Source organism: Kitasatospora sp. MAP5-34, assembly GCF_029894335.1.
Lineage (GTDB): Bacteria > Actinomycetota > Actinomycetes > Streptomycetales > Streptomycetaceae > Kitasatospora.
Genome location: NZ_JARXZC010000027.1, coordinates 1 through 57671, shown reverse-complemented (window position 1 = coordinate 57671; position 57671 = coordinate 1). Strand labels below are relative to the sequence as shown.

Annotated in this window: 45 protein-coding genes and 2 rRNA genes; 22 read left to right on the top strand and 25 right to left on the bottom strand. The window is 71.1% G+C overall.

Annotated features, from left to right (window positions below; translation table 11 throughout):
• Positions 1–35 precede the first annotated feature (35 nt).
• Positions 36–2597: an aminopeptidase N gene (gene pepN / locus P3T29_RS21605; protein WP_280718204.1), complete on the top strand. Its 2562-nt coding sequence runs from the start codon at positions 36–38 to the stop codon at positions 2595–2597.
• Between the two features lie 74 nt (positions 2598–2671).
• Here the strand turns inward: pepN and P3T29_RS21600 are convergent, their stop codons facing one another.
• The 5 genes from P3T29_RS21600 to P3T29_RS21580 all read right to left on the bottom strand — a co-directional run bounded on the left by P3T29_RS21600 (position 2672) and on the right by P3T29_RS21580 (position 11961).
• Positions 2672–3298, bottom strand: coding sequence for a maleylpyruvate isomerase family mycothiol-dependent enzyme (locus tag P3T29_RS21600; RefSeq protein WP_280718203.1), 627 nt, complete (start codon positions 3296–3298; stop codon positions 2672–2674).
• Positions 3299–3388: 90 nt separating this feature from the next.
• Positions 3389–6034 (bottom strand): aconitate hydratase AcnA, encoded by a 2646-nt coding sequence (gene acnA / locus P3T29_RS21595; protein WP_280718202.1) that lies wholly within the window; start codon positions 6032–6034, stop codon positions 3389–3391.
• A gap of 562 nt (positions 6035–6596) precedes the next feature.
• The gene (gene argF, locus P3T29_RS21590; protein WP_280718201.1) at positions 6597–7598 is read right to left on the bottom strand and encodes an ornithine carbamoyltransferase; all 1002 of its coding nucleotides are present in this window, start codon (positions 7596–7598) and stop codon (positions 6597–6599) included.
• Between the two features lie 110 nt (positions 7599–7708).
• Entirely contained in the window at positions 7709–10396 is a 2688-nt protein-coding gene (locus P3T29_RS21585; protein ID WP_280718200.1) for a polynucleotide kinase-phosphatase, read from the bottom strand.
• Complete coding sequence (locus P3T29_RS21580; protein WP_280718199.1) at positions 10393–11961, bottom strand: 3' terminal RNA ribose 2'-O-methyltransferase Hen1; 1569 nt, start codon at positions 11959–11961, stop codon at positions 10393–10395. The genes P3T29_RS21585 and P3T29_RS21580 overlap by 4 nt, the downstream gene beginning before the upstream one ends.
• A gap of 107 nt (positions 11962–12068) precedes the next feature.
• On the opposite strand from P3T29_RS21580, the gene dapD reads away from it, so the two are divergent.
• Complete coding sequence (dapD, locus tag P3T29_RS21575; protein WP_280718198.1) at positions 12069–13067, top strand: 2,3,4,5-tetrahydropyridine-2,6-dicarboxylate N-succinyltransferase; 999 nt, start codon at positions 12069–12071, stop codon at positions 13065–13067.
• Positions 13068–13379: 312 nt separating this feature from the next.
• Here dapD and P3T29_RS32725 read toward each other — a convergent pair whose 3' ends face one another.
• The 7 genes from P3T29_RS32725 to P3T29_RS21540 all read right to left on the bottom strand — a co-directional run bounded on the left by P3T29_RS32725 (position 13380) and on the right by P3T29_RS21540 (position 19028).
• Entirely contained in the window at positions 13380–14393 is a 1014-nt protein-coding gene (locus P3T29_RS32725) for a DUF6099 family protein (protein ID WP_348532851.1), read from the bottom strand.
• Positions 14394–14548: 155 nt separating this feature from the next.
• Complete coding sequence (locus tag P3T29_RS21565; protein ID WP_280718246.1) at positions 14549–14908, bottom strand: nucleotide pyrophosphohydrolase; 360 nt, start codon at positions 14906–14908, stop codon at positions 14549–14551.
• Between the two features lie 145 nt (positions 14909–15053).
• Positions 15054–16313 carry an ATP-binding protein gene (locus P3T29_RS21560; RefSeq protein WP_280718197.1) on the bottom strand — a complete coding sequence of 420 codons (1260 nt, stop codon included), beginning with the start codon at positions 16311–16313 and terminating at the stop codon, positions 15054–15056.
• A gap of 151 nt (positions 16314–16464) precedes the next feature.
• Complete coding sequence (locus tag P3T29_RS21555; protein ID WP_280718196.1) at positions 16465–17283, bottom strand: putative RNA methyltransferase; 819 nt, start codon at positions 17281–17283, stop codon at positions 16465–16467.
• A 131-nt stretch (positions 17284–17414) separates the two neighbouring features.
• Complete coding sequence (locus P3T29_RS21550) at positions 17415–17846, bottom strand: fic family toxin-antitoxin system, toxin component (RefSeq protein WP_280718195.1); 432 nt, start codon at positions 17844–17846, stop codon at positions 17415–17417.
• Entirely contained in the window at positions 17843–18085 is a 243-nt protein-coding gene (locus P3T29_RS21545) for a toxin-antitoxin system HicB family antitoxin (RefSeq protein WP_280718194.1), read from the bottom strand. Before P3T29_RS21545 ends, P3T29_RS21550 begins: the two co-directional genes overlap by 4 nt.
• A 283-nt stretch (positions 18086–18368) precedes the next feature.
• The gene (locus P3T29_RS21540; protein WP_280718193.1) at positions 18369–19028 is read right to left on the bottom strand and encodes a response regulator transcription factor; all 660 of its coding nucleotides are present in this window, start codon (positions 19026–19028) and stop codon (positions 18369–18371) included.
• 342 nt (positions 19029–19370) lie between these two features.
• On the opposite strand from P3T29_RS21540, the gene P3T29_RS21535 reads away from it, so the two are divergent.
• The 4 genes from P3T29_RS21535 to P3T29_RS21520 all read left to right on the top strand — a co-directional run bounded on the left by P3T29_RS21535 (position 19371) and on the right by P3T29_RS21520 (position 25226).
• The gene (locus P3T29_RS21535; RefSeq protein WP_280718192.1) at positions 19371–22223 is read left to right on the top strand and encodes a LuxR family transcriptional regulator; all 2853 of its coding nucleotides are present in this window, start codon (positions 19371–19373) and stop codon (positions 22221–22223) included.
• Between the two features lie 438 nt (positions 22224–22661).
• Positions 22662–22895 (top strand): hypothetical protein, encoded by a 234-nt coding sequence (locus tag P3T29_RS21530; protein WP_280718191.1) that lies wholly within the window; start codon positions 22662–22664, stop codon positions 22893–22895.
• On the top strand, positions 22888–24159 hold the full coding sequence (locus P3T29_RS21525; RefSeq protein WP_280718190.1) for a nucleotide sugar dehydrogenase: 1272 nt from the start codon (positions 22888–22890) through the stop codon (positions 24157–24159). Before P3T29_RS21530 ends, P3T29_RS21525 begins: the two co-directional genes overlap by 8 nt.
• A 23-nt stretch (positions 24160–24182) precedes the next feature.
• Positions 24183–25226, top strand: coding sequence for an NAD-dependent epimerase/dehydratase family protein (locus tag P3T29_RS21520; RefSeq protein ID WP_280718189.1), 1044 nt, complete (start codon positions 24183–24185; stop codon positions 25224–25226).
• Between the two features lie 152 nt (positions 25227–25378).
• Here P3T29_RS21520 and P3T29_RS21515 read toward each other — a convergent pair whose 3' ends face one another.
• From P3T29_RS21515 to P3T29_RS21495, 5 genes are all read right to left on the bottom strand, one after another.
• Positions 25379–26449 carry a phosphotransferase gene (locus P3T29_RS21515; RefSeq protein ID WP_280718188.1) on the bottom strand — a complete coding sequence of 357 codons (1071 nt, stop codon included), beginning with the start codon at positions 26447–26449 and terminating at the stop codon, positions 25379–25381.
• Between the two features lie 121 nt (positions 26450–26570).
• Positions 26571–27695, bottom strand: coding sequence for a glycosyltransferase (locus tag P3T29_RS21510; protein WP_280718187.1), 1125 nt, complete (start codon positions 27693–27695; stop codon positions 26571–26573).
• A gap of 64 nt (positions 27696–27759) precedes the next feature.
• Positions 27760–28527, bottom strand: a complete 768-nt coding sequence (locus P3T29_RS21505) for an SDR family NAD(P)-dependent oxidoreductase (protein ID WP_280718186.1) — start codon at positions 28525–28527, stop codon at positions 27760–27762.
• 123 nt (positions 28528–28650) lie between these two features.
• Entirely contained in the window at positions 28651–30147 is a 1497-nt protein-coding gene (locus tag P3T29_RS21500) for an amino acid adenylation domain-containing protein (RefSeq protein WP_280718185.1), read from the bottom strand.
• A gap of 56 nt (positions 30148–30203) precedes the next feature.
• Complete coding sequence (locus tag P3T29_RS21495) at positions 30204–30914, bottom strand: hypothetical protein (protein WP_280718184.1); 711 nt, start codon at positions 30912–30914, stop codon at positions 30204–30206.
• A 471-nt stretch (positions 30915–31385) separates the two neighbouring features.
• On the opposite strand from P3T29_RS21495, the gene P3T29_RS21490 reads away from it, so the two are divergent.
• The 12 genes from P3T29_RS21490 to P3T29_RS21435 all read left to right on the top strand — a co-directional run bounded on the left by P3T29_RS21490 (position 31386) and on the right by P3T29_RS21435 (position 44551).
• Positions 31386–32384 (top strand): zinc-binding dehydrogenase, encoded by a 999-nt coding sequence (locus tag P3T29_RS21490; protein WP_280718183.1) that lies wholly within the window; start codon positions 31386–31388, stop codon positions 32382–32384.
• A gap of 99 nt (positions 32385–32483) precedes the next feature.
• Entirely contained in the window at positions 32484–33527 is a 1044-nt protein-coding gene (locus tag P3T29_RS21485) for a Gfo/Idh/MocA family oxidoreductase (RefSeq protein WP_280718182.1), read from the top strand.
• A complete protein-coding gene (locus P3T29_RS21480) occupies positions 33524–34282 on the top strand; it encodes a TIM barrel protein (protein ID WP_280718181.1) in 759 nt (252 codons plus the stop codon). Before P3T29_RS21485 ends, P3T29_RS21480 begins: the two co-directional genes overlap by 4 nt.
• Positions 34279–35688, top strand: a complete 1410-nt coding sequence (locus P3T29_RS21475) for a polysaccharide deacetylase family protein (RefSeq protein WP_280718180.1) — start codon at positions 34279–34281, stop codon at positions 35686–35688. Before P3T29_RS21480 ends, P3T29_RS21475 begins: the two co-directional genes overlap by 4 nt.
• Positions 35685–36710 carry an alpha/beta fold hydrolase gene (locus P3T29_RS21470; protein ID WP_280718179.1) on the top strand — a complete coding sequence of 342 codons (1026 nt, stop codon included), beginning with the start codon at positions 35685–35687 and terminating at the stop codon, positions 36708–36710. Before P3T29_RS21475 ends, P3T29_RS21470 begins: the two co-directional genes overlap by 4 nt.
• 53 nt (positions 36711–36763) lie before the next feature.
• On the top strand, positions 36764–37984 hold the full coding sequence (locus P3T29_RS21465; RefSeq protein ID WP_280718178.1) for a glycosyltransferase: 1221 nt from the start codon (positions 36764–36766) through the stop codon (positions 37982–37984).
• The gene (locus P3T29_RS21460) at positions 37981–39168 is read left to right on the top strand and encodes an amidohydrolase family protein (protein ID WP_280718177.1); all 1188 of its coding nucleotides are present in this window, start codon (positions 37981–37983) and stop codon (positions 39166–39168) included. The genes P3T29_RS21465 and P3T29_RS21460 overlap by 4 nt, the downstream gene beginning before the upstream one ends.
• Positions 39165–40265: a Gfo/Idh/MocA family oxidoreductase gene (locus tag P3T29_RS21455; RefSeq protein ID WP_280718176.1), complete on the top strand. Its 1101-nt coding sequence runs from the start codon at positions 39165–39167 to the stop codon at positions 40263–40265. The genes P3T29_RS21460 and P3T29_RS21455 overlap by 4 nt, the downstream gene beginning before the upstream one ends.
• A complete protein-coding gene (locus P3T29_RS21450; RefSeq protein ID WP_280718175.1) occupies positions 40262–41011 on the top strand; it encodes a 5-deoxy-glucuronate isomerase in 750 nt (249 codons plus the stop codon). Before P3T29_RS21455 ends, P3T29_RS21450 begins: the two co-directional genes overlap by 4 nt.
• Positions 41012–41049: 38 nt before the next feature.
• Positions 41050–41418 (top strand): phosphotransferase, encoded by a 369-nt coding sequence (locus P3T29_RS21445; RefSeq protein WP_280718174.1) that lies wholly within the window; start codon positions 41050–41052, stop codon positions 41416–41418.
• Positions 41419–41420: 2 nt separating this feature from the next.
• Positions 41421–42710: a condensation domain-containing protein gene (locus tag P3T29_RS21440; protein ID WP_280718245.1), complete on the top strand. Its 1290-nt coding sequence runs from the start codon at positions 41421–41423 to the stop codon at positions 42708–42710.
• Positions 42707–44551: a BTAD domain-containing putative transcriptional regulator gene (locus P3T29_RS21435; RefSeq protein ID WP_280718173.1), complete on the top strand. Its 1845-nt coding sequence runs from the start codon at positions 42707–42709 to the stop codon at positions 44549–44551. The genes P3T29_RS21440 and P3T29_RS21435 overlap by 4 nt, the downstream gene beginning before the upstream one ends.
• On the opposite strand, the gene P3T29_RS21430 is transcribed toward P3T29_RS21435, so the two are convergent.
• Positions 44506–46704 (bottom strand): lantibiotic dehydratase, encoded by a 2199-nt coding sequence (locus P3T29_RS21430; RefSeq protein WP_280718172.1) that lies wholly within the window; start codon positions 46702–46704, stop codon positions 44506–44508. The two genes, P3T29_RS21435 and P3T29_RS21430, sit on opposite strands and share 46 nt — an antisense overlap.
• A 368-nt stretch (positions 46705–47072) precedes the next feature.
• Here P3T29_RS21430 and P3T29_RS21425 point away from each other — a divergent pair, with 368 nt between their 5' ends.
• On the top strand, positions 47073–47330 hold the full coding sequence (locus tag P3T29_RS21425) for an acyl carrier protein (RefSeq protein WP_280718171.1): 258 nt from the start codon (positions 47073–47075) through the stop codon (positions 47328–47330).
• The gene (locus P3T29_RS21420) at positions 47311–48618 is read left to right on the top strand and encodes an MFS transporter (protein ID WP_280718170.1); all 1308 of its coding nucleotides are present in this window, start codon (positions 47311–47313) and stop codon (positions 48616–48618) included. Before P3T29_RS21425 ends, P3T29_RS21420 begins: the two co-directional genes overlap by 20 nt.
• Positions 48619–48831: 213 nt before the next feature.
• Here P3T29_RS21420 and P3T29_RS21415 read toward each other — a convergent pair whose 3' ends face one another.
• Complete coding sequence (locus P3T29_RS21415) at positions 48832–50160, bottom strand: class I SAM-dependent RNA methyltransferase (RefSeq protein WP_280718244.1); 1329 nt, start codon at positions 50158–50160, stop codon at positions 48832–48834.
• A 904-nt stretch (positions 50161–51064) separates the two neighbouring features.
• Here P3T29_RS21415 and P3T29_RS21410 point away from each other — a divergent pair.
• Both P3T29_RS21410 and P3T29_RS21405 read left to right on the top strand, forming a co-directional pair.
• On the top strand, positions 51065–51733 hold the full coding sequence (locus tag P3T29_RS21410) for a TrkA family potassium uptake protein (RefSeq protein ID WP_280718169.1): 669 nt from the start codon (positions 51065–51067) through the stop codon (positions 51731–51733).
• The gene (locus tag P3T29_RS21405; RefSeq protein ID WP_280718168.1) at positions 51733–52404 is read left to right on the top strand and encodes a TrkA family potassium uptake protein; all 672 of its coding nucleotides are present in this window, start codon (positions 51733–51735) and stop codon (positions 52402–52404) included. Before P3T29_RS21410 ends, P3T29_RS21405 begins: the two co-directional genes overlap by 1 nt.
• 62 nt (positions 52405–52466) lie before the next feature.
• Here the strand turns inward: P3T29_RS21405 and P3T29_RS21400 are convergent, their stop codons facing one another.
• The 6 genes from P3T29_RS21400 to P3T29_RS21375 form a co-directional block, all read right to left on the bottom strand.
• Entirely contained in the window at positions 52467–53252 is a 786-nt protein-coding gene (locus P3T29_RS21400) for a DUF3159 domain-containing protein (RefSeq protein WP_280718167.1), read from the bottom strand.
• Positions 53253–53254: 2 nt separating this feature from the next.
• Positions 53255–53659 (bottom strand): OB-fold nucleic acid binding domain-containing protein, encoded by a 405-nt coding sequence (locus P3T29_RS21395; protein ID WP_280718166.1) that lies wholly within the window; start codon positions 53657–53659, stop codon positions 53255–53257.
• 75 nt (positions 53660–53734) lie between these two features.
• Entirely contained in the window at positions 53735–54415 is a 681-nt protein-coding gene (locus tag P3T29_RS21390) for a response regulator (RefSeq protein WP_280718165.1), read from the bottom strand.
• On the bottom strand, positions 54412–56985 hold the full coding sequence (locus P3T29_RS21385; protein ID WP_280718164.1) for a sensor histidine kinase KdpD: 2574 nt from the start codon (positions 56983–56985) through the stop codon (positions 54412–54414). The genes P3T29_RS21390 and P3T29_RS21385 overlap by 4 nt, the downstream gene beginning before the upstream one ends.
• A gap of 381 nt (positions 56986–57366) precedes the next feature.
• Positions 57367–57483, bottom strand: a 5S ribosomal RNA gene (gene rrf, locus P3T29_RS21380).
• Positions 57484–57567: 84 nt separating this feature from the next.
• Positions 57568–57671 (bottom strand): 23S ribosomal RNA (locus P3T29_RS21375); the annotation flags it as partial.

Here is a 57671-nt window from a genome sequence, read left to right as displayed (position 1 = left end):
TCACAGCGTGCGCGCCGGACAAAGGAGTACCGCCCGTGCCGGGTAAGAACCTGAGCCGCGACGAAGCCCAGCAGCGGGCCGACATCCTCGCCGTGGACGGCTACCGCGTCCAGCTCGACGTGGCCTCCGCCGAGGATCCGGCAGCGGCCACCTTCAGGTCCACCACCACCATCGAGTTCCGCAGCTCCGCTTCGGGCTCGGCCACCTTCGTCGACCTGCTCGCGCCCACCGTGCGCGCGGTCAGCCTGAACGGGCGCGACCTCGACCCGGCACTGGTCTTCGACGGCTCCCGGGTGACCGTCGAAGGGCTCGCCGAGCGGAACGTCCTGGTGATCGAGGCGGACTGCGCGTACAGCCGGACGGGCCAGGGGCTGCACCGCTTCGTCGACCCGACCGACGGCGAGACCTACCTCTACACCCACCTCGAACCGGCCGACGCCCGGCGGGTGTTCGCCGCCTTCGAGCAGCCGGACCTGAAGGCGCCCTTCACCTTCACGGTGACCGCGCCGGCCGCCTGGGACGTTTACGCCAACTCCGTGCACGAGTCCGTGGACGCCGAAGGCGACGTCCGGGTCTGGCAGTTCGCGCCGACCCAGCCGATCTCCAGCTACCTCACCGCCGTGGTGGCCGGCCCGTACCACGTGGTGCGTGACCACTACAGCCGCAAGCTCGCCGACGGCAGCACGCTGGAGATCCCGCTCGCCGCGACCTGCCGCAGGTCGCTGGCGCCGCACTTCGACGCGGACGAGATCCTCACCGTCACCAAGCAGGGGCTGGACTACTTCCACGAGGAGTTCGACTACCCCTACCCCTTCGGCAAGTACGACCAGTGCTTCGTGCCCGAGTACAACATCGGCGCGATGGAGAACCCCGGCTGCGTGACCTTCCGCGAGGAGTTCGTCTTCCGCTCCAAGGTCACCGAGGCGGCGTACGAGGGCCGGGCCAACGTCATCCTGCACGAGATGGCGCACATGTGGTTCGGCGACCTGGTCACCATGAAGTGGTGGGACGACCTGTGGCTGAAGGAGTCCTTCGCCGACTTCATGGGCTCGTACTCGCAGGTCGCGGCCACCAAGTACCAGTCGGCCTGGATCACCTTCGCCAACCGGCGGAAGGCGTGGGCCTACCGGCAGGACCAGTTCCCCACCACCCACCCGATCACGGCCGACATCCGTGACCTGGAGGACGCCAAGCTCAACTTCGACGGCATCACCTACGCCAAGGGCGCCTCGGTGCTCAAGCAACTGGTGGCGTACGTCGGGCGGGACGCGTTCTTCGACGGTGTCCGGCAGTACTTCAAGCGGCACGCGTTCGGGAACACTGTGCTCGGCGATCTGCTCGGCGCGCTGGAGGAGACCAGCGGGCGCGACCTCACCGCCTGGTCCGCCGCCTGGCTGCAGACCTCCGGGGTCAACCTGCTCACCCCGCAGGTCACCGTGGACTCCGAGGACCGGATCACCGAGTTCGCCGTGGGCCAGGACGGCGGCACGCCGCGTCCGCACCGCCTGGCGATCGGCTTCTACGACCGGGACGCCGACGGTTCGCTGGTCCGCACCCACCGGGTCGAGCTGGACGTGACCGGCCCCCGTACGGTCGTCACCGAGCTCGCCGGGCTGCCCCGGCCCGCGCTGGTGCTGCTCAACGACGACGACCTGACGTACTGCAAGATCCGCTTCGACGACCACTCGCTGGAGACCCTGCGGTCCTCCCTCGGCAGCATCACCGACCCGCTGGCCCGCGCCCTCACCTGGTCCGCCGTCTGGAACCTGACCCGGGACGGCGTGATGCCGGCCCGCGACTACCTCGCCCTGGTGGAGAGCTTCGCCGGGTCGGAGTCGCAGATCGGCGTCCTGCAGTCGCTGCACCAGCAGGCCAAGGGCGCGCTGGACCTCTACGCCGACCCCGACCGGCGGGCCGAGGGCGGCCGGTTGCTCGCCGAGGGCGCGCTGCGCGAGCTGCGCGCCGCCGAGCCGGGCAGTGACCACCAGCTGGCCTGGGCCCGGTTCCTGGCTCACACCGCCTCCGGCGCCGAGCACCTGCAGCTGGTCAAGGGCCTGCTGGCGGGCACCGCCAGGATCGACGGCCTGAAGATCGACCAGGAGCTGCGCTGGGAGCTCTGGCTGACCCTGGCCTGCTCCGGCGAGGCGAACCCGGCGGAGCTGCGGGCCGAGCTGGACCGCGACAACACCGCCAGCGGCAAGCAGCACCTGACGCACTGCCTCGCCGCAGTGCCGACCGCCGAGGCCAAGGCCGCCGCCTGGTCGGCGGTGATCGACTCGGACGAGCTGCCCAACGCGCTGGTGGAGGCAGAGATCGCGGGCTTCGCGCAGCCGAACCAGCGTGAGCTGACGGCCGGTTACACGGCCGGGTACTTCGAGCTGCTGGAGACCGTCTGGGCGCAGCGCAGCATCGAGATCGCCATGAAGATCGTCGGCGGCTTCTTCCCGCGCCTGCAGACGAACGAGCAGACGCTGGCCGCCGCCGACGGCTGGCTGGCGGACCACCAGCAGGCGGCCCCCGCCCTGCGCCGCCTGGTCCTGGAAGGCCGGGACGACCTCGCCCGCGCCCTGCGCGCACAGGCCTGCGACCGGGCCTGACGGCTGGTCAGCCCAAAGGGGGGCGTGGGGCTCTGCCCCGCGCCCCCAGCCCCCTACCGGCGGACGCTCTTAGGTCACCCCATCCGGGAGGCGAGCGTGGGCAGGCCCTCCCCCGTGAGCTCGGTGAGCCCTGCCCCCCGGCCGGTGATCGCGAGCAGCAACGGGAGCATCGGCCCCGCGACCTCGGGCCCGCTCCCCGCCGACCAGCCGGTGTCGGTCGCCCGCAGGGTCAGCCCGGCGACCCGGCGCTTGCCGCCCATCAGCAGGTTGGAACGCCGGTAGAAGTCGGCGCAGCGCGTCAGTGCCTCGGCGGGGTAGCTGTGCGCGATCCCCAGCGGGCGGCGGATGTCCTCGGCGTGGACGACGGTCTCGCCCAGCCAGCTCTCGTCCGGGCCCGGCGGGTGGCCGGTCGAGGTCAGCTGTTCGGCGAAGCGGTCCAGCGTGTCCTGGGACGTCCCGGCCGTCAGCTCGGCGATCTCCCGGGCGGTCATCACCTCGAACCGGAAACCCGCCCGAGCCATCTTCAGGAAGAAACCTGGAGGGGTCATCCGCGCGGTGGCCGTCAGGTGCGCGAGCGTGTCACGGACCGTCCGCCCCGCGCAGAGCGAGGGGGTCGCCCACTGCTGGGGCGTCAACGGTTCCACGTCCACGAGCAGGGCCCGGCGCTCGGCGTGGATCAGCGCCCACGGATCAGTCCTCATACCTCCGTGGTAGCACGAAGACGGCCGGGCCGCCCCTCCCCCCTGCGGGGGTGGGACGGCCCGGCCGCCGTGGCTACGAGGCTACGAGGCTCAGCCGATGAGCGAGCGCAGCACGTACTGCAGGATGCCACCGTTGCGGTAGTAGTCCGCCTCACCGGGGGTGTCGATGCGCACCTTGGCGTCGAACTCGACGCTGCCCGCGACGACCTTGACGGTCTGCGGGATGCCACCGTCGTTGAGCGCGACGACGCCGGAGATCGAGAAGGTCTCCTCGCCGGTCAGACCCAGCGAGTCGGCCGTCTGGCCCTCGGGGAACTGCAGCGGCAGGACGCCCATGCCGATCAGGTTGGAGCGGTGGATGCGCTCGTAGGATTCGGCGATGACGGCCTTGACGCCCAGCAGCGCGGTGCCCTTGGCGGCCCAGTCACGGGACGAGCCCGAGCCGTACTCCTTGCCCGCCAGGACGACCAGCGGGATGCCGGCTGCCTGGTAGTTCTGCGAGGCGTCGTAGATGAACGACACCGGGCCGTCGGCCTGGGTGAAGTCGCGGGTGTAGCCGCCCTCGGTGCCCGGCGCGATCTGGTTGCGCAGGCGGATGTTGGCGAAGGTGCCGCGGATCATCACCTCGTGGTTGCCACGACGCGAGCCGAACGAGTTGAAGTCGCGCTTCTCCACACCGTGCTCGGTGAGGTACTGCGCGGCCGGGGTGCCCGGCTTGATCGAGCTGGCCGGGGAGATGTGGTCGGTGGTGACCGAGTCGCCCAGCTTGGCGAGGACGCGGGCGCCGGCGATGTCGGTCACCGGGCTCGGGGTCTTCGCCATGCCCTCGAAGTACGGGGGCTTGCGGACGTAGGTGGACTCGGCGTCCCACTCGAAGGTGTTGCCGGTCGGGATCGACAGCGACTGCCAGCGGTGGTCACCGGCGAAGACGTCCGCGTAGTCCTTGGCGAACATCGCCTGGTCGATGGAGGCCGCGACGGTCTCCTCGATCTCCAGCTCGGACGGCCAGATGTCGGCGAGGAAGACGTCGTTGCCGTCCTGGTCCTTGCCGAGCGAGTCGCGGGTGATGTCCACGTTCATCGAACCGGCGATGGCGTAGGCGACCACCAGCGGCGGCGAGGCCAGGTAGTTCATCTTGACGTCGGGGTTGATCCGGCCCTCGAAGTTGCGGTTGCCGGAGAGCACCGAGACGACGGCGAGGTCGGCCTCGTTGACGGCCTTCGAGACCTCCTCGGGCAGCGGGCCCGAGTTGCCGATGCAGGTGACGCAGCCGTAGCCGACCAGGTTGAAGCCCAGCTTCTCCATGTAGGGGAGCAGGCCGGCCTTCTCGTAGTAGTCCATGACGACCTTGGACCCGGGGGCCAGGGTGGTCTTGACCCAGGGCTTGACGTGCAGGCCCTTCTCCACGGCCTTCTTCGCCAGCAGGGCGGCGCCCAGCATGACGGAGGGGTTGGAGGTGTTGGTGCAGGAGGTGATCGAGGCGATCACGACCGCGCCGTTGTCGATCTCGTACGTCGCACCCTCGGGGGTGGTGACGGCGGTCGGCTTGCTGGCCTCGGCGGAGTACGTCGGCAGCGCCTCGGCGAACTTGGTCGCGGCCTCGGCCAGGATCACGCGGTCCTGCGGACGCTTCGGGCCGGCGATCGACGGGACGACGGTGGAGACGTCCAGCTCGAGGTACTCGGAGTAGACCGGCTCGACCGACGGGTCGTGCCAGAGGCCCTGCTCCTTGGCGTACGCCTCGACCAGCGCGAGCTGCTGCTCGCTGCGACCGGTGAGCCGCAGATAGTGGATCGTCTCGACGTCGATCGGGAAGATCGCGCAGGTCGAGCCGAACTCCGGCGACATGTTGCCGATGGTGGCGCGGTTCGCGAGCGGGATGGCGGAGACGCCGGCGCCGTAGAACTCGACGAACTTGCCGACCACACCGTGCTTGCGCAGCATCTCGGTGATGGTGAGCACGAGGTCGGTGGCGGTGGCACCGGCCGGGAGCTCGCCGTTCAGCTTGAAGCCGACCACGCGCGGGATGAGCATCGAGACCGGCTGACCGAGCATCGCGGCCTCGGCCTCGATGCCGCCAACGCCCCAGCCCAGCACGCCCAGGCCGTTGACCATGGTGGTGTGCGAGTCGGTGCCGACGCAGGTGTCGGGGTACGCCTGGCCGTTACGGACCATGACGGTGCGGGCCAGGTGCTCGATGTTGACCTGGTGGACGATGCCGGTGCCCGGGGGGACGACCTTGAACTCGTCGAACGCGGTCTGACCCCAGCGCAGGAACTGGTAGCGCTCCTTGTTGCGGCCGTACTCGATCTCGACGTTCTGGGTGAACGAGTCCTTGGTGCCGAACTTGTCGGCGATGACGGAGTGGTCGATGACCAGCTCGGCCGGGGCCAGCGGGTTGATCTTCGCCGGGTCGCCACCGAGGTCCTTGACGGCCTCACGCATGGTGGCGAGGTCGACGACACACGGCACGCCGGTGAAGTCCTGCATGATCACGCGGGCCGGCGTGAACTGGATCTCGTGGCTCGGCTCGGCGGCCGCGTCCCAGTTGCCCAGGGTGCGGATGTGGTCGGCGGTGATGTTCGCGCCGTCCTCCGTGCGGAGCAGGTTCTCCAGCAGCACCTTGAGGCTGTACGGCAGCCGCTCGGAACCCTCGACGGCGGAGAGCTTGAAGATCTCGTACGACTCGTCGCCCACCTGCAGCGAGCTGCGGGCGTCGAAGCTGTTCGCGGACACGACTGACTCCTTCTTGGGTGCTTCGTGCTTGAGGTGCTTCGCGAGGCCGATGGTAAGGTAAGCCTTAGTTAGGCTCAGTGCCTTGACCGTGCGCGTGTGCCTCTCGGTAAGTATCTTGATGTCAAGATAAACCATAGCGCGGAGTTATCTCGATGTCGAGATAAACCATAGTGCATGCCTACGCGCGCGTGGCGTCAGGCATGCCCTTCCGACCGTCCGTTTCGATTCGTCGATCCGCGCCTCTTGAGAGTGACCTCCTGGCACGGCCTCGCATCGCGTGAGCGGCCGGACAGTAACGGTGGGCGGTGTCACCAGCCGCCCTCCGAGAGGTCCGATCCGATGCCCTTCCCGCTCCCCGGCCTATGCGAACGAGCACAACGGGCTACGACTGACACTCCGTACGGACGACCAGGGCACCGGCTCGGCGCACACGGCCGCGGCCTGGGCCTTCCGGCCCGGCGAGGCCCACTCGATCGTCCTGCACGCCGGCCCACCGGCGGGCGCGCACGGCGCGGCCGACCGGGTGGCCTGCGTGGACGTCAGCTTCCGAGCACACAGGCCGTTATGAGCCCAGGGTGGCGACCAGCACGGCCTTGATGGTGTGCAGCCGGTTCTCCGCCTGGTCGAAGACCACCGAGTGCGCGGACTCGAACACCTCGTCGGTGACCTCCAGCTCCGACATCCCGGTGACCTCGTGCATCTGGCGGCCGATCTCGGTACCGAGGTCGTGGAAGGCCGGCAGGCAGTGCAGGAACTTCACGGCCGGGTTGCCCGTCGCCCGGACGGTCTCCATCGAGACCTGGTACGGCTTCAGCAGCGAGATCCGCTCGGCCCAGACGTCCTTGGGCTCGCCCATCGAGACCCAGACGTCGGTGTAGAGGAAGTCGGCACCGGCCACCCCGGCGGCGACGTCCTCGGTGAGGGTGATCCGGGCCCCGGTGGTCTCGGCCAGCACCTCGGCCGCCTTCCGCACCTCGGCGGCGGGCCAGAGCTGCTCGGGCGCGACGATCCGGATGTCCAGCCCGAGCAGGGCGCCGGTGACGAGCAGCGAGTTGCCGGTGTTGCAACGGGCGTCGCCGAGGTAGGCGAGCGTGACCTGCTCCAGCGGCTTGGCGCTGTGCTCCTGGATGGTCAGGATGTCCGCCAGCATCTGGGTCGGGTGCCACTCGTCGGTGAGACCGTTCCAGACCGGGACGCCCGCGTGGGCGGCCAGCTCCTCCACGACCTGCTGGCCGTGCCCCCGGTACTCGATGCCGTCGAACATCCGGCCGAGGACGCGGGCGGTGTCCTTGGCCGACTCCTTGTGACCCATCTGCGAGCCGGACGGGTCGAGGTACGTGGTGTTCGCGCCCTGGTCGTGGGCGGCCACCTCGAACGCGCAGCGGGTGCGGGTGGAGGTCTTCTCGAAGATCAACGCGATGTTCTTGCCGCGCAGCCGCTGCTGCTCGGTCCCGGCGTACTTGGCTGCCTTGAGCTGCGCGGAGAGATCCAGCAGGAAGCGGAACTCCTGCGGAGTGAAGTCGAGCTCCTTGAGGAAGTGCCTGTTCCGGAGGTTGAAAGCCATGCCGGGCTCCTGGGGTGGCGGGGACACTGACGGGGGACACTGAGACGGGAATTATATACGACACTCCGAATTTATATGCACCCCCAATTCCAGCCCCCGCCAGTGCCGCCTCAGAGCCGTGGGTCCACCGGCTCCGACTCCAGCGCCAGCACCGCGAACACCGCCTCGTGCACCCGCCAGAGCGGCTCCCCACCCGCCAGCCGGTCCAGGGCCTCCAGGCCGAGCGCGTACTCGCGCAGGGCGAGAGACCGCTTGTGGCCCAGGAAGCGCTGCCGGAGCTGGTCAAGGTGCTGGGTGTAGTCCGGGCCGTAGATGATCCGGAGGTACTCCCGGCCACGGACCTTGATGCCGGGCTGGAGCAACCGGCCCTGCCCGCCGTTCCCCCGGGCCAGCGAGCTGAGCGGCTTGACCACCATGCCCTCGCCACCGACTCCCGTCAGCTCCTCCCACCAGGCGATGCCGGCCGCGACCGACTCCTGGTCGGAGGTGTCGACCACCAGACGGCCCGTAGCCTGCAGGATCGGCGCCTGCTCGTCGTCCGCCGCGACCAGCCGGTCGATCCAGGCCAGGTGCTCGTCATGCGGACGGACGGCGAGGTTGACCCCCTCCGCCGCCAGCACCTGGAACGGCGCGAGCCGGATACCCGACAGGCCCTCGGTCGGCCAGCAGTACCGCCGGTACGCGGCGGTGAACGCCTCGGCGTCCGCCGCACGCTGCCGCTGACTGGACGTCAGTTCGCCGAGGTCCAGACCCCGGCCGGACGCCTGCTCCAGTGCGGACAGCACCGACGGCAGCGCCGCACCCGCCGCCGCGCCGACCGCCGCGTACTGACGGCGCAGCAGCTCGACGGCCTTGAGCGACCACGGCATCAGCTCGGCGTCGAGCAGCAGCCAACCGCCCGCGCCGGAGGCGCTGGAGGTCGCAGCCAGCTCCTCGAACAGCCCGGACCGCTCGGCGGCTGCGCGGACCCGCTCCAGCACCGCGCCGGTGAGTTCGTCGTCACTGAGGAAGGCACGGCCGGTCCTGGTCCAGATCGCGCCCGGACCCTCGACGCCGAACCGCTTCTCCAGCGCGGCGCCGTCCCGGGCGACCAGCACGACCGCGCGGGAGCCCATGTGCTTCTCCTCGCAGACGACGTGCCGCACGCCCTCGTCCCGGTAGACGGAGAACGCCTCCTCCGGGTGTTCGAGGTAGCCCTCGCGGCGGGAGGTCGGGCTCGGCGCCATGGTAGGCGGCAGGTAGGCGAGCAGTCGCGGGTCGAGCGCGAAGCGGCTCATCACCTCCAGCGCGGCCGCCGCGTTCTCCTCCCGTACCGAGACCGCGCCGTGCAGCCTGGTCTCGACGATCCGCCGGCCCGAGACGTCCGCCAGGTCCAGCGGACGGCCCTCACGGGCACCGGGGGCGTCCGCGTTCCTCGGGCGTACGGGGGCGTACCACTCCCGCTCCGCCTCGACGACGACCAGCTCGCGCTCGGGGTAGCGCAGCGCGGTGAGGCTGCCGCCGAAGACACAGCCGGTGTCCAGGCAGATGGTGTTGTTGACGAAGCTCGCGGTCGGGACCGGTGTGTGGCCGTACACCACCAGGGCTCGGCCCCGGTACTCCTCGGCCCACGGGTAACGGACCGGCAGACCGTACTCGTCGGTCTCGCCGGTGGTGTCGCCGTAGAGCGCGTGCGAGCGGACCCGGCCGGAGTTGCGGCCGTGGTACTTCTCGGGCAGGCCGGCGTGGCAGACCACCAGGTTGCCGCCGTCGAGCAGGTAGTGACTGACCAGGCCGCGCATGAACTCGCGGACCTGGAGCCGGAACTCCTCGCTCTCCGCCGCCAGCTGGTCCAGCGACTCCTGGAGACCGTGCGAGACGGTGACCTTTCGGCCGTCCAGCTGACGGCCGAGCTTGTTCTCGTGGTTGCCGGGGACACAGACGGCGTGCCCGGCCGCGACCATCCCCATCACCAGACGCAGCACGCCGGGCGTGTCCGGGCCCCGGTCGACCAGGTCGCCGACGAAGACGGCGGTGCGGCCGGCGGGGTGCACGGCGTCGACCGGGCGGCCCTGGTCGTCGCGAGTGAGGGTGTAGCCGAGCCGGACCAGCAGGGTCTCCAGCTCGGAGCGGCAGCCGTGGATGTCACCGACGATGTCGAACGGGCCGGTGAGGTGGCGCAGGTCGTTGTAGCGCTTCTCGATGACGATCTCGGCACCGGCCACCTCGGCCTCGCCACGCAGGACGTGCACCTTGCGGAAGCCCTCGCGCTCCAGGCCCCTGAGCGAACGGCGCAGCTCGCGCTGCTGGCGGGGAATCACGTGCGGCGGCAGCTGACGGTCCGGCCGGGCGCGGTTGCGCTCGGCGCAGACGGCCGGGGGGACGTCGAGCACGATGGCGATCGGGAGCACGTCGTGGTCCCGGGCGATCTTGATCAACTGCTTGCGGGCCTCGGGCAGGACGTTCGTGGCGTCCACCACGGTGAGGCGGCCGGCCGCGAGGCGCTTGCCGACGATGTAGTGCAGCACCTCGAAGGCCTCGGCGGAGGCCGACTGGTCGTTCTCGTCGTCGGCGACCAGCCCCCGGCAGAAGTCGGACGAGACCACCTGGGTCGGCCGGAAGTGCCTGCGGGCGAAGCTGGACTTGCCCGCGCCGGTGGTACCGATCAGGACGACGAGCGAGACGTCGGTGACGGGGAGGCCGCGGGTGGGCAGCGCTCCTGCGGTGGCTGTGGCGGGGCCGGTGGGCTCATCGGCCTCGGTGGGCTCAGTGGGATCGGTGGGCTTGGTGGGCTCGGTGGGCTTGGTGGGCTCGGTCATCGGGTCACGCTCCCTTCGGTGGTTTCGGAGGTGTCGGTGGTGGTGTTGCCACCGGTACGGAACAGGGCGAGCTGGGTGGGCGAGCCGACCTCGTCGTCGTACGGGCCGACCGGGCGGACGGTGACGGTGTACCCGTAGGTGCGGCCGACCCGCTCGGCCCAGGCCAGGAACTGCGCCCGGTCCCACTCGAACCGGTGATCGGCGTGCCGGACCTGACCCGCCGGGAGGGTCTCCCAGCGGACGTTGTACTCGACGTTCGGGGTGGTCACGACCACGGCTCCGGGCCGGGCCGCGCCGAACACCGCGTATTCGAGGGCGGGCAGGCGGGGTAGGTCGAGGTGCTCGATGACCTCGGAGAGCACGGCCGCGTCATAGCCCTTGAGCCGGGCGTCGGTGTAGGTGAGCGCACCCTGGACGAGCTCGACCCGAGCCGCCTGACGCTCGGTCATCCGGTCCAGACGCAGCTTTCGCGCGGCGGCCGCGAGGGCCCTGGCGGACACGTCCACCCCGAGCACCTCGGTCACCCGGGAGTCCTTGAGCAGCGCTCCGACCAGTTCGCCCTGACCACAGCCGAGGTCCAGCACCCGGGCCGCGCCGACCTCGCCGAGCGCGGCGAGGATCGCCTGTCGACGCTGGACGGCGAGGGAGAGGGGCTTCTCCTTCGCCTGCTGTCCGGTCTCCGCCACCGCTTCCTCCACTACGCCCTCGGCCGAGTCCTCCTCCGAGTCGTCGACCGCGTTGTCGATCTCCTCGGGCTCGCGGTCGTCAGCCTCCGCCAGCCGGGCCAGTTCGAGGCGCTCCATCGCGGTGCGGGTCAGCGACCAGCGGCGCGCCAGGTACCGACGGGTGATCAGGGCCAGCTCGGGGTGACCGCCCAACCAGCCCTCCCCCGCATCCAACAGCTTGTCCACCTCGTCCGGGGCGACCCAGTAGTGCTTGGAACCGTCCAGCACCGGCAGCAGCACGTAGAGCTGCTGCAGCGCGTCGGCCAGCCGCACGGTCGCGGCCAGCTCCAACCGGACGTACCGGGACTCGCCCCACTCCGGGAAGGACGCGTCCAGCGCGATCGTCTCGGCCTCGACCTGCCAGCCGAGCGGTTCGAAGAGCTGCCGTACCATCGCGGCGGGCCCGCCCTCCCCCGCAGCGTTCGCGGGCACGGCGGGCAGCACGATCCGCAACGGCAGCGGTTGCTCCGCTAGGCCGGGCCGGGTCTCGCAGACACCCTTCATTGCCGTACGGAACACCGTCCGAAGCGCCACCGCGAGCAGCGAGGACGCGGCGTAGGGACGGTCGTTGACGTACTGCGCCAATGCGCTGGCTACATTTCCCGTGGCAGCTGAGCCGCCCCGACCCTTGCCCCGACCCCGGCGTACCAGGGCGATCGGGTCGATGTCCAGCAGCAGGGCCGCCGTGCATGCCGCCTCGGTCGCCTCGGGGTAGAAGACGTGGGCCTCGCCGTGGGAGGTGGAGAAGCGCTGCACCTTGTCCGGGTGCTTGTGCAGCAGAAAGCCCAGGTCAGTGGCTGGGCGGTCGGCCGTTCCTGTGGTGGAGATCGAGATGAACACCTGTCCGAGTATCGCGGAGCAAGACCGGGAAGGGCATTGGGTTTTGTCCGGGGCGGGCGTGTCCGCACGGTGAGCGCGTTCGGCAGCGGTCGCCGGAATTCGTTAACGTGCACGATGTGACTGCTGAAACCTCCTCCCTCGCAAGCGGCGCTGTCGCCACCGGTCTGGCGACCATCGCTGCCGACGGCACCGTCCTCGACACCTGGTACCCCGCACCCGAGCTCGTCGCGGAGCCCGGCCCGGCCGGCACCGTACGGCTCAGCACCGAGGAGGCCGAGGCCGCGCTCGGCCAAGGCGCCTCCGCAGCCCTGCGCAGCGACGCCCGCCGGGGCGTCGACGTGGTCGCGGTGCGCACCACCATCTCCTCGCTGGACGAGAAGCCGCTCGATGCACACGACGCGTACCTGCGGCTGCACCTGCTGAGCCACCGTCTGGTCAAGCCGCACGGCCAGAACCTGGACGGCCTCTTCGGTCTGCTCGCCAACGTCGCCTGGACCAGCATCGGCCCGGTACAGGTGGACAAGGTCGAGCCGGCCCGGCTCGCCGTCCGCGCCCAGGGCGGCCAGCTGGCCGTGTACGGGATCGACAAGTTCCCGCGCATGACGGACTACGTCGCCCCGAGCGGCGTCCGGATCGCGCACGCGGACCGTGTCCGCCTCGGTGCCCACCTGGCCGTCGGCACCACCGTGATGCACGAGGGCTTCGTCAACTTCAACGCCGGCACGCTGGGCACCTCGATGGTCGAGGGCCGGATCAGCGCGGGCGTCGTGGTCGGCGACCACAGCGACATCGGCGGCGGCTCCTCGATCATGGGCACCCTGTCCGGTGGCGGCAAGCAGGTCGTCGCGGTCGGCGAGCGCTGCCTGCTCGGCGCCAACGCGGGCATCGGTATCTCGCTGGGCAACGACTGCGTGGTCGAGGCCGGCCTCTACGTCACCGCCGGCACCCGGGTGACCACCCCGGACGGGAAGATCGCCAAGGCGGTCGAGCTGTCCGGCCAGGACAACCTGCTGTTCCGCCGCAACTCGCAGAGCGGTGCGGTCGAGGTGATCGCCCGGTCCGGCTCGTGGGGCGGTCTCAACACCGAGTTGCACGCACACAACTGACCTCCTGCACTCTCTTCCAGGCCCCGGCCCCCGGCCCGTCCTACGTGACGGCCGGGGGCTGTCAGTTTTCTCGGGCCTGCCTCGGACCTGCCGTTTCTCAGGCTCGCTCGGGGCCCGCCGATGATCGGCTCCCGAGCAACCGGGGCCCTAACCGACCGAGCGGGTGTGCCGCAAGCCGCGCTCACTCCTGAGGCTTACCGAGTCGATCTGTTGGACCGCTACGAGTGGTCTGCGGTGACCGGGCACGGAGCGGGTTCGTTGGACCGACGGGCTGTCGGCCCGGGCATCCGCTCCGGCCGCCGTCCCGACGACTCAGACCGCACTACCGAGCTGGAGGGGCCCCCTCATGTCCGAGCCCTCGTCCGAGACACCCGCGACGCCCGCGATGCCCGTGACGCCCGAGGAACCTGCGACGCCTGCGACACCCGCCACGCCCATGACCCTGCTCGAGCAGATGCAGGAACTGCTCGCCTCCCTCAACGCGGACCTGGCCGGGCTCGACGCCGAACTGCAGTCCTCCGGCACCCGTGCTGCCGACGGGCGAGGCGCTGCCGGCAGCTCAGCGGGTTGCTCAGCCGCCCCGGGCTGGTAGCCGCGCCCCGCGACCGGCGGTGAGAGCGGGACCAGCAGTATCGGTACGCCCAGCTCGGCGCACTGATCCGTGACCGGCCCGGGCCCCACCCGGCCCGGGCCCCGGCAACCCGCCGCACGGTCGGAGTACTCGGGAAACTCCGGGAAATCGGCGAAATCGGCGCACTCGGTGAGATCGGTCAGTTCGGTGGGTTCGGTGAGTTCGGTGAGTTCGGGGCACTCGGGAGTGTCCGCATCCTTCCGGACCGTGCGGAGCAGTTCAGCAACGAGGTCCTTGCACTCCGCACCGGCGTCCACCCCGTCGATGCACCGCCAGTACAAGCTCTCCGCAGCTGCGCCGCAGGCCAGCACCACCAGCGTCTCGGCGGCTTCGTGGAGCAGTCGGCCGAGTTCCTCCAGGGCGGGTTCGAGGTCGCCGACCTCGCCGAGCCGGGCCGCCCGGCCGGTACCGCTCCAGTCGGCCCGGTTCCAGTCCTCCCGGTTCCAGTCGAGGCACGCGGCGTCGTCCGGCACCGGCCCGGTCGGAGGCTGGTCGAGGCAGCTCACGGCGTGCGCTCCCGCGTCGCAGAGCAACTGCCCGAGCACGCCGACCTCCCCGTTCTCCCGCTCGGCGATCCTGGCCCCGATCGCCTCGGTGAGCAGCCCGGCCTGCCAAGCCTCCGTCAGCGCGTCCGACGCCGTCCTGGCCTCCGCCAGCGCATGCCGGGCCGTCTTGATCAGTCGCAGCGCGTCCATGGGTCGCCGCTCCCCTCGCTCGCGTCGGGCCGTCGTTTCCGACGGTGGGTCACGGCGCAAGCGTGCTGCGCGGATCAACTCCGCGCAGCAACCGCTGAAAAGCTGTGGACAACCCCGCCCTGTGGATAACCAAGGTCACCCACACGAGCGACCCGCTACCCCTCCGCGCCCTCGTCCGAACCCCCAGCAGCCCCGCCCGCGCCCCCACCCGGCACCGGGAACCGCAGCTCGTTCCGCTCGATCTTCGCGGCCAACGCGGCCACCGGGTCCACCCCGACCGCCGTGCAGAACTGGAGCAGGTACGCCAGCACGTCGGCGACCTCGTCCCGCACCCGGTTCGCGCTGCCCGGGTCGTCCATCACCGCCGCCGCCTGCTCCGGCGTCAGCCACTGGAAGATCTCCAGTAGCTCCCCGGCCTCCACACTGAGCGCGGCGGCCAGGTTCTTCGGGACATGGAAGGGCTGCCAGTCACGGGCCGCCGCGAAATCCGTCAGCCGCCGCTGGAGCTCACCCAACGAAGTGTCCCGGGCGAAGCCGAGCGGGGTGGGCGGCGGGCTGTCCAGCGGGGCGTGCGGCGGGGCGTGCGGCGGGGTGTCCAGCTGAGTATGCGGCGGAGCTCCTGCCGAGCCGTGCTTCTCCTGATCAGTCACGCAGCCAGGTCTACCCCATGGCCCCCACCGCCTGCGGTGGCACCCGGGGTGACTCGGGCCGGAGCACGCTGTGCCCGGTGGCCGGATCCCGTCGGCACTCGATCAGCTCCGCCCCGCCCGCCTCGCGCGCGGCCGCCGGATCCTGCAGCGCGCCGAGCAGCCGGACGTCCTCCCGCTCGCACACCTCCCGGGCCACCCGCAGCAGCGAGGCGGTCTGCTCCGCGCCGAGCCCCGCGCCCAGGTCCTCGGCGAGCACCGTGAGCTGACGGTGGGCCGAGGGCACCTCGTCGGCCGGGTCGACGTCCAGCACCCCGGCCCCCGTGAGCAGCACGGCGGCGAAGGCGAGCAACCGCAGCATCCCGTCCGAGGCCTGGTCCGCGCCGGTCCGGCCGAGCACGCCCTCGTCGAAGACGGCGAGCAGCCGCTCCTGCGCCTCGGGGCCGCGCCGGGCCACGTCCAGTCCGAGCAGCGGGTGCGGCGCCGCCGCCTGGACGGCCTTGAGCAGCCTGCCGTACCGGCGGCTGCAGTCGCTCTTCAGCCGGGCCAGTACGGCGGAGATGTTGGCGGCGGAGCCGAGCAGGCGGGCGTCCGGGTCGGGCTTCGCCCAGTCACGCATCAGCGCGGGGACCGGGTGGAGCGGGAAGACCTCGCGCAGCGCGGTGAGCAGGTGCTCGCTCGCGGCCAGTACCATCCGCTCGCCGGGCGAGGACCCGGCCACCCGGAGCGGGATCTGAGTGGTGATCAGGGTGTTGCTGGGGAAAGGCGCCCGGATGTCACCCTGCCGGGTGTCGTTGTGCCAGGTGACGTTCACCTTGCCGTTTGCCACGTCCTGCTCGCCGGTCTCGACCAGGGTCCGGCCGTCGCAGGTCAGCCACTCGCGGGCGACGCGCACCGGGCCGTCCGTACGGACCACCAGTTCGAGCCGGATCGGCCCCGCGCCGGACCGCACCGTGCAGCCCAGGATGATCGCGTTCCGGCCGTGCGGCACGCAGCCGGCCAGCCCACCCCGGACCGGTGCGGCGAGCGGCCCGGCGGTACCGCCGATTCCGTCCAGGGACGGGCCGATCTGCTCGCCGAGCGCGAGCCGGGAGAGCACGGCCAGCGAGTCCAGCGCGTTCGACTTGCCGACGCCCGACGGCCCGTGCAGGACGGTCAGCGGCGAGAGCGGGAGAGTCGTCCGACGGTATGACTTGAAGGAGGTGAGCCGGAGCTCCTCGACGGTGGGGCGAAGGACAGGGCGGACGGCGGATTTGAGAGCTTCGCTGGTCACTCGGGGGACCTTAGCCCGCGTAAGGAGAGCAGAAACGTGCCTCCTCACGAGATTCATCCCAACGAGTTGGCAGCTCCGTGACCTCCGTGGCTCCTGTCGGGAGCGAAGGTCAGTGGCACAAGGTCAGTGGTGCAGGGTCAGCGGTGCAGGGTCAGTGGTACGTCGTGACCTGGACCGACCCGGTCACCTCGACGGGTTCGGGCAACACGGCCAGAGCGGCGGCGAGCTTGCCGGAGTCCGTGTGCCAGGCGTTCGGGCCCATGGCGACGACGGCCGCCGCGTCGGCCCGCGACAGACTCAGCCGGAACTCGACCTCGACCCGGTCGGTCCTGGTCAGCCAGGGGCTGAGTTTCTCGTCGATCCGGCGCTCCTTGTCCTCGTCCACCGAGAGCAGGCCCAGCGCCCCCACCAGTTCCCTCAGGTGACGCGAGGTCGGCGAGACGAGCAGCAGCCGGCCGCCTGGCCGCAGCACCCGTCGGATCTCGGGCCCGTTGCGCGGTGCGAAGACGTTCAGCACCAGATCCGCACTGCCGTCGCGCAGCGGGAGCGGGCGCCACGCGTCACAGACGACGGCCCCGATGCTCGGGTGCGCCTTGGCAGCGCGGCGCAGCGCGTACTTGGAGATGTCGAGCGCGGCACCGACGCCTCCCGTCCGACGCAGCACGTGGGCGAGGTAGTAGCCGGTACCGGCTCCGAGGTCCGCCACCAGGCCCTCGGACTGCCCGGCGGCCGCAGCCAGCGCGTCGACGATCGGGAGGTAGTGTCCGGCGGCGAGGAAGTCGCTGCGGGCCGCGACCATGTCGGCGGTGTCGCCGGTGCCGGTGTGCGCGTCACCGGCGAGCAGGCTCACGTACCCCTGCTTGGCCTGGTCGAAGCTGTGACCTGCGGCGCAGCGCAGCGTCCGCCCGTCGAGGGCGAGCTGCTGTGCGCAGTGCGGGCAGGCCAGGTAGCGCTCGATGTCCTGCAGCAACGTCCGTGAGTCCTCGGCCTGGGGAGCATGTGGGGTGACCCCCAATCGTACTCAGTCGGCATCGTGCTGATGGCGGCGTCGGGCTCGGGTGGCATCGGGTTCGGTGGCATCGTGCTCGGGTGGCATCGTGCTCAGTCGGCTTCGCCCTCCTCCCCGTCGTCCTCGCCGCTGACGCCCTCCTCCTCCGGCTCGGTCACCACCCAGGCGGCCAGCCGCTCGGCCACACCGCCGACGCCGAGTTTGCCCTCGCGGATCGCACGGGCGAGGCTGCGCACCTCACGGGCGGTGGTGGCGACGTTGCAGCCGCTGGCGACCAGGTAGGCGTAGGCGACTGCGGTGGCGAACAACTCGTTGGTCCGCTCGAGCGCGGGGACGCGGATCAGCTGGTGCATCAGCGCGGCGGCGCGGTCCTGCGGCTCGGGGTAGACGGCGATGTCGAAGATGTCGGCCTGGTGGCGGGCGACCGCCGCGAGCAGCGATCCGTAGTCGGTGACCTGCGGATCGCCCGGGGTGTACTGCTCGGCTGTCATGAGCAGCCAGGAGAGGTCGACCTCAAGGTTCAACGACGCACGTCCTGCAGGTCGGCCTGACCGCGCTCGCCGAACTCGGAGAGGAACGCAGTCTCGTACTCCTTCATGAACTGCGCGGCCTTCTCCACGAACAGCCGCCCGGCCTCGCCCATGTCCTGCTGGACGAGCCGTTCGATGTACTGGTTCATGCTGATCCCCTGCTGCTCCGCCCGCTCACGGGCCATCTCGGCGGTGGTGGCGTCCACCCGGACATTCAGCTGCTTCTTGGCCATACCTCAAGCTAGCGCTGGACCGCTAGCACAACAAGGGCGCATTCAGGCCGCTCCACTCCCCCGTGTCGGGCGGCGCAGAAAATTTCACCAGGTCGAGATTGGCTACGGCCAGTAGCTTTGCCCGGCGGTGGGCGCACTGGAATGGTCATACCCATGGCCGACGAAGATCAGCCGTCCGCACAGGACGGCGCGACACCCACGCTCCGGCAGGCCACCTGCAGGCCGGTGAGGTCCAGTGCGCCGCCCGCGTACACCAACAGCCTTGCCCCATGAAAGCCCGAGGCTAGATGCAGCCCTCACGCATCGCGTACGCCACCGCGTGGGCCCGGTTGCGCAGCTGCAGACGCGTCGTCAGCCCGTGCAGCACGTTCTTCACCGTCCGCTCCGAGTACGACAGCTTCGCCGCGATCTCCGCCGTGTCCCACCCCTCGGCGATCAGGCGGAGCACATCGCACTCCCGCTCCGACACCCCCGGCGGCGAGAACCCCGGCAACCCCTGGACGCTCCGCTGCAACCGCCCCATCTGCGTGATCAGACGGCCCAGCAGATCCGCCGGGAGGTCACCCTCCCCACGCGAGGCCGCCAGCACCGCCCGCCCCAGCCGCTCCGCCGTCGCCTCCCGCCGCCACAGAATCGTCCCGACCCCGCACTCGACCGCGTCCAGCAGCTCGCCCTCACGGATCTGATCGACCACCAGCACGACCCGGGTCTCACCCCCGCGCACCAGCCGCCGCAGCGCCCCCGTCACGGTGGCGTCCACGGCGTCGGCCAGCAGCAGCGCGATCACCCCCGGGCGCGCCTCCCGCTCGGGCAGCACCTCGACCCCGGGGCATTGCTTGAGCTGGCTCTCTGCCCCGGCCCGCGAGATCGGGTCCGGCGCGTGCACCACGACGGCCACCCGGGACCCCGGCCGTGGGATGGTCTGGGAGTTCGGTACGGTCACGGGTTTCCTCCTCCGGGTGTCGTGCGTGGGTCGGCCCACCGCAGGACGTTTTCGTATGCGACGCGGCCGCTCGGGCAGCCGCCCACGGCCGCTCGGGCAGCCGCTCACGGCCGTTCGGGCCGGGGCCGTCATACTCTCCGTAGGCCAAGCACCACGGCTATCGTGGGCAGACCACGAGTTCGGTGACCCCGACCACCCGCCGGCGTGACCAAGATCACGGCCTTGGCCGTCCGCCCTGGGCATCCGGGGACCCCGTCACATACGTGTGTCAGGTGGAACAGCGCAGACGCGCCACCGGGGTGCCCAGCCCCGGCCTCGGCCCGTTGCGGAGGGGGAAGCGCCATGACCACCACCACCGACCCGGCCGTACTCGCCGCCGTGGCCCCGGCGGAGCAGCCGTCAAACCTGCCCGAACGCACCTGGCCCCTTGCCCTCGCGACCGGCCTGGCCGAACGCGCCCGCCATGGCAATGGCAGCGTCCTTCTCCTCACCGGCCCCGCCGGCGTCGGCCGCAGCGCCCTCCTCGCTGCCGTCGTCCGCCACCAGGAGACCCACGGCATGCACGCGCTCTGGGCCCGCTGCTCCGCCGACGAAGCCGAGGACGAGTACGCCGCCGCCCGCCAGCTCTTCAGCATCGGCGCCGGGTACCCCTACCCCGCACAACCAGGACCGCCGTCCGCCGGGCCCTCCGCAGACGCCGAAGCCGGGTTGTGGGAACCGCTGCACCTGCACGCCACCCACCACCCGCTGCTGATCGCCGTCGACGACATCCACCTCGCCGACACCCCCTCCCGCCGCTGGCTGCTCCAACTCGCCCGCCGCATCGACCGCCTCCCGATCCTGCTCATCACCACCGAACGCCGCCAACGCGAACTCCGCACCCAGGCCCCCCGCTTTGGCCGCACCCTGCCCGCCTCGCTCGCCCGGCACTGCCGGATCGGCCCGCTCGGCCCGCCCGCCGTCGGCGAGGTCGTCCGCCGACACCTGGGCACCGCCGCGCCGCAGGCCCTCGCCGACGACTGCGCCCGCGCCACCGGCGGCAACCCGATGCTGCTCGACGCCCTGCTCACCGACCTGCGCGAAACCACCCGCACAGTCGGCTGCCTCACCCTTCCCGCCGACTGCGCCGGACTCCCCGCCGGCGCCTACCTCGACGCCGTCGACCTCTGGCTGCACAGTGCCGGCGACGGCCACGCCACCGCCGTCCGCACCCTCGCCACCCTCCAGGGCCACCAGCTCGGCCACCACCTCGGCCACCCCGACCGCACACCTCCGACCGCCACCGCCCTCGCCGAACTCACCGACGAGGACCCGGCCCGCCTCGCCGACCTGACAGCCGAACTCCACCGCCAGGGCCTGCTGCTGCCGGGCCGGACCGGCGACTGGCCCCGCTTCGCCCACCCGCTGCTACGCGAGGCAGTCCTCGACGGCTGGGGCCCGGCCCGCCGCGCCCAGGCCCACCGGGCCGCCGCCACCGCCCTGCACCGCCGGGGCGAGCCCGACGAACTGATCGCCGAACACCTCCTGCACGCCCCGGGCCCGGACGGCCCCTGGGCCGCCGACGTCCTGCTCCGCGCCGCCCACGCCGCCCAGCGCGCCGAGCAGGACCGGGCCGCCGTCGGCTACCTGCGCCGCGCCCTCGACGAGGAGCTTCCCGCCCTCACCCACAGCACCGCTCTCACCGAACTCGGCTGCCTGGAGATCTCGCTCGGCCCCGCCGACCACGCCGCAGGCATCCGGCACCTCACCGAGGCCGTGTACCTGCACCAGTCCGACGAACGGGTCTTCGAAGCCGCCAACGCCCTCAGCGCCGCCCTCGCCGGACAGGGCCGGACCCCCGCCGCCCTCGACATCCTGGAACAACTCGCCGAACGCTTCGCCGAACGCCCCGAGTTGGCCGGAGCCGTCCAGGCCGCCGCCGCCCTGATCGCCTCTCACGACGGCGACAGCTGGCTCCAGGTCGTGGAGGGTCTGCGCCGCATCGCCGCCCGCGCCCCCAGGCGGCTCGCCCCCGCCGCCTGGGCCCTGCTCACCGAGTACGACTCCACCATCGGCCACCTCTCTGCCGCTGAAGTCATCACCAGGGTACGGGAGTTGACCTCACTCCCGCTCGACCCCTTCTCCGGCGCCTACGTCCTCGCCTCCGCCGCCACCCTCGCCCAGTGGGCCGAACAGTTCCCCGAAACCGACCGCATCGTCACCCAGGGGCTCGCCGAACACCAGGGCCCGCTGCTCCACCCCGCCCGCCAGAGCCTGCTCAGCGTACGGGCCGAGAGCCGCGTGATGCGCGGCCAGTACCGGCAACTCCTGGACGAACTCGGCTTCACCACCGACCAGTTGCCCGCCCTCGACAACACCCACCTGCTCGCCCAGGGAGTCCTCGCCCTCGTCGAGACCGGCCGGCTCACCCAGGCCCACCAACTCGCCCGGCACGCCACCGGCGCCTCCGACTCCTGGGAGTGGAACGAGTACCTCTACGCCCGCGGCCTGCTCCACCTCGCCTCCGGCGACCCCGCCGCCGCCCTCGCCGACCTGATCGAATGCGGAGCCCGGCAGAGCGAACGGCACGTCGAGAGCCCGATCGTCACCCCCTGGCGCTCCGCCGCCGCCGACTGCCACCTCGCCCTCGGCAACCCCGGCCCTGCCGCCGCCCTCGCCGCCACCGAACTCGATCTCGCCCGCGCCTGGGGCACCCCACGCACCATCGGCCGCGCAATGCGCACCCTCGGCGCCGCCACCGGCGGCCGACGCGGCCTCGCCATGGCCGCCGAAGCCGTCGACCTGCTCCGGGCCGCCGAGGTCGACACCGAACTCGTCCCCGCCCTGCTCACTCACGGCCGGATGCTCGGCGAGAGCGGCCGCCGTGCCGCCGCCCGCCAGAGCCTGCGCGAAGCCGCCGAACGGGCCGAACGCATCGGCGCCCACCGTCTGCTGGCCCTCGCCGGAGACCTCCTGCTCGAATCCGGCGCCCGCCCCACCAAAACCCACCACACCGGCGTCGCCGCCCTCACCGACAGTGAACGCCGCATCTGCCGCTTCGCCATCGAAGGCCACTCCAACGCCCAGATTGCCACCCTCCTCCACCTGGCCGTCCGCACCGTCGAAACCCACCTCACCAACAGCTTCCGCAAACTCGGCATCCGCGGGCGGGGGGAACTGGGCGCAGCGCTCGGGCGAGGCGGTCACGGGCGTTGACCCCGGATGTCGGACACGGGGTCATGCGGATTCTCTTTCGCGCGGCGGCGAGCTCGGCCTGCATCGAGTCCGCCGACACGAACAACCCCTTCGTCGCGTCACGGCATCACATGCGCGATCGCTCGGTTGTGACTGGCGGCACTACCCCCAGGAAGACACTCGAAACTGTCCGGAGAGGCAGCCGACGCTGACCTGACCGGTGCCCTAAAAGCTCTTCTTTCCGCTCCTGGGCCCGGTCAAAATCTGGTGGCGACCCTCATCAGGCATCAGGGCCGAACGGCCGCGACCGCCGTCCGAATGCCGTGCAGAACACATGCATTCCGAGAGCCTGACCGACCAAGTTCTCGAGACCGACCAAGCTCTCGAGACCGACCAAGTTCTCGAAACCGCCGCACCGCACACGGATACGGCTTGCGGCCGGGAAGGAGCGATGAGCTGATGAACTCAGCGATAACGACCACGAGCCAGCCGGTCTTCAGTGGGCGCGATATTCGAATGCGTAGGATATTTTCTCCGGCCAGCTCGGCGACGGTGCTCCACGACTTCCTCCGGTCCACCGCGCGTCTCGGCATCCGCGGCGGCGCCATCGGGCGACGCGCGTGGGGCGCGGCGGATCCGGTCGCCGAGATCCGCCGGCCAGCCGCGGCGGTGCACGGGGGCGACGATGAGTGACGAAATCGCCGTCGACCTCCTGGTCGTCGGGCTCGGCTACGTGGGCCTCCCCCTCGCCCGCGAAGCCGTACGCGCCGGCTTGCGGGTGTGCGGATACGACACGAACCCCCGCGTAGCGCTTCGGTTGAACGCCGGCGCCTCCCACGTCGACGGTGTGAGCGACGACGACGTCGTCGAAATGCTGGCGGCCGGATTCGACGCCAGTGGGGACGGGGAGGTGGTGCGCGCCGCCGATGTCATCGTGCTGTGCGTGCCCACCCCCCTGACCGCCGACGGGGCGCCCGACCTGACGAGCGTCGTCACGGCCGCACGGCTGGCAGCGCGTCGGCTGCGGCCGGGGACGCTGGTCGTCCTCGAGTCCACAACCTATCCCGGTACCACGGATGACGTGGTGCGGCCCATCCTCGAAGAGTCCGGGCTGGTGGCGGGGGAGGACTTCGCCCTCGCCTTCGCCCCCGAGCGCATCGACCCCGGCAATGCCGAATACGGAATAAGCAACACCCCTCGGATCGTGGGCGGGCACACCCCGGGGTGCACGCGGCGTGCACTGGATTTCTACAGTTCCTTCGTCAAGGAAGTCGTACCGGCCAAGGGCACGCGAGAAGCCGAGATGGCCAAGATCCTCGAGAACACCTACCGACAGGTGAACATCGCGCTGGTCAACGAGCTCGCCATGGTGAGCCACAGCCTGGGCATCGACGTGTGGGACGTGATCGCCTGCGCGCGGACGAAGCCGTTCGGGTTCGCCAGCTTCACGCCGGGCCCTGGGGTCGGCGGCCACTGCATCCCGGTCGATCCGCTCTACCTGTCCTACAAGGCCAGGGAGCTCGGCGTCACGACCCGGATGATCGACCTGGCGCAACAGATCAACGACGGCATGCCGGAGTACGTGGTGCAGCGCGCCGCCGCCCTGCTCGCCCGCCCGAACGGCGACCTCGCGCGGGCCGACGTCCTCCTCCTCGGCGTCACCTACAAGGCGGACGTGGCGGACCGGCGCGAGTCCCCCGCCGACGACGTGGTGCGGCAACTCAGGAGCCGGGGTGCGGTCGTCCGGTACCACGACCCCTTCGTCGACTCCTGGTCCGTCGACGGCCGGGCGGTCGACCGCGTCGACGGGCTCGATGCCGCGCTGCGCGCCGCCGACGTCACGATCCTGCTCCAGTGGCACGCGCAGTACCGTGCGCAGTTCGACGCGAACACGCCGCGGCTGCTCTTCGACACCCGGGGCAGGCTGGGCGGCCGACCCGGTGTCGCAGTGCTCTGACCTGCCCGTCAATTGGGAGACCCATGTCTACTTTTCAGCTGTCACCCCGACACCGCGCCACGCTGCCGGACACCTGGCTTGTCACCGGCGTGGCCGGATTCATCGGATCGCACCTGCTCGAAACCCTGCTCGGCGCCGACCGCCGGGTCGTGGGACTCGACAACTTCGTCACCGGTACGACGGCGAACCTCGAGGACGTCAGGGCGCGCGTCCTGCCTGAGCAGTGGGACCGGTTCCGGCTGGTCGAAGGCGACCTGCGGTCGCTCGAGAACTGCCGGGACGCCGTGCAGGACGTGGATGTCGTGCTGCACCAGGCGGCGTTGAACTCCGTGCCCCGCTCGCTGCTCGAGCCCGACAAGGTGATCGACGTCAACATCGGCGGTTCCGCGAACCTGTTCCGGGCCGCCGGGGACGCCGGGGTCAGCCGTGTCGTGTACGCCAGCTCCAGTTCCGTCTACGGCGACGTCTCCACCGTGACGCGCCGCGAGGACGTGCTCGGCAATGCCATGTCGCCGTACGCCGTCAGCAAGCGGGCAATGGAACAGCTCGCAGCCGTCTACCAGGGGATCTACGGCATCCCGATGACCGGACTGCGTTACTTCAACGTGTTCGGGCCGCGCCAGAACCCCGACGGACCGTACTCGGCGGTGATCCCGCGCTGGATCCGGACGCTGCTGGCCGGCGACGCCCCGGTGATCTACGGCGACGGCACCCAGTCGCGGGACTTCACCTACGTCGAGAACGTCGTGCTCGCCAACCTGCTGGCAGCCACCCGGCCCGCGCAGGGCCCCGGCGCGCCCGCCACCTTCAACGTCGGCACGGGGCACGGCACGTCCATCAGGGAACTGTTCACACTCCTGCGCGGTGCCCTCGCCGACCACCACGCCGACGTCGCCGCGATCGAGGCGCAGTCGGCGCCGCCCCGGCAGGGCGACGTGGCCTCGGCGCTCGCGGACCTCGGTGCGGTCGGCGAGGCGCTGGCCTACCGGCCCGTGGTCGGGTTCGACGAGGGCCTGCAGCGCACGGTCTCGTGGTTCGGCGGGGCGCTCGTCGGGCAGGGCGGATGACGGCCGAGGTGCAGTCGCGGATTCGGGCGGCGGTCTGGACCGGGCCGCCCGCTCACCGTCGAGTCCGTGCCGACGCTGCGGGTCGAGCACCCCGAGGACGTCCTGGTCCGGGTGCGCACGCCAAGTATGGCCGTTAGGAGAACCGCTGCCTGCTACCCCAGCGTCGGCAGCAGGTGCTCCGGCAGGGGAAGGTTGCCGGGGTAGGGGGTGCCTTCCAGGTAGGCCGTCATGTTCGAGACGATGCCGGCGATCCGGCCTGGCCCCCAGGAGGCGACGTCCGCGTTGACGGGAATGGCGGTGGTGACAAAGTTGAGTACGAAGGCGTCCCGCAATAGCAGGTAGGGCTCAAGGAGTCGGCTGGTGTCGGCGGGCAGGGGACGAACTGCGGTGTAGCCGGCGAGGAACGCGCGGGCGAAGTCCTCGTAGGCGCCCGGTTCCTGACGGGCGATGCGGTGGATGGACGAGAGCACGGTGGCGATGTCCAGCAGATAGTGGCCGGTTCCGCAGTCGTCGAAGTCGATGATGCCTACCCCGCTGCCGTCGGGCAGCGCGATCATGTTCTCTCGGTGCAGGTCACCGTGGATGCGCCCGCGATCGGTCGGGCTGCCCTCCTGCAGCGCCGGTGTGATCAGCTCGGCGATGGTACGCAGGACCCGGGTTCCGTCGGCGCCCAGCTGGTCGTGGCCCTGCGTGGTGGCGAGGGCGTGCCCTTGCTGCAGGATCGTCTGCGCGTTCCACACCGGCCGGTCGAAGTCAATCAGCGGAACGGTCGCGGCGTGCTGGTGGAGGTGGGCGGCTGCGCGGCCCATCTCCACCGCGACCCCGGGCCGGCGGTAGGGCGGTTCTGCGGTGCCGGGCAGCCAGCGGAGGACCGCGAGGGTGGACAGCTCGTCGTGGCCGGGAACGGCGACGGGGACCACGTAGCCGTCGGCGGCGGGTACCGGCACGGGAACGGCGACGGTGTGCGCATGGGCCAGGCTTTCCAGCCAGCGCATCTCACTGACCTGCTGGTGGGCCGGACGGCCGTCTCGGACGGAGAGCCGAGCCACGTAGGAGTCGTTGCTGCCGGGTGGGGTGACGCGCCAGACGGCGTTGTCCTCGTACTGCTGCACCTCCATGACGGCGTCGCCGTCGATTCCGTAGTGCTCGCTGAGTGCGGCCCGGGTCAGCCGTTCGAGCTGTTCGAGCTGTGTGGCATGGGGAAGAAGGGAGAACGACGGCACGCTGGCACCGGCTCCTCGGTAGTCGGGGTGGTCAACGAGCGTAGCGCGAGCGGGCCGGCGACCGGCGCGGTCGTCCACCGTATCGGGAGTCTTCCGCGCCGGATGCGCCGGTGGCGGGGCGTCAGGCGTCCACGGTACGCGGGGCGGTGGCGGCCGCTGAGCCGCAGGCGCCGGCGACGATCGCGAGGAGGCCGTCGCGGTAGGTCTCCCACTCGCGGGTGAGCTGGTGGGTGTCGGGCTGGTGCAGGTCACTCGGTCGGGTGCGAGCGAGAACGTTGAGCACCTGGTCGGCGAACGCCTCGGTGTTGTCGACGGGTATGAAGGTGGCTGGTGAGGTGCCGGCGCCGTCGCGGTGGCCGGGGATGTCGGTGAGCACCAGCGGAAGGCCGTGCTGGCGGGCCTCCAGGATGGAGATCGGAACCCCTTCGAAGCGGCTCGCGGAAACGAACGCGCTCGCGCCGGCCAGGACGCTGTCCACGAGGTCTTTCTGCCATACGGCGCCGAGCCAGACGACCTGGTCTGTGATGCCGAGCCGGTCGGCGAGCAGCCGCAGCGCGATGGTCTGGTCTCCGTCGCCGATGACGACCAGTCGGACCGGCTGGTCGATGCGGGCCAGCACGCGGGCGAAGGCGGCCAGCAGGCTGTCGTGGCCCTTGTGGGGGTACAGGCTCTGGACGGAGACGAGGTAGGGGTCGCGTGCCCAGCTCCAGGGCGGGGCCGGCACGGCCGCGCGGGGTTCGGTGGCGTTCGTCAAGGTGATGACCTTGCTTGCGGGTACGCCGACGTCGTCGAGCAGGAAACGGGTGGAGCGGCCGCCCACGGCGACGATGGTGTCCTCGGAGCGGGCCAGGAACCGGTCGAGCCGGTTCTTCGTGGGGGTGCGCAGGTGGGAGTAGTCGGAGTGGCAGAAGCGGACTACGGTGCGGGCCGTGCGCAGGGCCGGTCGGATGGACGGATAGAGCCGGCCGTCACCGAACTGGAGCAGGACGGTCGCGCCGCTGACGATGCGTGAAAGGAAGGCGACGCGGCGGAGTCGGCCGGGTGGGACGATGACGAGCTGTGCCTGCGGCGGCAGTTCGGCGACGAGCGCGTTGTCGCGTCCGGGGTCCAGGACGCAGACGGTGACCTGGTATCCGGCGGCGAGCAGGATGCGCACGTGTGAGAGCAGGACGCGCTCAAGGCCACCGACGGTGAAGTGGCGCAGGATCATCACCACTCGGGTGGTGGGCGGCTGGGCGGAGGGCATGGCGGTCTCCCAAGCGGGTTGAGGGCGGGCCGGGGGCCTTGGGCAGATCCCCGGCCCGGTGGGGTCAGCTCGTGCGATGCACCTTGTGCTGGGCGGCCTGAGCGAGGGGCCGGACCTCGATCAGGTCGATGTCCACGTGGGGAGGGAGGGTCGCGCACCACCTGACGCACTCGGCGATGTCCTCGGGCGTGAGCGGGTGCTCGACGCCCTGGTAGACGGCGGCGATGGCCTGCGGGTCGTTGTTGAACCGCTCGCGCATGAACTCGCCGCCGGCTTCGTCGCCGCGCATCATGCCGGGGGCGATCTCGGTGATGCGGACGGGTTCGCCGTTCAGCTCCAGCCGCAGGGTCTGCACCATGGCGGTCAGCGCGTGCTTGCTGGCGGCGTAGGCGGCGCCACGCTCGTAGGCGACGCGGGCGACCGTGGATCCGATGAACACGGCGTGGCCGCGGTTGGCGACCAGGTGGGGCAGCAGGGCCTGGGTGGTCCGGACGGAGCCGATGACGTTCGTTTCGTAGGTGGCGCGCCAGTCGGCGAGGTCGCTGTCTGCGATGGTGTCCGCGTGGGTGGGGATGCCGGCGTTGTTCACCAACAGAGTCAGCGGTACGGGGTGCGCGGCGACGGTGCGCTCCAGTTCGGCCACCGAGTCCGGGTCGGTGACGTCGAGCTGGTGTGTGGTGATGCCGGTGGACGCGGATGGGAAGGTGGGCAGGCGGCGGGCCGCGGAGATGACGGTGTATCCGGCCTTCTCCAGGGCCTGGGCGGTGGCGCGGCCGATGCCGACGCTCGCGCCGGTGACGACGGCGAGGCCGCAGGGGGACTGACTGCTCATGATGGGAATCCCTTCAGGGTGGCGTGCTGGTTGGGGTGGAGCGGACTGGGCGTGCCGGGTTCAGGAGTCCAGGAGCCAGGCGTGGGCGGGGTCGGTGTGCAGGGCTGCGGGGCCCGCCGGGGGCTAGACGCCCAGGTCGAGGGCGAGCTGCCGCCGGTCGACCTTGCCAGCCACCGTCATCGGGAGCAGGTCCCGGATGACGATCCGGCTGGGGACCATGTAGCCGGGCAGCAGGCCGGCCAGGTGGGCCCGCACCGCGTTGCGGTCCAGGCCGTCTCCGGCGCACACGCCGACCAGCAGGGAGGCGGCCGCGGTGTCCCGGTCGACCAGGCACACCGCGTCCTGGACCCCCGGGGCGGCGCGGAGCGCCTTCTCGACCTCGCCGAGCTCCACGCGGTTGCCGTGTACCTTGACCTGGTCGTCCTCGCGGCCGACCAGCACGATGCCGTCCTCGGTCAGCACGGCCAGGTCGCCGGTCCGGTACATCCGCGCCGAGCCGCCGGCGAACGGGTCCGGGCGGAATGACTTCTCGGTCAGGCCCGGGTCGTTCCAGTAGCCGGCCGCCACCTGGCGGCCGCCGATCCACAGCATGCCGATCCCGCCGGGTGCGACCGGCTCCAGCTGCTCGTCGAGCACCCGCAGCACGTTCCCCTCGCTGGGCGAGCCCACGCTGACCGGGCCGACTGCCCCGGGGGCAACATCGCACCTCGACACCCACACGGTCGCCTCGGTCGGCCCGTACACGTTCACCAGCCGTGGGCCGGCCGAGCCTGTGTGCAGCACCGGGACCAGGTCGAGCGGGAAGGCCTCGCCGCCGATGAGCAGCGAGTGGGCCGCGCGGAGCCGTTCGTCGGCGCCGGGCTCGGAGAGCAGCAGGCGAAGCAGCGTCGGTGCGCACTGCATGTGGGTTATCCGCCGCGTCGGGTCCAGTACCTCGTCCACGAGTTCGGGGAAGGTGTTGCCCCCGAGCCGGACGAGATGCCCGCTGACCACCGGCCACAGGATCTCGCCGACGCTGGAGTCGAAGGTCACGCTGCTGGCCGCGAGCCACACCTGGTCCGGGTCCGCCCCGATCTCGTGGTCCAGCGCCTGGAAGTACCCGCGGAGCCCCTCGTGCGTGACGGCGACCCCCTTGGGGCGTCCGGTGGTGCCGGAGGTGTACGTGACGTAGGCGAGGCCGTCGCACCGCGTCGTGCGGGTGGCCGCCCGGCCGGCCACCTCACCGGTGTCGAGCAGGAGCGCCGCCGTCCCGGGCGGCAGCCGGTCGAGAAGGTACGAGGTGGTCAGGACGAGGTCGGGCTCCGCCGAGGCCAGCACCGTCGCGAGACGCTCGTCCGGGTGGGAGGTGTCGAGCGGCAGGTGGGCGCCGCCGGAGTGGTGGACGGCGAGCGCGGAGGCCACGAAGTCGCGCCCCCGGTGGCACAGCACCGCTACCAGGGCGTTCGGCCCGGCGAGATCGCTGATCCTCGCGGCGAGCGTCAGCACGCGGCTGCGCAGTTCCGCTCGGGTCACCAAACCCGCGCCGTCGTCGATACATGGCCGATCGTCGGCCCCGTACCCGGGGCCGAGGAGCCGGCGGACGGTCTCGGGAGCGGCCGATCGCTCGCTGGCAGAGATCATCGTGCCCTCCTGCTGTCGACGGATGAGTGACGGGTGAAGGGTCGCGGGGCACGGCGTCACCGCAGCGCGGCGACGAGGTCCGAGCCGCAGAGCGCCGAGAAGAACTCGGACGCGGGGACGTCGAGCCGGTCCACGCCGTCCGAAATGGGGATGAATCCGGAGCCCTGAACGTCGCGGCTGAAGACCGAGCGCAGGTCGACGTCCAACTGCGGCAGGTCGGCGGTCGCGGACGCGAGGGCGAAGCCGAACCATGAGGTGTTCATCCGGAGCAGTTCCACCCGCGCGGCGTCCGGCAGGTTCGCCAGTGTCCGGTCGAGCCTGGCCCTGAGATGGGCGGCGCCCAGGGAGAACGCCTGGTCGGCTGGGATCTCCCGGATGTCCGGGGCGTCGGGGTCGGTGTCGGGTCCGCCGGCGAGCCGGTTCAGGACGATCTGGCACTGCTCCCGGCTCAGCTCAGCCGGATCGAGGAGGACCACCTTGGTGACGGGAATCCGGCGGGACACGGCCTTGGCCAGGGCGAGGGTGAAGTTGGCGCCCAGGCAATAGCCCATCACCGTACATTCCTCGTCGTCCGGCCCGATGAGTTCGTCGGCGTAGCACGACACCAGCTCGTCCAGCGTGAGCAACCGCTCCGCCAACGCCGGCGCCCGAAGCGGGTCGACCTTGACCGGTGTCCCCCAGACCGGACTCGAGTCGAACGCCCGGTACGTCTTCCGCGGCATATCGGCGGTGAACTCGACCTGAATATTCAGCGCTCTATTCGACACGCGGACAGCGTCCTTTCACGGCAAGACAGGCCGCAATCAGTCAGGGAATCCCCAGCGGGTGGTGCGGCTTTCAACGGCGGAATTTTGCCGGATTTCCCGGGGCCCGGATCCGGACACTGCGACCCGTCGGCACCTTAACCCGTCGGTACGATGCGGTCGGCCGGGCCGTGATGCGCCGACGGACCCAAACCGTACAACGCCGTGCTTTCGCGGGCAAGGTTCTGAATAGACGAACAGGCAGATCGAGTCGTCGGAACCGGCGGCGCTGATTGAAAGGGCAGTCGGGGCCGACTGAAAGGGCAATCAGCACTGCCCCGGCTAGTGCCCTGGCGGCTGTTCCGGCGCCGCCCCGAAAGTGCAAAATTTCTCTGCAGAGCACATTCGGTCGAGAGAGGAAGACATTAGAGTGGAAGCTTCTATCCCGTCGACCGGAATCCGGGTGACCAGACAAGGTAGCGGCCGTACATGGATATGACCACGACGAGCCGCGCCGTCATCACCGAGCCGCGGCAGGTGGAGATGCGATCGGTCCCGCTGCCCGCGCTGGGCCCCCACGACATCCTGGTGCGGGCGCGGAAGTCGCTACTGAGTTCCGGCACGGACCGCGTGTGCTACCGCGCCGACTTCGCGCCGGGCACTCACTGGGCGCAGTGGATCAAATACCCGTTCACGCCGGGGTACAGCATGGTCGGAGAGGTGATCGCGACCGGGGCAGCGGTGCGGTCCCTGGCGGTGGGCGACCGGGTGGCGACCCGGGCCGGCTACCAGACCTACGCCGTCGCGGAGGAGTCGAGGTCGTACCGGATCCCGGACGAGGTGTCCGACGAGGACGCGGTGTGGTTCGCGTTGTCGGCGATCGCCCAGCACGCCGTGCGCCGCGCCGAACCGGTGCTCGGCGACCACGCTGCGGTCATCGGCCTCGGGCCGCTCGGCCAACTGGTGGCCCGATACGCGGCCGTGGCCGGGGCGGCGACGGTGTGGTGCGTCGGAGGCGACGAGACGCGCTTGGCCGCCGCCCGCCGCGCGGGTGCCACCACGGTCCCGGCCGCAGCGGCCCGCGACCGGATCCTCGAGGCCACCGGCGGCGTCGACGTCGCCTACGACGTGACGGGATCGCCGTCCGTCCTGGCGGCGGCGTCCGAGTACACCGCCACCGGCGGCACCATCGTGCTGGTCGGCGACACGCCCTTCCCGGCCCAGCAGGCCATCGGCGGTGAAGTGCTGAGGCGCAGCCAGACCGTCGTCGGCGTGCACGACAGCCACATCCAGCGCGCGGAGCGGACGCCGGTCGTGCGCTGGCCGTTCCGCCGCAACGTCGGTCTGTTCTTCGACCTCGTCGCCCAGCGGCGGCTGGATCTGGCCGGGCTGGTGACCCACCGCTTCCCCCAGGGCGACGTGGCCGGCGCGTTCCACCGCCTCGACGACGACCTGACCGGCACGATCGGCATCCTCGTCGACTGGACCGGGTGACGCGGACCCGCCCCTGACTTCCGCTCCGTCCTTGGCGGCGGAGACCTTTCCCTTGCCATCCTCCCGGTTTGAAGACCGGGGTTCCCTCGGAGGTATTCGATGACGTTGCGCATCGGGTTTGTCGGCACCGGCTACATAGCGAAGGAACACCTGAAACGAGTGGCACCGCTCCCGAACGTCGAGGTGGCAGCGCTCTGCGACATCGACAGCGGGGCCACGGCCGTCGCAGCCGCTCTGGCATCCGCACTCGGGCACACGCCAGTCGTCTACCAGAGCGTGCAGGAGATGTTCGACCAGCAGGACCTGTCCGCGGTCTTCATCTGTCTGCCGCCCCACGCCCACGGAGCCGCCGAGCTGGCGGCGATCGAGGCAAGGGTGCCGATGTTCGTCGAGAAGCCGCTGTCCGTGGACCTGGCACAGGCGATCCGGATCAACGGTCTCCTCGATGCGGCCGGCGTCATCGCCGCGACGGGGTACCAGACCCGGTACTCGGCCATCATCGACCACATCCAGCAGGTGCTGGACGGCCGCCGGATCGCCATGGCGGTCTCGCACCGCTACACCTCGTGGCCCAAGGCCCCCTGGTACGCCGACATCGCCAAGTCCGGCGGCCAGGTCCTGGAGATGGCCACCCATCAGGTGGACATGCTGCGGTACCTGATGGGCGAGATCGACACGGTCTACGCGGTCGGCCGCCGGCGCAGCGCGGACAGCCCCGACACCGAGATCCTCGCGGCCGAGGCCGCCTGCTTCAGCTTCGCCGACGGCGCGATCGGCAGCCTGACGAACAACCTGATCTCCGGCCACGGCAAGCCGCAACGGGCCAAGGGGCTCCACCTGTTCGCGGACGACGTCACCATCTCGGTGCTCGGGTTCGAAGGCGAGGCCCGGACCGTCCAGGTGATCGCCGGCGGCGAGGTGACCGAGACGGTGTTCGACGACGACTCCATGGCGAAGCAGGACGTGGCATTCCTGCGTGCCGTCGAGGAGAAGGACCCCGGACTCATCCGCTCCCCGTACGCCGATGCCCTGCGGACGCTGGCCGTGACCGCGGCCCACCGGGAGTCCGCCCGCACCGGGGCTCCGATCCGGGTCGCCGATCTGCTGTCGGGCGAGACCCGGCGGGGAGGCGAGGAGTCGTGACCAACGTCGGCTTGAACCTGGACTCCGTGGACGCCTCCCGGGGCCTGGACAAGGTCTTCGGAGAGATCAAGCGGCTCGGCTTCAGCTTCGCCGAGGCGTCGGCGAAGATCGAGACCGGGGCGACGGCGCTCAGTGCTGTGGCCGACACCGCCGCCCGGCACGGCGTGGCCGTCCGATCGGTCGTGCTCGCTGAATTCGCCGCCCTGCCGAAGTTGCCCGCACCCGAACGGCGGGAGACGGTCGCCGGTCTCGCGGGTCTGATCGGAACCTGTGCCGCCGCAGGATACGGCCCGATCCTGATCCCGGCACGTGTCGTCGAGGACGAGCTCGACCGGTTCCGGGTCTACTCGCAGGCGCTGGACGAGCTCGCACCGATCGCGGCCGCGTCGGGCACCTCCCTCGCCGTCGAGTTCGTCGGCGGCGCCGACCCCTACGAGGTCGCCCGCCTGGTCGAGCAGAGCGCTCACGACAACGTCGGGCTCTACTTCGACATCGGCAACTGCCTGTATGCCGGAGTCGATCCGGTCGCCGCGCTGTCCGATCTGCTGGGGCTGGTCCGGCAGATCCATCTCAAGGGTGGTCCGGTGACCCCGTTCGCCGCGATGCCGCTGCGGCGGGTGCGGGAGCTGCTGGAGGAACGGGACTACTCGGGGCGGTGCGCGGTGGAGATCGAGCCGGCGTGCGCCTTCGAGGTCCTCCGGGACGCGGCCGCCACCTTGTGGATGAACGGGTTTCAGAAGGTCGATCCCCGATGACATCGACCGCAGACCGGCCCCGGGTCGTCCTCTCCTTCGACGTCGAGGACGTCGTGACGCCCGAGAGCGACGACGCGATCGTGTGGCTGGCCGACCTGATCGGGCGCCACGGGATGTCCGCGGGCTTCTTCCTCACCGGGGACAAGGCGCGGGCGCTGGCGGCGCGGGGCCGGACGGATGTCGTGGACGCCCTTCGCGGACACGACATCGGCTTCCACTCCGATGGTCATTCCAGACACCCCACGATCTCCGAGTACCTGGAGACCCGCACCTGGGACGAGGGCAGGGCGGAGGTGCTCGCCCGCGAGGCGGCCGGGGCGGACTTCCTGCGCGAGCTCACCGGCCGGCGGCTGTGGGCGTTCGCGACGCCCGGCACCTCCTGGGGGCCGCAGATCCCCGCCACGGTCGCGGAGTTGGGCATCTCCTCGCACGTGCACTCGTTCAGTCGGATTCCGTCGGACGACCAGCCGCACTGGTACGCCGGCGCGCTCTGCTTCGCCCGGCGTTCGATGATCGGCCCGGTCGAGGACGACCTCGCCGACGCCGCGCGGTTCGCGGACCTCCGGGCCCGGATCCGGCCGCTGGTGGCCGAACGCGCCGCCTCCGGCGGCGTCGTCCAGCTGTACCTCGGGCATCCGACGATGTTCGTGAACGCGGAGTTCTGGGACGCGGTGAACTTCGCGGACGGCCGCAATCCGGACTCGCCGACGCTCCGCCGACCCGTGGGCCGGTCCCGGGAGTCGACCTCACTGATGCTCGCCAACCTCGACCTGCTGCTGACCGAGTTGAGCGGCTTCGCCGATGTCGTCCCGTTCTCCGAGGTCGTCCAGTCCCTCACCGGCGCCCGCCCCGGGTTCGACGAGGGCCGGCTGGCGGCGGCTGTCGGCGAAGCCCGCGCGGCGGGGACGGTGACGGTGACGTCCAGGTGGGCTTCACCCGCGCAACTGACGTACGTCCTGTGCCGCGAGCTGGCAGGCCGCGGCCTCGTGGCCGGTGACCCGCTGCCGGAGGTGCTGGGACCGACCGATCCCGCCGATTCCCGGGAGCTCCCGGCGAATCCGCCGGCCGTCCGCCCGGCGACCCTGTGCGCCCTCGCGTCCAGCCTGTGTGAGCACGTCGAGACGCGGGGAACGCTGCCTCGGTCGGTCGCCCACGGCGACACGGTGCTGTCGACAGGGGCGCTCTACCGCACGCTGGTCGACGCCTGGCGGCGGCCGGGACCGGCCGAAGCGGACTGGATCCCCGTCCGGACCGGGCACGACGCGCCGGACGTGGGCGCCGAGATCGCCGAGTACTACACGCGGAGATCGACCCGGTGGCTGCACTCCCCGGCCTTCGATCCCGCGCCGCTGGCCCGGCTGGCGGACGCACAGAGCTGGTCGTTGCGCCGAGGAGCGGCGTCATGACGAGCCCGGAAACCGTGAGGCGGCACCCCCGGACCCCGCTGCACCACCAACTCGCGTGGATCTGGCAGGAAGTCCTGGGCTGCGATCGTCCGAACCTGGACGACGACTTCTTCACGCTGGGCGGAACGTCGATCAAGGCCGTGCTCTGCGCCACCGAGGTCAACACCCGCCTGCGGTCCCGCCTGTCGCTGATCTCCCTGTTCGAGGCACCGGTTTTCGAGCAGTTCGCGGACATGGTGCGCGACGGGGGTTCGAGTGCGATGTCCTCCCTCGTCATGTGGCCGGACGCGCCCGGGCCCTGTCTCGTCTACATACCCAGCGCCTGGGGCCAGGACTTCAGCGCGCAGCGGTTCCTCAGCCCGTTCGGGCGGCGCGCGCTGGCCCTGCGTCCGCCCGGGCTCGAACCGGGCGAGACACCGCTGGCCGACCTCGAAGACCTGGTGGCCTTCGCGCTGGACGAGCTCCGGGCCGCAGGGCAGCGGGAGGTCTTCCTGGTCGGCTACTCGTCAGGCGGCTTCATCGCCTACGACGTAGCGCGGCGGGCCGCCGCCGAGGGGTTCGCGGTCCACGGGGCGCTGCTGCTCGACCCGGGCGAGGTGCCGGACCTGGGGCGGATGGCGGAGGTCGAGGCGGCCGCCATCGCCGAGATACTCGACCAGGTGCACCGGGACCGTGCCCGGCAGGGCGACCCGGCCCCGGCCGGGTCCGCGCCGTCGGCCGGGAGCACGTCCTGCGGCGCCGCCGAGGCGCTCGACGAAGCGCTCCGGGCGCTGGGCGTCGAGGGCGACCCCCTCGGACACTACCGGCGCAGGCTCGGCGTCTTCACCGCCCACGTGCGCGCGCTCCAGGGGTTCGTGATCAACCCGTCCATGCTGCCCGTCACCGTCGTCGCGTCCGAGGGGGCCGACGTCGCCGCCTGGCGGCGTGCCGTTCCCGGGCTCACGGTCGTGGCGACCCAAGTCCCGCACGCCGACCTGCTCTCGGACGCCGCGCTCGCCGAAGGTCTCGCGAGCAGCTTTTGAAGCGGCACAGCCCGAAGCCCCACCCACGTACACCACGAGGAGAGAGCCAGATCATGCTCGACGAACGCCGCAGGGTCGCCCTGTACTGGCACAACGGCCGCAGCCTCGGCCACACGTCCAGCACGGCCAAGGTCGCCCACTACCTGCTCCGCTCGCCCGAGCCGTACTCGATCGCCGGCGTCACCGGGGCGTACCGGGGCCTGGACCTGCTGCCCACCGAGGTCGACCTGGTCAAGATCCCGTCGTTCGCCAACTACGACGACCCGAACGGCTGGAACCTGCGGCCGCGGCTCGCGGTGTCGGAGAAGGTGCTGCACCAGGTCCGCAGGGACCTGATCACGGTCTTCCTCGACCACTACCGGCCCGAAGTGCTGCTCAGCGACCACATCCCCCGGGGCGCGGAGGACGAGCTCGTCCCGGCCCTGGAAGCCAAGTACGCCGAACACGCGGTGCTGACCCTGCGCGGGGTGCTGTTCGACCGGGAGAAGACCACCCGCAAGTACTTCTCGCCCGACCGGGGTCCGTGGATCCAGGACCACTACTGCCAGTTCAACGTGCACACCCACCGGGAGGTCTTCGATCTCGCGGAGTACTACGACGTCCCGGAGGAGGTGGCGGACCGCCTCCACTACACCGGCTATCTCGCCGAGCCGTATCCGTTCAGCGCCGCTCAGTCCCGCGAAGCGCTGGGCATCGACCCCTACACGCGTCTCGTCGTCGCCGCCATGGGCGGCGGCCAGGGTGCCGGCAGTCTGTGGCGGGCGGTTTCCGAGGCGCTCCGGCGCCGACGCGGGCAGTTCGACCGGGCTCTGCTGGTGCCCGGGCCCTACCTCGAGCCGGACGACCGGCTGGCGCTCGGGCAGCTGTGGGCGGAGGACCCGGGCGTGGAGATCCGCGACTACGAACCGGACCTGCTGCCCTGGCTGCGGGCCTGCAACCTGTTCATCGGGGCCGCCGGGGCGAACATGCTGGGCGAGGTCCTGGCGACCGGGGCCAATACCCTGGCCATCCCCCGCCAGTTGCGGGAGTCGGAGCAGCACATCCACTCCGCGCGGCTCCAGGAACTGGGGCTGCTGCGCAAGGCCGACCGCGACGACGTCCTGGCCGGCGCCCTGGACGACCTGGTGCCGCTGGCGCTCGCGGACCCCGTGGCCGCCGACGGCACCCGCTACCTCTGGGACGGCGGATCCTATGACCGGCATCTGCCGGGCGGCCCCGTCGGCACCCGGTGCGCCTGCGCCCCGTCGAAGGCACGGCCGGTGGCGGAGCGATGAGCTCAGGCGGGTGCGCCGTCATCCGTTCGGGGACGGTGATCGGCGCCGGGAGCGGGCGGCCAGTCGTCAACGACGTCGTGATCTGCCGAGGCGTGGTCCGCGACCGCTGCCCGCACGACGACGACCGCGTACCCGTCGACGCGAGTGGCTGCCTGGTCGGTCCGGGGCTGGTGGACGTGCATGTCCACGGCGCCCTCGGCCACGACTTCACCGAACCTGACGCGGACGCGTGGCGGGCGATCCTGGGAGCGCACCTGGGCGCCGGCACGACGACCGCGCTGGCCACGCTGGCCAGCGCCACGCCGACGGTCACCGCCGCCGCCCTGGGTACCGCTGCGGCGCTGCTGGCAGATCAGGGCGCACCGACGCTGGCGGGCGTCCAGCTGGAGGGGCCCTGCATCAACGCGGCCCAGCGCGGAGCCCACGACAGCAGTGCACTGCGCTCGCCGGCCGAGCTGCTGCGCGAGCTCACCCCGCTGCCGGCCGCGCTGCGGATGGTCACTCTCGCGCCGGAACTCGCCGGAGCCGACGAGCTCATCTGCCACCTGTCCGGGAACGGGGTCCGGGTCTCGGTCGGCCACAGCAGCGCCTCTCCTGAGGTGCTGGAGCGGGCCCGCAGCCTCGGCGCGACCCACCTGGCGCATCTGTGGAGCGGCCAGTCCACTCTGACGCGTCCGGACCTGGTCCGGATCCCCGGGCTGCTGGAGGCCTCGCTGGCGTCCGAGGGCCTGTCCGCGGAGGTCATCGCCGACGGCCATCACCTGCCGGGGTCGCTGCTGACCATCGCGTTGCGCTGCTTCGGGCCCGACCAGCTGTGCCTGGTGTCCGACGCGACGGCCGGAACCGGACTCGCCGTCGGCCGGACCTTCCGGGTCGGGGCCTCCACCGGCCGCGTCCACGACGGGTACGCGGCCACGGAGGACGGCGGGAGCCTGTGCGGAAGCGTGCTGCCGCTCGGCTCGACGCTGCCTCGGATGCGGGCCCTGACCGGGGCTCCGGTGGCGGACATCCTGACGATGGCGACCGCGACACCGGCCCGCACCATGGGGCTTTATCCCCGCAAGGGAGCGCTGTTGCCCGGATCCGACGGCGACGCGGTGATCCTCACTCCCGATCTGGAGATCCGGGACGTGATCCTGGCGGGCCGTCCGGTACCGGCCGTCACCCTGGACGGTGCCCGATGACCAGGCCGATCCGGGTGGTCCTGATCGGAGCCGGCACCCGGGCCCGGAAACTGTACGCACCCTGGCTCGCCGGCGCCGCGCCGTTCACGGCGATCCGCGCGACCCCGGTGGCGGTCGTCGACTCGGACCTGGACGCCGCCCGTAGCATCGCGTCCGATCTGCCGGGCGCCGCGGTCGCCCACTCGTCCGACGTCGACCGGATCCTCGCCGACACCCGGCCGGATCTGGTGGTCGTCGCCTCGCCGGACGCCACCCACCGGGACCACGTGGTCCGGTCGCTCGCCGCCAACTGCACGACGTTCGTGGAGAAGCCGCTGGCCACCACGGTGCGCGACGCGTTCGACCTCGTCGCGAAGGCCGATCGAGCGTCCGCGAAACTGCTCGTCGGGCACAACCTGCGCTTCACGAACGTCCACGCGGCAATCTGCGAGTGGCTCACGCAGGGACGGATCGGAGCCGTGGTCGACGCCGAACTGCACTACACACTCAAGCCTTCGCACGCGCGGAGTTACTTCACCCGGTGGCACCGGACTCGGGCAGCCTCCGGCGGCCTGGAGGTCACCAAGTCCTGCCACCACCTGGACCTGCTCGCCTGGTGGCTCGATTCGCGCCCGGTGAGCGTCCAGGCCGTCCTGAAGCGCGATCACTACCTTCCGGGGCTGGACAGCATCCCGATCGACGCGGACATCCATGACGGCATTCGCGCCGACATCCAGTACGAATCCGGTGCGACGGCACGGTATTCGCTGACCGCCGACGCGCCGCGCGAGGGGTACCGCTGCACGCTGCGCGGCACGAGCGGCAGCTGTGTCATCGACTACGACACCTCGGACGGCCCTCACAGTGTGCGGTTCGATTCCGACCAGGGCGGCCGCGTCGTCCACCGGCTCGACCGGGAGCACGGAACCCACGCCGGCGCCGACGCCCGCATGCTGTCAGCCCTCGTGGAAACCGTCGCCGACGGCGGGCGGCGGGATTTCGCCACCGCCGTGGACGCCGCTCTCGCCGTGGCCACGGGCGTCTCGATGTACGAGGCGAGCGAGCGAGGACAACGCCTGAGCATCCCCCACCCGGTTTCCCATGGAGCAGCGGAATGACGACGACCAGTGTGCGCACTCCCAACGGTTTGCGGCTCACCCACCACCGGCTCCAGGCCGGCGACGACCTCAGGGTCTCCGCCGCCACGCACCAGGAAGTGGCGTTGATCCTGATCTCCGGGCAGCTCACCGCCACCGTGGACGGCGAGCGCCAGGTGATCGACCGGCTCGACCCGTTCACCGCGCCTGCGGCCGGATGGTTCCTCCCGCCGGGTGCCGCGCTCACCGTCGCGGGCGGCCGGTCGGCCGCCGACGTGGGGGTGATCTCCTCTCCGGCTCCCGCCACCCTCGAGCCGGCGCGCATCACGCCGATCACCGTTCCGGAGCCGGAGGTCCGCGGCCGGGGGTCGTGGGAGCGGCATGTCACGACTCTGCTGCAACCGCCGCAGACGAGCGGCGTGCTCCTCGGAGAGACCATCGCCCACGACGGCCGATGGTCCACCTATCCACCCCATCGGCACCAGCTCAGCGACCCGCCGCAGGAGACCGCGCTCGAAGAGGCGTTCCTGTTCCGGGTGCGGCCTGACACCGGGTTCGGGATCTTCCTCACCTACGACGGATCGGTGCGGGACGCACACACCGAGATCGTCACCGACGGCACGCTGGCCGCCGTACCGAAGGGCTACCACACCGTCGCCGTCGCCGGCGGACACGACATCTACTACCTGTGGGCGGCCCACGGGAGCACGGACAGCCACTTCGCCCTGCGCACCGACCCGGCCCACGAGTGGCTGCTCGACCGCTGAAGCGCACGGCAGCCGTGGCAACACTGTCCGACGGCGGTGTGGGCGTCATCGACTTCGACGATTGCGGCACCGGCAGCTTCCTCCTCGACATCGCCACGGTGCTGTCCTCCGTCTACCGGGCCGCCGGGGGCGAACCGGAGGCTTACGCGGCGTTCGCCGACGCGTACCTGGCCGGCTACTCCCGGCTCCGCCCGCTGCCGAAGGGCTTCAACGACCTTGTCGAGGCATACGTGCTGCTACGCGACACGATCATTCTGAACTTCGTCACGGCGGCGGTGCCGGCCAACGCGGCGGTCACCGAATGGGGCCCACGGCGGATCGCCGGAATCCTCGCGTCGATGGCGGAACATCTGGAAGGCCAGCCCTATCCAGGAACGATTCGTTGGCAAGGAGCGCATCCCCAGTGACCATGAATCCCGACCGAACCGCAGTCCGCCTACCGGCGACCGCAGGACAGACCTCCATGTTCTTCGCCGAGCAGCGTGCGCCGTCCGCCAGTGCGTACAACGCGCCCACGGTCATGCACATCCGAGGGCCCGTCACGGATTCCGACCTGGCGGCGGCGGGTCAGCGGCTGATCCGGCTGACCCCCGGGCTGCGAGCACGCTTCGGTATAGACCCGGAAACCGGAGGGGTGGTCCAGTGGATCAGCCGCGAGGTTCCGGGGGTGGAGACGGTCGAACTGCCCGGCCTGAGCCCGGAGGCACTCGCGGACTACGCGGTGAGCCGGGCCGGTGAGCCGTTCGAGTCCGACGAGGGCGCGTTGGCGCGGGTGATCGCGGTCCGGCTGGGCGGCGACCGCGCCGCCCTGATCGCAATCACCCACCACCTGGTCTACGACGGTGTCGGCTATCTCGCGCTCGTCCGCCGGATGGGCGACGCGGTCGCCGGCTCGCTCGTCGGACAGGACGAGGCCCAGCATCTCGACCTCGTCCGTCGTGTGGTGGCCGGCGAGCGGGCCGCCCGCGACGAGGACGCCGAGCACTGGCATCAGCGGGTGCCGCTCGGCATCCGCCCCGCCCCGTGGGAATCCGGCGACGGCGATTCGGCGGCCGACGACGGCAGACGACTGGTCCCGCTGACGGCGGCGCAGACCGCTCGGCTCCGGCACTGCGCCGATGAGATCGGAACGGGCCTCTTCGCGTACCTCATAGCCGCGGTCCATCGTGCGATGCCGGTGGCCTCGGGAGATCCCACATACGTGTGCGCGGCGGCCTCGGTCCGGCCCCGCGAGGGCGACTGGAGCGACGTGCTCGGCTACTTCGTCAACGAGGTCCCGCTGCGGGCGGACTCGCGCGACGCGCCCCTCGGAGAGCTGGCGAAACAGAACGCCGATCTGTGGCGGGCCGATCTACGCCGCCGCACCTTCCCCTTCACCGATCTGGCGGGCCGGACCGCACCCGGCAGGGACGCCCGGGCCACCCGGCTGAACAGCGTCATGGCCAGTTATGTGCGACTGCCCGACGTGATGGAGCGGGAGTCGGGCGGCGTGGCCATGTCCACCAAGATCTACCCCCGGTATCCGTCGGCGAAGAACGACCTCGGAGTCCGGTTCTTCCAACGCCCCGACCACCTGGACATCGAGGTGCAGTGGGGCCGAAGCCTCCCCGCAGGACTCGGGCGCCGGTTCACGCACACGCTCACCGAAGTGCTCACGGAGTCGCGCACCGAACCGCGTCAGGAGGCGCTCGAGACATGACGGCAAGTACGGGTCTGCGCTTCGAGGTCCTCGGGCCGGTGCAGGTCACCCACGGTGAGCGGCAGTGGCCCATCCGCTCCCGCCGGCAGCGGGCGATCCTCACGGTTCTGTTGCTGAACCGCGGCAGGACGGTCGGCCTCGACACGCTGGCCGACGCGGCCTGGGCCGGCCCGGCGCCGCCGACGGCCCGCAACCAGGTCCACATCTGCATCTCGGCGATCCGCAAGTCACTGAACCGCCTCGGGGGCGTCGGTCTACTGCGCACCACGCCCCCCGGCTACCTCCTCGACGTGTCAGCCGAACAGGTCGACCTCGAGCTGTTCCGGGACCGGACCGGCCGCGCCGCGGCCGCGGCCGACCGGGGTGACCCGGCTGCGGCTGTTGCGCTGATGCGGCAGGCTGTCGCACTGTGGCGCGGCTCATTCGGCGCCGATCTGGAGAACATCGCGTTCACCGGGACCATCAGCCGCCTTGAGGAGGAGCTCCTTGCGGCCTGGGAGTCGTACAGCGACTTGGAGCTGGGCCTGGGGAGACCGGAGCAGCTCCTCGCCGGGCTCGCCGAGCAGGTGGAGCGGTATCCGTTCCAGGAACGGCTACGGGTCCGCTACGCCGAGGCCCTGTCCCGTACCGGTCGTCGGTCCGAGGCGCTGGAGGTCTGCCGGGCCGGCTGTCGGCTGCTCGGTGACCAGCTCGGGCTGCCACCGGGGGCCGAACTGCGGGCGCTGGAAGCGGACCTCGCGGCTCCCGCGCGTGCGGACGCCTCGCCCGTCCGGTCGGGGATCGTGAGCCGATCGCCGGTGGTCCCCCCTCGCCAGACACCCCGTGACCTCGACGACTTCACAGGACGTCGCGGCCTCGTCGAGAAGGTCGAGGCGCTCTTCGTCCAGCGGGCCCCGGTCGTCGCCCTGCACGGCGCCGCGGGCAACGGTAAGAGTGCGCTCGCGGTGCACGTGGCGCACCGGTTGGCGGAACGGCGCTTCCGGGACGGGCAGCTCTACATCGATCTGCGGGGCAGCACTCAGGACCCCGTACCGCAGGCGGACGCGCTGCGCCGCTTCATCCGGGCGTTCGGGGTCCCGTCCGACGCCGTCCCCCGCGACGTCGATGAGCGCGCCGACCTGTATCGCAGCCTGCTGGCCGCCCGCGACGTTCTCGTCGTCCTCGACGACGCGGCGTCCGAGGCGCAGATCCGCCAACTGGTGCCGGGCGGCAGCCGATGCGGCGTGGTGATCACCGCCCGGACGCGGCTGCCGGGGCTTCCCGGACCGCACTGGGCCGAAGTCGGCGCTCTGTCCGATGACGACGCGCTCGGCCTGCTCACCGCGGTGATCGGGCGGGGCCGGGTGGCCGCCGAGCCGGGAGCCGCGCGCCGCCTGGTCCGTCTCGCCGACGGCCAGGCGCTCGCGGTCCGTATGCTCGCCGAACAGCTTGCGGCCCGACCGCGCCGGCGACTGGCCGAGATGCTCCTCAGCATGAAGGATCCGAGGGCGGCGTGGAGCACGCTGCGTCTCGGTGACCGGGATGCGTTCTCCGGGATCGAGGCGGAGTTTCAGGCACTCCCCGCGGAGATGCTCAGGACGGTGCTCCTCACAGCCGGACGCGCGGGCTCGGCCGACGCGGAGAGCCTGGCCGGGGCCCTCGAGAGTCACCGGTCCGCGGCCCAGCGCATCGTGGAGCGCTTGGTGGACGGGCATCTGCTGCACGAGGTCCCCGGCGGGTCGCCCGGCCGGGTCCACTACCGGGTTCCCAATCTGGTTCGGACCTACCTCTACGGGCGCACCGACCGGACCGTCCATCAGGGATTGATGGCGGAGCAGACCATGCGGAGCTCCGACGTGTAGCGCCGCCCCTGCGCATCGGGGAGCCAGCACTGGTCGGGCGTCGGGAGCATCTCGCTCAGCCGCAGCGTGCCCTCCCGGTCGGCGCTGAGGGAAGCCCGGACCATCTTCGCGGCCAGGCGCACCGACGCCGGGCTGGCGAAGTCGAGATACATCGGCTTGATCTCGCCGTTGACCAGGAAGAACACCTGCTGCGGAAGCCCGTTCTCGCGCTGCCAGCGCCAGGCGGCCAGAAACTGGGCCGCGTCGTCGGCGACGGCCGGCCAGGTGAGGTCGGCGCACTTGAAGGACCAGGACTCCCGGGCGACCACCAACTCGTCCACGGTGATCCGGGGGCTGTGGGAGCCGGCTGCGGTGAGACCGAACGCGCTGACGGTGACGCCCGAGAGGTACTCGCCGACGAACTCCAGGAGATCCCCCCGCAGCTCGCCGTTCCGCTCCGCCACCGTCAGCCGGTCACCGACCCTGCTGACCACGAGGTCTGCGGCGGGCACGATCCGGCCGGGCACGCCCGTCGTCCGCGAGTGCATGGACCAGTATGTGTAGTCCTCGCTCAGGAGCGCCGGCGGATACGTCCGTGAGGTGACGCTGGTCGAGTAGCGCGACGGCACCGGCACGACCCGGCGGCCGGCGTGGTGCGCCGCCGCGAACGCCATCTGCCGGGCGGGGTCGGGGTGGGTGTTCACCAGGGGGCGGGATTCCAGCGTGTTCATCGCCGGATGCACCTCACCGAGGACCACGAAGAAGTCCCCGCGCGCGACCGCCTCGGCGTCCGCGGCGGCGATGAGGAGGTCCGGCGAGTGGTTCTGGGCGGAGGACCATCGCGCCGGCCCGCTGGGGAACTCGGCGCGGACCCGGTCGGCGATGTCGCGGGCCCGAACCTGGTGCCGCCTGGCACCAGGCTCAGCTGCCAGGATCCCGGTCCACTTCGCCCGCAGCTCCTGCGACAGGTCGGCCACCAGCTGCGGCATGCTGCGGTGTCCGAACTCCAGACCCCTGGTGGCCGCGCCCACCAAGTGGTCGAGGGTGACTTCGCCGTCCACCGACTTCGCCCTGAGGCGTTCGTGGAGGACGCAGAGCCAGTCCTCGTATTCCGCCCCGACGCGGTCGACCAGCCAGGCCGCGCTGTCCAGGACCAAGCCCAGCGGCTCGGCGATCCGATCGAGCACGCCGGCGCCAAGGACGAGGTCGAAGTCCCGGGTGGTGTCCTCGTAGACCAGCGTCCTCCCGGCGTAGGTTTCACCGCCCCGTCGTACCGCGCTCGCTCCCGTGATCCGTTCGAACGCGCCGTTCAAGTCGTCCATGGCGCGCTCCAGCGCGTCCACGTCGCCGGCGCCGGCCGCGATCCGGTCCCGGCCGGCGATCAGTTCGTCCAGGTCCGACAGCATCCTGGTCCGCGCCGGTCCGTCCGCCAGATCCAGAATCCGGTCACGCAGCCGGTACTCCGGATGCGCCTCGAACGGTCCGGCCAGGCTCATGACGACCATCCCGCGCTCCGCCAAGGCGCCGAGCCGTCGATGTACGTCGCCCTCCGGTGAGGTCTCCGCGAGCTGGGCGACGGTTCGCGATCCGTCGCAGCGGAGCAGCAGGTCCAGGTCCTCGGCCGACAGGTCGGGGGTCCGGCCGCGCGGGCCGCGCACTCCGGTCTCCCGGACCGACCAGTGCTCCGCGACGACCGGCCGCAGGCCGGGGACGATCTCCGAGTCCTGGGACCACAACCCGGCCAGGGTGTCGATGACCCACCATTCGAAGAACACGGCCCGGGAGCGGACCAGCGCGGGCCCCGCGTCCACCGTGAACGTGGGGCCGCCCGGTGCGATCCGCGCCCAGGCCACCGGGCCGAAGAACCCGACGGTGTCGTTCTTCGTGGTGTAGCGCTGGATGTAGCTCGTCAGAGCTGTCATCCGCCGCCGACGCTTCCTTTCGGACATGTCCCCGTCGGTGACGAGCTTCCTGAGCGTCCTCGCCGCCTGAAGGTTCTGCCAGGTCAGCGCCTCGGCGTAGAGCGGACCGGCCAGGAGCTCACGCATCGTCGCAACCGAGCGGTCCGCTGCGGCGGCGAAAACCGGGGCGAACTTCTCCTGATCCCCCTGGTCCGGCTCACAGTCTGCCGCTGCCGCCAGCTCCCGATCGCCCAGCGCCAGGGCATCGGCCACCGGGAACCCTGCGCCGCGTAGGACGAAGTCGGGCTGGATCCGCCACCGAGTACGGCCGAGATTGATCAGACCGGCCGCACCGTGGTCGGAAGACCGCGCCCCAGAGTCCGACACGTCCCCGTCCCCAGTGATCGGAACCTCCTCGTGATTCAACGCCCTGCCCCTCCATGAGCGGTCTGCGGGGCTCGCCAAGCTTCGGCGAGCTGAACCCGCGGGTACCCTCCCAGGATCTTCGGAGGCGCTTTCGACACCTTTTCGCTGGACGGCGGGCGAAAGCGAGGGGAAAGGCCGTGCTCCTAGCATCCACCTCGCAAGGCATCCCGATCAGCGCTGCTCCCGACGCAGCCCTTGGAACAACCGGAGGCTTCATGGCGACCACGACGGAACACGGGCCGGTGGTGGCGGACATCATCGGGATATTCGCCGACATCCTCGACGCCGACGGTGAGATCAGCCCGGACTCGGACTTCTTCGAATCCGGCGGGAACTCGGTGCTGGCCGGCGTCCTCGTCGCGAAGCTCCAGAACGCGCTCCAGGTGAAGGTGACGATCCGCGACGTCTTCGCCGCGAGCACGCCCGTGCAACTCGCCGACATCGTCGTCGCCCGTGCGGCCGCGCCCCGCTGACCGTCGGCCTCCGACCGCGCCAGAGGCCGACCCCAGGCGCACGGCCGCGACCGGTCGGCGGGACCTGCGGCTGTACCTCACCGGCCAGGTGGTCTCCAGCCTCGGCTCGTCGTTCACGGCCTTCGGCCTCCCACTGCTGGTCTTCGAGCTCACAGGCTCGGCCTGGAACTTGGCCCTGACGACGCTGTCGACGTTCCTCCCCTACGTGTTGTTCGGGCTGGTGGTGGGCGCGTGGGTCGACCGGGTGGACCGGCTGCGCGCGCTCGCCGGGTCGAACGCGATCCGAGGCGTGGTCATCGGCATGATCCCCGGCCTGTGGCTCGTCCACGACCTGAACGCCCTCTGGCTGTACGGCATCGCGTTCACGAACACGTCGCTCGGCCTGGTGTCCCGAGCGGTCGAGGGCACTGCGGTCCCGGCGCTCACCGGGAGAAGCAACCTCGCGGCGGTGAACGGCAGACTGCAGGGCTGCTACGCGGTCGCCTCTGTGTTCGGCCCGGTCATCGCCGGCGCTCTCGTCGGCGGCGGAATGCCGGTCTCCTGGGTCTTCGGTTTCGACTCGGCTTCCTTCTTCGTCTCGACGTTCGCACTGAGGATGATCCGAACTCCCTTCAACGGACGGCGCCGCCATACCGGGGCGACGGTCCGGGCTGACATCAGGGCCGGTCTGCGCCTTGTCATGGGACATCCTGTGCTCCGGAGCATCGCGATGCTGTCGGTCTTCTTCAACATCCTGAGCGGGACCATCTGGTCGCAGATCGTCTACTTCGCCCATGTACACCTCGCCGCCGACGGCACCCAGGTCAGTCTGTTGTTCGCTGCCGACGGCGTCGGCATCGGTGCCGTGACCTTCGCCGCGGGCCGGATAACCCGGCGCCTCTCCTTCCGCAGCGTCATCCTGGGCATGCCCACCGTGTGGGGCTGCCTCATCTTCGCCATGTCCCGCAGTTCCTCGTTCTGGCCGTCCTGCATCCTGTGGGCGGCGGCCGCCGGGCTACCGGTCCTGTTCGCCATACGCACTCTCACACTCCGCCAGAGCATCGTGCCCGAGGAGTACCTGGGACGAGTCCAGTCTGTCGCCATGGTCGTAGCCGGCGCCGGACAGCCGATCGGCGCGCTGGGCGGCGCCTGGCTGATTCAGCGGACTGACCAGGTCGCGGACGTCTACGCGGGCATCGCGCTCGCCGTCGTGGTGAGCACCCTGGCGTTCTGGGCGGGCCCGCTCGGCAAGCCCGACAGAGTTCTCGTCCCGGACGTGACAGTCGAGGGATGCCGCAGTGAAGCTTGACCCTCTGCTTGAGGTGCGATGTCCCGTCCCGTCTCGGGCTTCCGCCGAGGAGGCTGCCCCGAAAGCTCTCCTGTCACCCGTCCTGGGACATAGCCGGGACCAGCAGCTCATGTCTCCGGGCTCACCCCTCCGGCCACCCCCGAACGGCCGACGGGCCGCGCGAACGGGAGAGTTCCCGTTCACGCGGCCCGTCAGGACGCGTACCGCAGGCCGCTACGCGGCGGCGCCGCCGATCGGCTCCAGGATCGCCACGCACTCGAAATGGTGGGTCATCGGGAACAGGTCGAAGGCCCGCAGCGAGACCGGGCGGTAGCCCCCCTCGCGGAAGAAGGCCAGGTCACGCGCGAGGGCGGCCGGGTCGCAGGCGACGTACGCGATCCGGCGGGCCGACAGCCCGGCCAGGTGGCGGACGGTCTCGCGGCCGGCCCCCGTACGCGGCGGGTCGAGGACGATCAGGTCGGTCGAGTCGATCCCGGTGCGCGGGAGCAGGGTCTCGACCTTGTCGCACTCGATCCGGACGTTCTCCAGCGCCGCCAGGTTGTGGCGAGCGTCGAGGACGGCCTGCTTGCTGGACTCGATGCCGAGCACCGCGCCGTCGTCACCGACCCGGTCCGCCAGCGCCCCGGCGAAGAGGCCGACACCGCAGTACAGGTCGAGGGCGTTCTCGCCCCACTGCGGATCCAGACCGGCCATCACGGCGGTGACCAGGGTGTCCGGGGCTTCGGGGTGGATCTGCCAGAAGCCGCCGTTGCTGACCCGCCAGGTGCGGCCCGCCGCCCGCTCGCGGACGAAGGTGCGGCCGTGCACCTGGTGGAAGTTCTCCTGCTCGTCGATCCGGGAGATCGACACCGGCTTGTCCAGCTCGACCAGCGGCAGCTGCTCGCCCGGCGCCGGGGTGAGGATGAGCTGACGGTCCGAGGAGCCCGAGGAGGCGATCACCTCGACCGAGGTCAGGCCCGTCCAGTCGCGGGTCTCGAGGCCGAGTTCGGTCACGCCCTCGGAGGCGATCAGGCAGCGGTCGATCAGCTGGAGGTCGTGCGAGCGGTGCTTGCGCAGGCCGACCTCACCGGTCTCCTGGTCGACCGAGTACTGGATCCGGCTGCGCCACTGCGGCACCTCGCCCGGCGGCAGCTTGCCGCCGACCGGCTCGACACTGCCGTCCCAGCCCGCCTCGGCGGGGGTGAGCCCGGCCAGCTGGGCGAGCTGCTCGGTGAGCACCTGCCCCTTGAGCTTGCGCTGCCCGCCCGGGGTGACGTGCTGCCAGTCACAGCCGCCGCACTTGCCGGGGCCCGAGAACGGGCACGGAGCCGCGATGCGGTCCTTGGACGGGGTGAGGATCTCCACCGCGTCGGCCCGCAGGAAGCGGGACTTGGTGGTGCCCTCGGTGACCTGAGCGATCACCCGCTCGCCGGGCAGCGTGTGCCGTACGAACAGCACCCGCCCCTCGTGCCGGGCCACGCAGTGCCCGCCACCGTGCGCGACCGGGCCGACCTCGACCTCGTAACGCTCGCCGACCAGCGGGTCACCGGCCGGGACCCGCAGGACGGGCTTGGCCGTCCGCAGCGCCTTCGGCGGGCGGACCGCCTGCTTGCGCGGCGCGCGCCGGCCGTTGGAGTCGCCCCCGGCGGCTCCCCCGGCGGCTCCCTTCGACTCCGCTCCGGCGGGCCGCTTGGCGCCGCCACCGGCAGCCTTCCGCGCGTCGGCGGCCTTCTTGGCGACTGCGGCGGGCGGCGGGGACGACTCACCCGGCGCCAGCGGAGCGGTCTGGGCCGTGAAGCCGTCGCGGTCGGTGGCCTCCGGTCGGGCGGGCCTGGCTCCCCAGCGCGGACGGGCGACCTGCCCCGGCTTGGCGCCGGACTTGGCACCGGACTTCGCACCGGACTTGCCGCCGGACTTGGCCGACTTGCCGGAGGAGCGGGGCGGGGTATTGCGGCTCACGAGGTTGCGTCCTTGCTGGGGTCGTCGTCTGCGGTCTGGTCTGGCGGCTCAGAGCCACCAGCTCTGAGCTGTCAGCCTCTGGGCGGTCTGCCTTCGGGCGGTCTGCGGCGGGCGGTCTGCTGTGGAGGCTCCCAACCACACGGCCGGGCCCACAGCGGCTTGCGCCGCTCGGAGGACTCCAGCTGCCAGAGTACGGAAGTAACCATCACGCCGGGCTGAACGGCGGACGTCCCTTGGGCCGAAGTGCACTCTTGTGTCGCAGGCACCATAAGGAATCGTAGGGGTTCTTCGCCCTGCCGCCGACCTCAAGGCGCTACCTTCAGCGAGACCGCGTTCGGCGGAGCGGCTAGCGTGTCGGATGATGAGCTTGCGGGCAGCGCCTCTGCTGCCCCGTCGTGCCGCACCGAAGGCGTGGCCTGGAGATCACCCCCGGATGCGGGGTGCGGAAGGATGATGAGCGGTGTTTGCGCAGGTCATGACCCCGACGGACTGGGTGAGGTAGCGTCCCGTGCACATCGTCATCATGGGTTGCGGACGCGTGGGTTCGGCCCTCGCGAGAGCGCTGGAGAAACAGGGTCACTCGGTGGCCGTCGTCGACCAGGACCCGACGGCTTTCCGTCGGCTCGGTTCCGGGTTCAACGGGCGCCGGGTCACCGGCGTCGGTTTCGACCAGGACACGCTGCGGGAGGCGGGCATCGAGGAAGCCGGTGCCTTCGCCGCCGTCAGCAGCGGCGACAACTCGAACATCATCGCCGCGCGGGTGGCCCGGGAGAACTTCGGCGTCGAGCACGTCGCGGCCCGGATCTACGACCCCCGGCGCGCCGAGGTCTACCAGCGCCTGGGCATTCCGACCGTCGCCACCGTCCGCTGGACGGCCGACCAGATGCTCCGCCGACTGCTGCCCAGCGGCGCCGAGCCGCTCTGGCAGGACCCGAGCGGCAGCGTGCAGATGGCCGAGGTGGCCTACGCGCCGTCCTGGGTCGGTCACAAGCTGAGCGCGCTGGAGGAGGCGTCCGGCTCCCGGGTCGCGTTCGTCACCCGGCTGGGTGAGGGCATGCTGCCCACGCCGCAGATGGTCGTGCAGGAAGGCGATCTGGTGCACGTGACGCTGCGCCGGGCGGACCAGGCGGCCGTCGAGGCGGCCTTCGCCAAGGGCCCGCAGGAGGGTGAGCACTGATGCGAGTCGCAATTGCCGGGGCCGGCGCGGTCGGCCGCTCGATCGCGGGCGAGCTGCTGGAGAACGGCCACGACGTCCTGCTGATCGACAAGAACCCGGGCTCCATCTCGGTGGAGCGGGTGCCGATGGCGGAATGGCTGCTGGCCGACGCCTGCGAGATCACCTCGCTGGACGAGGCCGCGCTGCAGCGCTGCCACGTGGTGATCGCCGCGACCGGTGACGACAAGGTCAACCTGGTCGTGTCGCTGCTGGCGAAGACCGAATACGGCGTGCCGCGCGTGGTCGCCCGGGTGAACAACCCGAAGAACGAGTGGCTCTTCAACGAGTCCTGGGGCGTCGACGTCGCGGTCTCCACGCCGCGTCTGATGTCCGCGCTGGTCGAGGAGGCCGTCAGTGTCGGCGATCTCGTCCGCCTGATGCGCTTCAGCCAGGGCAACGCCAACCTGGTCGAGCTGACGCTGGCGGCCGACACCGAACTGGTCGGCACCCGGGTCGGCGACGTCAGCTGGCCGGAGGACACCGCACTGGTGACGATCATCCGCGAGGGACGGGTGCTGGTCCCCGGCAAGGACGACACCCTGGAGGGCGGCGACGAGCTGCTCTTCGTGGCGGCCCAGGAGCGCGAGGAGGAGCTGGAAGACCTGCTCTCGGTGGTCTCCGGCGCCCAGTAGCACCACAGGTGTGAGGGCCCGTACCCGCTTGCCGGGTACGGGCCCTCACAGCTGCGCGGGTGTTACTCCTCCTCGACCGGGGCCTTGATCGGTGCCGGGGCCTTGAGCAGGATCCGCCAGGTCACGTACATCGCCAGGACGAGCGCGGGGATGCCGAGCGCCGTCTTGAGCCAGCCGAGCAGGGTGGTGTTGCCGGTGAAGTACAGCGGGAAGAGGATCACCGGCTTGATGCCCATGATCACCACCCAGGCCCAGGTCGCCTTGGTGTACGCCTTGAGCCGTCCGGGGTTCTCCGTCCGCCAGGTGAACATCTCACCGGTGACGGGCCCGAGCATCAGGCCGACCAGCGGCCAGCGGACCAGCGCGGAGATCGCGAGCGCGACGCAGTAGCCGACGTTGTAGAGCAGGCCGGGCAGGTAGAAGTTCTCCGCCTTCCCGGTCTTCATCGAGATCCAGGCGCCGATCGCGACCCCGAACACGCCGCTGAACGCGTGCTGGATGGTCTCCCGGCGGAACAGCCGGATGACGACGAAGATCCCGCTCAGGCCGAGGGCGGCCCAGGCGGCGGTGGGGATCTGGTGGGTGATGTTGAAGGTCAGGATGAAGACCAGGCCGGGCAGGGTCATGTCGACCATGCCGCGGATCCCGCCGAACGCCTTCAGGATGGTGTCGGCGGCCTCCTTGGAGGCGGCCGCCTCCCGGGCCGCGGCTTCCTCGGCGGTCTCCGGGGCCCGCCATTCCTCCGCCGTCGACTCCACCGCCTCGGTCAGGGTTTGGTCGACATAGCGACCGAAGTCGTCGGGCGCGACGGTGCGGGCGGCGGGTTCGCCGCCTGGCAGATTGGTCACTCTCACTCGCTCCCGTGTCCGGCAGGACGCAGTTCGTAGCGGGGGTTGAAGAGCACGCGGCGTCCGCGCGCATGGCTGATCCGGCCGCTGGCGATGAGCCGGCGGCCGGGCTCTATGCCGATGATCGAACGACGGCCGAGCCAGACCACGTCCAGGGCCTCGCTGCCGTCGAAGAGTTCCGCCTCCAGGGCCGGTACACCGGCCCTGGGACGGAGTGTCACTGTCCGCAGGGTGCCTGCCACGGTCACCAGCTCGCGGTCCCCGCAGCTGGCGATCGGGGTGCAGCCCGACTCCGCGGCGTCCTGACGCAGCTCCTGGGCCTGGAGCTCCTCGGCGGAGGAGGTCAGGCGGCTGAGCATGCGTCGGAAGCGGCCCTGCGGCTGGTCGCTGCTGTTGTCACCACTCATGCCCGAAGGGTACCGGCTCCAGGGCTCCCGAGGTCGGCGCTCGAGCGGTCCGGGTCGGACCAGGGGCCGCCCGGGTCACGCCTCGAAGCGGTAACCCATGCCCGGTTCGGTGATGAAGTGGCGCGGGTGCGAGGGGTCGGCCTCCAGCTTCCGGCGGAGCTGGGCGAGGTAGACCCGCAGGTAGTTGGTCTCGGTGCGGTAGGCCGGGCCCCATACCTCCTGCAGCAGCTGGGTCTGGCTGACCAGCCGGCCGGCGTTGCGGACCAGCACCTCCAGCAGGTGCCATTCGGTCGGCGTGAGGCGTACGTCGGCGCCGTCCCGGTTGACCTTCTTCGCGGCCAGGTCGACGGTGAAGCTCTCGGTGACGACCATCGAGTCGTCCTCCCCGGCCACCGGCTCGGCCCGGCGCACGGCGGCGCGCATCCGGGCCAGCAGCTCGTCCATGCCGAAGGGCTTGGTGACGTAGTCGTCGGCGCCGGCGTCCAGCGCCTCGACCTTCTCGTCGGAGGCGTGCCGGGCGGAGAGCACGATGATCGGGACCCTGGTCCAGCCGCGCAGGCCCTTGATCACCTCGACACCGTCCATGTCGGGCAGCCCGAGGTCGAGGACGACCACGTCGGGATGGCGGGCCGCAGCCAGCTCCAGCGCACTCGCACCGTCATGGGCCGCGTCGACCTCGTACTTGCGGGCCTTGAGGTTGATCACCAGGGCGCGGACGATCTGCGGTTCGTCGTCCACGACAAGGACCCGGGTCATACGGGCTCCGCCTTTCGGTTCGTTGGCAGTTGGGGGTTGTCCGGTAGATCTACGGCGGGGAGGGTGACCACCATGGTCAGCCCGCCGCCAGGGGTGTCTTCGGCGGCCACGGTGCCGCCCATCGCCTCGACGAAGCCGCGGGCGACGGCGAGACCGAGGCCCACTCCGGCGCCGCGCGGGGCGTCACCGTAGCGCTGGAAGGGAGCGAAGATCCGCTCCTTGGCCTCCTCGGGCACACCCGGGCCACGGTCGACGATGCGCAGCTCGACTCTCCCCGGGCCTCCGGGCGGATGCAGGGAACCGGCCTTGACCAGGACTTTCACGCCGTCGGGGCTGTACTTGACGGCGTTCTCGATCAGGTTGGCCAACGAGCGTTCCAGCAGCCCGGCGTCGGCGTGGATCATCGGGAGCGTCTCGGGGACATCGAGCTTGACCGACTCCAGCGGCACTCCCCCGAGCGCGAACGGGACGACCTCGTCCAGGTCGGTCTCCTGGATCAGCGGGGTGACGGTGCCGGTCTGCAGGCGGCTCATGTCGAGCAGGTTGTTGATCAGGTGGTCGAGCCGGTCCGCGCCGTTCTCGATCCCCTCCAGCAGCTCGGCCTCGTCCGCCTCGTCCCACTCGACGTCCTCGGAGCGCAGCGAGCTGACCGCCGCCTTGATACCGGCGAGCGGCGTCCGGAGGTCGTGCGACACGGCGGCGAGCAGCGCGGTACGAATCCGGTTGCCCTCCGCCTCCCGGCGGGCGGCGGCCGCCTCGCCGGCCAGTCGGCGACGGTCCAGCAGCACGGCCGCCTGGGCGGCGAACGCGCCGAGCAGGCGGCGGTCGGCGGCCGGGAGGACCCGTCCGCGCAGAACGAGCGCGAGGTTCTCCCCCACCGGGACGTCCACGTCGCCGTGCTCGGGCCGCTCGGGCGGCTGCGAGCCGCTCGAGGCGGCGAAGTGCCAGGGCCCGTGCTCGTCCGGACGTTCCAGCAGAGCGGCGGAGTCCTGCTGGAAGGTCTCCCGGACCTGGCCGAGCAGGGCCGTGAGCAGCCCGTCCCCGCTGGGCGCGCCGCGCAGCACGGTACCGGCGAGGGCGCTCAGCGTCTGCGCCTCCGCCTGGCTCCGGGCCGCCTGCTGGGTACGGCGGGCGGCCAGGTCGACCACCGAGGCGACGGAGATGCCGACCCCGGTGAAGATGCCGACGGCGAGGATGTTCTGCGGCGCCGAGATCGTGAAGCTGTGGACCGGGGGCGTGAAGTAGTAGTTCAGCGTCGCGGAGCCCACCAGGGCGGAGGCGATGGAGGGCAGCAGACCGCCGACCAGGGCGGCGCAGACCGTCACGGAGAGGAAGAGCAGCATGTCCGTGGCCTGGCCCAGCCCGTGGAGATGGGTGAGGAACACGGCCAGCAGCGGCGGCCCGGTGACACCGATCAGCCAGCCGGCCACGGTACGCGCGCGACCGAGATCGGTGATCTTACGGATCGGGATCTTGCCCCGGCCCTTGGCGGCGTGCTCGTGAGTGACGATGTGCACGTCGATGTCGCCGCAGTCGCGGGTGACGGTGGCACTGACGCCGGGGCCGTAGATGTACTGCCAGGCGCGGCGGCGGCTGGAGCCGAGCACGATCTGCGTCGCGTTGACGCCCCGGGCGAAGTCCAGCATGGCCGCCGCCGGGTCGTCACCGAGGACGGTGTGGAAGCTGCCGCCGAGGCTCTCCAGCAGCGCCCGCTGCTCGATCAGGGCACGCGGCGAACCGGAGCCGGTCAGCCCGTCCGACCGGGCGATGTGCACGGCCAGCAGCTCACCGCCCGACGCGCGGTCGGCGATCCTGGCCGCCCGGCGGATCAGGGTCGCTCCCTCGGGGCCGCCGGTGAGGCCGACCACGATCCGCTCGCGGGCCTGCCAGGTGCCCTCGATGCCCTGCTCGGCCCGGTAGCGCTGGAGGTACTCGTCGACCCGGTCGGCCGTCCAGAGCAGCGCCAGTTCACGCAGCGCGGTGAGGTTGCCGGGGCGGAAGTAGTTGGAGAGCGCGGCGTCGATCTTCTCGGGCGCGTACACGTTGCCGTGCGCGAGGCGGCGACGCAGCGCCTGCGGGGACATGTCGACCAGCTCGATCTGGTCCGCCCGGCGGACCACCTCGTCCGGGACGGTCTCCCGCTGCCGCACGCCGGTGATGCCCTCGACCACGTCGCCGAGCGACTCCAGGTGCTGGATGTTGACGGTCGAGACCACGTCGATCCCGGCTGCGAGCAGCTCCTCGACGTCCTCCCAGCGCTTGGCGTTGCGGCAGCCGGGGACATTGGTGTGGGCGAGTTCGTCCACCAGGGCGACGGCGGGCTTGCGCCTCAGGACGGCGTCGAGGTCCATCTCACTGAAGACGGCCCCCCGGTGGATCAGCTCCTGACGCGGGACGGTCTCCAGACCGTCGATCATCCCGGCCGTCAACTTCCGATTGTGGTGCTCGACGAACCCGACCACCACGTCGGTGCCCCGGACCAGCCGCCGCTGGGCCTCGGCGAGCATGGCGTACGTCTTTCCGACCCCGGGGGCCGCCCCGAGGTAGATCCGCAGCCTGCCGCGTGCCATGCGCACCATTCTTGATCCCAGCCGGGGACACCGCCCCCGGACACCTGTTCGCCAGCTTCGAGACTACGGCCTTGTGAGCGGATCTCCCCTGATCAGCCTAGTAGATGGGCAGATTTAGCGGCTTTTTGACGGTTCGCACCCGTGGTACACCTTCGTCTCACCGACGGCCGCCCTGCCGTCCACCCGGGCGCCTCAAGCCGCGTCGCACCCCCACTGACGCGATGGCTCCAGAGCCCGACCGGAGCCGAGGCACAGCCCTCCGCCGGCCGGGTGGGGACGAACCCGCAGGCCATCGCGCAGGCCATCGCCCGGAATGAACTGGTCCGGACATGCAAATGACCCCCCATCCGTTCCCGGATGAGGGGTCATTTGTGAATGATTGTTCGGCGGCGTCCTACTCTCCCACAGGGTCCCCCCTGCAGTACCATCGGCGCTACGAGGCTTAGCTTCCGGGTTCGGAATGTAACCGGGCGTTTCCCTCGCGCTATGACCACCGAAACACTACGAAACAAGCCGCACACAATCCCGTGGCCCGGGATGCGGGGTCGTTGTTTCAGAACAACACAGTGGACGCGAGCAACTGAGGACAAGCCCTCGGCCTATTAGTACCGGTCAGCTCCACCCCTTACAGGGCTTCCACATCCGGCCTATCAACCCAGTCGTCTACTGGGAGCCTTACCCTCTCA

What these genes read in the sequence shown, in the direction of transcription:
- P3T29_RS21600 (WP_280718203.1), bottom strand. Translation starts at nt 3,298, where the DNA reads ATGAGGACTGATCCGTGGGCGCTGATCCACGCCGAGCGCCGGGCCCTG.
- argF (WP_280718201.1), bottom strand. Translation starts at nt 7,598, where the DNA reads ATGGCTTTCAACCTCCGGAACAGGCACTTCCTCAAGGAGCTCGACTTC.
- P3T29_RS21585 (WP_280718200.1), bottom strand. Translation starts at nt 10,396, where the DNA reads ATGACCGAGCCCACCAAGCCCACCGAGCCCACCAAGCCCACCGATCCC.
- P3T29_RS32725 (WP_348532851.1), bottom strand. Translation starts at nt 14,393, where the DNA reads ATGGACGCGCTGCGACTGATCAAGACGGCCCGGCATGCGCTGGCGGAG.
- P3T29_RS21545 (WP_280718194.1), bottom strand. Translation starts at nt 18,085, where the DNA reads ATGGCCAAGAAGCAGCTGAATGTCCGGGTGGACGCCACCACCGCCGAG.
- P3T29_RS21535 (WP_280718192.1), top strand. Translation starts at nt 19,371, where the DNA reads ATGACCACCACCACCGACCCGGCCGTACTCGCCGCCGTGGCCCCGGCG.
- P3T29_RS21530 (WP_280718191.1), top strand. Translation starts at nt 22,662, where the DNA reads ATGAACTCAGCGATAACGACCACGAGCCAGCCGGTCTTCAGTGGGCGC.
- P3T29_RS21525 (WP_280718190.1), top strand. Translation starts at nt 22,888, where the DNA reads ATGAGTGACGAAATCGCCGTCGACCTCCTGGTCGTCGGGCTCGGCTAC.
- P3T29_RS21520 (WP_280718189.1), top strand. Translation starts at nt 24,183, where the DNA reads ATGTCTACTTTTCAGCTGTCACCCCGACACCGCGCCACGCTGCCGGAC.
- P3T29_RS21510 (WP_280718187.1), bottom strand. Translation starts at nt 27,695, where the DNA reads ATGCCCTCCGCCCAGCCGCCCACCACCCGAGTGGTGATGATCCTGCGC.
- P3T29_RS21505 (WP_280718186.1), bottom strand. Translation starts at nt 28,527, where the DNA reads ATGAGCAGTCAGTCCCCCTGCGGCCTCGCCGTCGTCACCGGCGCGAGC.
- P3T29_RS21500 (WP_280718185.1), bottom strand. Translation starts at nt 30,147, where the DNA reads ATGATCTCTGCCAGCGAGCGATCGGCCGCTCCCGAGACCGTCCGCCGG.
- P3T29_RS21490 (WP_280718183.1), top strand. Translation starts at nt 31,386, where the DNA reads ATGACCACGACGAGCCGCGCCGTCATCACCGAGCCGCGGCAGGTGGAG.
- P3T29_RS21485 (WP_280718182.1), top strand. Translation starts at nt 32,484, where the DNA reads ATGACGTTGCGCATCGGGTTTGTCGGCACCGGCTACATAGCGAAGGAA.
- P3T29_RS21475 (WP_280718180.1), top strand. Translation starts at nt 34,279, where the DNA reads ATGACATCGACCGCAGACCGGCCCCGGGTCGTCCTCTCCTTCGACGTC.
- P3T29_RS21470 (WP_280718179.1), top strand. Translation starts at nt 35,685, where the DNA reads ATGACGAGCCCGGAAACCGTGAGGCGGCACCCCCGGACCCCGCTGCAC.
- P3T29_RS21465 (WP_280718178.1), top strand. Translation starts at nt 36,764, where the DNA reads ATGCTCGACGAACGCCGCAGGGTCGCCCTGTACTGGCACAACGGCCGC.
- P3T29_RS21460 (WP_280718177.1), top strand. Translation starts at nt 37,981, where the DNA reads ATGAGCTCAGGCGGGTGCGCCGTCATCCGTTCGGGGACGGTGATCGGC.
- P3T29_RS21455 (WP_280718176.1), top strand. Translation starts at nt 39,165, where the DNA reads ATGACCAGGCCGATCCGGGTGGTCCTGATCGGAGCCGGCACCCGGGCC.
- P3T29_RS21450 (WP_280718175.1), top strand. Translation starts at nt 40,262, where the DNA reads ATGACGACGACCAGTGTGCGCACTCCCAACGGTTTGCGGCTCACCCAC.
- P3T29_RS21440 (WP_280718245.1), top strand. Translation starts at nt 41,421, where the DNA reads ATGAATCCCGACCGAACCGCAGTCCGCCTACCGGCGACCGCAGGACAG.
- P3T29_RS21435 (WP_280718173.1), top strand. Translation starts at nt 42,707, where the DNA reads ATGACGGCAAGTACGGGTCTGCGCTTCGAGGTCCTCGGGCCGGTGCAG.
- P3T29_RS21425 (WP_280718171.1), top strand. Translation starts at nt 47,073, where the DNA reads ATGGCGACCACGACGGAACACGGGCCGGTGGTGGCGGACATCATCGGG.
- P3T29_RS21405 (WP_280718168.1), top strand. Translation starts at nt 51,733, where the DNA reads ATGCGAGTCGCAATTGCCGGGGCCGGCGCGGTCGGCCGCTCGATCGCG.
- P3T29_RS21395 (WP_280718166.1), bottom strand. Translation starts at nt 53,659, where the DNA reads ATGAGTGGTGACAACAGCAGCGACCAGCCGCAGGGCCGCTTCCGACGC.
- P3T29_RS21390 (WP_280718165.1), bottom strand. Translation starts at nt 54,415, where the DNA reads ATGACCCGGGTCCTTGTCGTGGACGACGAACCGCAGATCGTCCGCGCC.
- P3T29_RS21385 (WP_280718164.1), bottom strand. Translation starts at nt 56,985, where the DNA reads ATGGCACGCGGCAGGCTGCGGATCTACCTCGGGGCGGCCCCCGGGGTC.